The 55,669-nt window shown below is 72.9% G+C and carries 51 protein-coding genes and 5 pseudogenes (1 of these 56 only partly in view); 30 read left to right on the top strand and 26 right to left on the bottom strand.

Annotation, left to right across the window (positions count from 1 at the left end; genetic code table 11):
• Both ACZ41I_RS14235 and ACZ41I_RS14230 read left to right on the top strand, forming a co-directional pair.
• On the top strand, nucleotides 1–379 hold the 3' portion of the coding sequence (locus tag ACZ41I_RS14235) for a TIGR04282 family arsenosugar biosynthesis glycosyltransferase (RefSeq protein ID WP_399767607.1). The gene continues 236 nt to the left of window position 1, outside the view; 379 of the gene's 615 nt are visible here — the last part of the coding sequence; its start codon lies off the left edge, out of view; the stop codon is at nucleotides 377–379.
• A complete protein-coding gene (locus tag ACZ41I_RS14230) occupies nucleotides 379–1,131 on the top strand; it encodes a class I SAM-dependent methyltransferase (protein WP_399767604.1) in 753 nt (250 codons plus the stop codon). Before ACZ41I_RS14235 ends, ACZ41I_RS14230 begins: the two co-directional genes overlap by 1 nt.
• Before the next feature lie 313 nt (nucleotides 1,132–1,444).
• On the opposite strand, the gene ACZ41I_RS14225 is transcribed toward ACZ41I_RS14230, so the two are convergent.
• Nucleotides 1,445–2,680, bottom strand: coding sequence for a molybdopterin-dependent oxidoreductase (locus ACZ41I_RS14225; protein ID WP_399767601.1), 1,236 nt, complete (start codon nucleotides 2,678–2,680; stop codon nucleotides 1,445–1,447).
• 113 nt (nucleotides 2,681–2,793) lie between these two features.
• Between ACZ41I_RS14225 and ACZ41I_RS14220 the strand changes: the two genes are divergently transcribed.
• Nucleotides 2,794–4,269 (top strand): hypothetical protein, encoded by a 1,476-nt coding sequence (locus ACZ41I_RS14220; protein WP_468514179.1) that lies wholly within the window; start codon nucleotides 2,794–2,796, stop codon nucleotides 4,267–4,269.
• A gap of 54 nt (nucleotides 4,270–4,323) precedes the next feature.
• Here the strand turns inward: ACZ41I_RS14220 and ACZ41I_RS14215 are convergent, their stop codons facing one another.
• Nucleotides 4,324–4,809: a DUF6083 domain-containing protein gene (locus tag ACZ41I_RS14215; protein WP_399767595.1), complete on the bottom strand. Its 486-nt coding sequence runs from the start codon at nucleotides 4,807–4,809 to the stop codon at nucleotides 4,324–4,326.
• A 392-nt stretch (nucleotides 4,810–5,201) separates the two neighbouring features.
• Between ACZ41I_RS14215 and ACZ41I_RS14210 the strand changes: the two genes are divergently transcribed.
• A complete protein-coding gene (locus tag ACZ41I_RS14210; RefSeq protein ID WP_468514178.1) occupies nucleotides 5,202–8,417 on the top strand; it encodes an amidohydrolase family protein in 3,216 nt (1,071 codons plus the stop codon).
• Here the strand turns inward: ACZ41I_RS14210 and ACZ41I_RS14205 are convergent.
• Nucleotides 8,369–8,812 carry a DNA-binding protein gene (locus ACZ41I_RS14205; RefSeq protein ID WP_363218980.1) on the bottom strand — a complete coding sequence of 148 codons (444 nt, stop codon included), beginning with the start codon at nucleotides 8,810–8,812 and terminating at the stop codon, nucleotides 8,369–8,371. The two genes, ACZ41I_RS14210 and ACZ41I_RS14205, sit on opposite strands and share 49 nt — an antisense overlap.
• 58 nt (nucleotides 8,813–8,870) lie before the next feature.
• Nucleotides 8,871–10,376: a long-chain-fatty-acid--CoA ligase gene (locus ACZ41I_RS14200; RefSeq protein ID WP_468514177.1), complete on the bottom strand. Its 1,506-nt coding sequence runs from the start codon at nucleotides 10,374–10,376 to the stop codon at nucleotides 8,871–8,873.
• 180 nt (nucleotides 10,377–10,556) lie between these two features.
• On the opposite strand from ACZ41I_RS14200, the gene ACZ41I_RS14195 reads away from it, so the two are divergent.
• Complete coding sequence (locus ACZ41I_RS14195; RefSeq protein WP_468514176.1) at nucleotides 10,557–11,723, top strand: PucR family transcriptional regulator; 1,167 nt, start codon at nucleotides 10,557–10,559, stop codon at nucleotides 11,721–11,723.
• A 231-nt stretch (nucleotides 11,724–11,954) separates the two neighbouring features.
• Here ACZ41I_RS14195 and ACZ41I_RS14190 read toward each other — a convergent pair whose 3' ends face one another.
• The 3 genes and pseudogenes from ACZ41I_RS14190 to ACZ41I_RS14180 all read right to left on the bottom strand — a co-directional run bounded on the left by ACZ41I_RS14190 (nucleotide 11,955) and on the right by ACZ41I_RS14180 (nucleotide 13,617).
• Complete coding sequence (locus tag ACZ41I_RS14190; RefSeq protein WP_468514409.1) at nucleotides 11,955–12,488, bottom strand: NADPH-dependent FMN reductase; 534 nt, start codon at nucleotides 12,486–12,488, stop codon at nucleotides 11,955–11,957.
• Between the two features lie 7 nt (nucleotides 12,489–12,495).
• Nucleotides 12,496–12,791, bottom strand: a pseudogene (locus tag ACZ41I_RS14185) (SAM-dependent methyltransferase); the annotation flags it as partial.
• Nucleotides 12,792–12,951: 160 nt separating this feature from the next.
• Nucleotides 12,952–13,617 carry a ScbR family autoregulator-binding transcription factor gene (locus tag ACZ41I_RS14180; protein WP_399767583.1) on the bottom strand — a complete coding sequence of 222 codons (666 nt, stop codon included), beginning with the start codon at nucleotides 13,615–13,617 and terminating at the stop codon, nucleotides 12,952–12,954.
• A 197-nt stretch (nucleotides 13,618–13,814) separates the two neighbouring features.
• Between ACZ41I_RS14180 and ACZ41I_RS14175 the strand changes: the two genes are divergently transcribed.
• Nucleotides 13,815–14,804, top strand: coding sequence for a TIGR01777 family oxidoreductase (locus ACZ41I_RS14175; RefSeq protein ID WP_468514175.1), 990 nt, complete (start codon nucleotides 13,815–13,817; stop codon nucleotides 14,802–14,804).
• Between the two features lie 92 nt (nucleotides 14,805–14,896).
• On the opposite strand, the gene ACZ41I_RS14170 is transcribed toward ACZ41I_RS14175, so the two are convergent.
• From ACZ41I_RS14170 to ACZ41I_RS14155, 4 genes are all read right to left on the bottom strand, one after another.
• Nucleotides 14,897–16,123 (bottom strand): MFS transporter, encoded by a 1,227-nt coding sequence (locus ACZ41I_RS14170; RefSeq protein ID WP_468514174.1) that lies wholly within the window; start codon nucleotides 16,121–16,123, stop codon nucleotides 14,897–14,899.
• Nucleotides 16,124–16,312: 189 nt separating this feature from the next.
• Nucleotides 16,313–16,930, bottom strand: a complete 618-nt coding sequence (locus tag ACZ41I_RS14165) for a sigma-70 family RNA polymerase sigma factor (protein ID WP_468514173.1) — start codon at nucleotides 16,928–16,930, stop codon at nucleotides 16,313–16,315.
• A gap of 242 nt (nucleotides 16,931–17,172) precedes the next feature.
• On the bottom strand, nucleotides 17,173–17,859 hold the full coding sequence (locus tag ACZ41I_RS14160) for a hypothetical protein (RefSeq protein WP_468514172.1): 687 nt from the start codon (nucleotides 17,857–17,859) through the stop codon (nucleotides 17,173–17,175).
• Nucleotides 17,860–18,034: 175 nt separating this feature from the next.
• Nucleotides 18,035–18,595, bottom strand: coding sequence for a copper chaperone PCu(A)C (locus ACZ41I_RS14155; RefSeq protein ID WP_468514408.1), 561 nt, complete (start codon nucleotides 18,593–18,595; stop codon nucleotides 18,035–18,037).
• Nucleotides 18,596–19,241: 646 nt separating this feature from the next.
• On the opposite strand from ACZ41I_RS14155, the gene ACZ41I_RS14150 reads away from it, so the two are divergent.
• On the top strand, nucleotides 19,242–20,111 hold the full coding sequence (locus ACZ41I_RS14150; protein WP_399767562.1) for a class II glutamine amidotransferase: 870 nt from the start codon (nucleotides 19,242–19,244) through the stop codon (nucleotides 20,109–20,111).
• Nucleotides 20,112–20,177: 66 nt separating this feature from the next.
• Nucleotides 20,178–20,411: a hypothetical protein gene (locus ACZ41I_RS14145; RefSeq protein ID WP_363218970.1), complete on the top strand. Its 234-nt coding sequence runs from the start codon at nucleotides 20,178–20,180 to the stop codon at nucleotides 20,409–20,411.
• 42 nt (nucleotides 20,412–20,453) lie between these two features.
• Here the strand turns inward: ACZ41I_RS14145 and ACZ41I_RS14140 are convergent, their stop codons facing one another.
• Both ACZ41I_RS14140 and ACZ41I_RS14135 read right to left on the bottom strand, forming a co-directional pair.
• On the bottom strand, nucleotides 20,454–22,160 hold the full coding sequence (locus tag ACZ41I_RS14140; RefSeq protein WP_468514171.1) for an LCP family protein: 1,707 nt from the start codon (nucleotides 22,158–22,160) through the stop codon (nucleotides 20,454–20,456).
• Nucleotides 22,161–22,438: 278 nt separating this feature from the next.
• The gene (locus ACZ41I_RS14135) at nucleotides 22,439–22,801 is read right to left on the bottom strand and encodes an ArsR/SmtB family transcription factor (protein ID WP_363219514.1); all 363 of its coding nucleotides are present in this window, start codon (nucleotides 22,799–22,801) and stop codon (nucleotides 22,439–22,441) included.
• 128 nt (nucleotides 22,802–22,929) lie between these two features.
• On the opposite strand from ACZ41I_RS14135, the pseudogene ACZ41I_RS14130 reads away from it, so the two are divergent.
• Both ACZ41I_RS14130 and ACZ41I_RS14125 read left to right on the top strand, forming a co-directional pair.
• Nucleotides 22,930–23,007, top strand: a pseudogene (locus tag ACZ41I_RS14130) (GlsB/YeaQ/YmgE family stress response membrane protein); the annotation flags it as partial.
• Nucleotides 23,008–23,171: 164 nt separating this feature from the next.
• Nucleotides 23,172–23,582, top strand: coding sequence for a hypothetical protein (locus tag ACZ41I_RS14125; protein ID WP_363219515.1), 411 nt, complete (start codon nucleotides 23,172–23,174; stop codon nucleotides 23,580–23,582).
• Nucleotides 23,583–23,879: 297 nt separating this feature from the next.
• Here ACZ41I_RS14125 and ACZ41I_RS14120 read toward each other — a convergent pair whose 3' ends face one another.
• Complete coding sequence (locus ACZ41I_RS14120) at nucleotides 23,880–24,482, bottom strand: Rv1733c family protein (protein ID WP_399767552.1); 603 nt, start codon at nucleotides 24,480–24,482, stop codon at nucleotides 23,880–23,882.
• Between the two features lie 354 nt (nucleotides 24,483–24,836).
• On the opposite strand from ACZ41I_RS14120, the gene ACZ41I_RS14115 reads away from it, so the two are divergent.
• Nucleotides 24,837–25,355: a pyridoxamine 5'-phosphate oxidase family protein gene (locus ACZ41I_RS14115; protein WP_399767549.1), complete on the top strand. Its 519-nt coding sequence runs from the start codon at nucleotides 24,837–24,839 to the stop codon at nucleotides 25,353–25,355.
• Here the strand turns inward: ACZ41I_RS14115 and ACZ41I_RS14110 are convergent.
• Both ACZ41I_RS14110 and ACZ41I_RS14105 read right to left on the bottom strand, forming a co-directional pair.
• Complete coding sequence (locus ACZ41I_RS14110; protein WP_363219518.1) at nucleotides 25,352–26,086, bottom strand: TIGR03943 family putative permease subunit; 735 nt, start codon at nucleotides 26,084–26,086, stop codon at nucleotides 25,352–25,354. The two genes, ACZ41I_RS14115 and ACZ41I_RS14110, sit on opposite strands and share 4 nt — an antisense overlap.
• Nucleotides 26,083–27,123 carry a permease gene (locus ACZ41I_RS14105; protein ID WP_468514170.1) on the bottom strand — a complete coding sequence of 347 codons (1,041 nt, stop codon included), beginning with the start codon at nucleotides 27,121–27,123 and terminating at the stop codon, nucleotides 26,083–26,085. Before ACZ41I_RS14105 ends, ACZ41I_RS14110 begins: the two co-directional genes overlap by 4 nt.
• Before the next feature lie 212 nt (nucleotides 27,124–27,335).
• Here ACZ41I_RS14105 and ACZ41I_RS14100 point away from each other — a divergent pair, with 212 nt between their 5' ends.
• Nucleotides 27,336–28,145, top strand: a complete 810-nt coding sequence (locus ACZ41I_RS14100) for a serine hydrolase (RefSeq protein ID WP_468323912.1) — start codon at nucleotides 27,336–27,338, stop codon at nucleotides 28,143–28,145.
• A 13-nt stretch (nucleotides 28,146–28,158) separates the two neighbouring features.
• Here ACZ41I_RS14100 and ACZ41I_RS14095 read toward each other — a convergent pair whose 3' ends face one another.
• Nucleotides 28,159–29,715, bottom strand: coding sequence for a nitrilase-related carbon-nitrogen hydrolase (locus ACZ41I_RS14095; RefSeq protein WP_468514169.1), 1,557 nt, complete (start codon nucleotides 29,713–29,715; stop codon nucleotides 28,159–28,161).
• Nucleotides 29,716–29,849: 134 nt separating this feature from the next.
• Here ACZ41I_RS14095 and ACZ41I_RS14090 point away from each other — a divergent pair, with 134 nt between their 5' ends.
• Nucleotides 29,850–31,076: a sensor histidine kinase gene (locus ACZ41I_RS14090; RefSeq protein ID WP_468514168.1), complete on the top strand. Its 1,227-nt coding sequence runs from the start codon at nucleotides 29,850–29,852 to the stop codon at nucleotides 31,074–31,076.
• Entirely contained in the window at nucleotides 31,073–31,873 is an 801-nt protein-coding gene (locus ACZ41I_RS14085; RefSeq protein ID WP_468514167.1) for a response regulator transcription factor, read from the top strand. The genes ACZ41I_RS14090 and ACZ41I_RS14085 overlap by 4 nt, the downstream gene beginning before the upstream one ends.
• Nucleotides 31,874–31,934: 61 nt before the next feature.
• On the opposite strand, the pseudogene ACZ41I_RS14080 reads toward ACZ41I_RS14085, so the two are convergent.
• Nucleotides 31,935–32,810, bottom strand: a pseudogene (locus ACZ41I_RS14080) (alkaline phosphatase family protein); the annotation flags it as partial.
• 1,178 nt (nucleotides 32,811–33,988) lie between these two features.
• Between ACZ41I_RS14080 and ACZ41I_RS14075 the strand changes: the two are divergent.
• The 16 genes and pseudogenes from ACZ41I_RS14075 to hypA all read left to right on the top strand — a co-directional run bounded on the left by ACZ41I_RS14075 (nucleotide 33,989) and on the right by hypA (nucleotide 46,999).
• Complete coding sequence (locus tag ACZ41I_RS14075; RefSeq protein ID WP_363219525.1) at nucleotides 33,989–34,402, top strand: SRPBCC family protein; 414 nt, start codon at nucleotides 33,989–33,991, stop codon at nucleotides 34,400–34,402.
• A 13-nt stretch (nucleotides 34,403–34,415) separates the two neighbouring features.
• Entirely contained in the window at nucleotides 34,416–35,423 is a 1,008-nt protein-coding gene (locus ACZ41I_RS14070; protein ID WP_468514166.1) for a class I mannose-6-phosphate isomerase, read from the top strand.
• A 556-nt stretch (nucleotides 35,424–35,979) separates the two neighbouring features.
• Entirely contained in the window at nucleotides 35,980–36,669 is a 690-nt protein-coding gene (locus ACZ41I_RS14065; RefSeq protein ID WP_399767522.1) for a helix-turn-helix transcriptional regulator, read from the top strand.
• 31 nt (nucleotides 36,670–36,700) lie between these two features.
• Nucleotides 36,701–37,255, top strand: coding sequence for a DUF3291 domain-containing protein (locus tag ACZ41I_RS14060; RefSeq protein ID WP_468323927.1), 555 nt, complete (start codon nucleotides 36,701–36,703; stop codon nucleotides 37,253–37,255).
• A 127-nt stretch (nucleotides 37,256–37,382) separates the two neighbouring features.
• Complete coding sequence (locus ACZ41I_RS14055; RefSeq protein WP_468514165.1) at nucleotides 37,383–38,483, top strand: FUSC family protein; 1,101 nt, start codon at nucleotides 37,383–37,385, stop codon at nucleotides 38,481–38,483.
• Nucleotides 38,480–39,670 (top strand): PP2C family protein-serine/threonine phosphatase, encoded by a 1,191-nt coding sequence (locus tag ACZ41I_RS14050; RefSeq protein WP_468514164.1) that lies wholly within the window; start codon nucleotides 38,480–38,482, stop codon nucleotides 39,668–39,670. Before ACZ41I_RS14055 ends, ACZ41I_RS14050 begins: the two co-directional genes overlap by 4 nt.
• Before the next feature lie 134 nt (nucleotides 39,671–39,804).
• A pseudogene (locus ACZ41I_RS14045) lies at nucleotides 39,805–39,882 on the top strand (hypothetical protein); the annotation flags it as partial.
• A 22-nt stretch (nucleotides 39,883–39,904) separates the two neighbouring features.
• Nucleotides 39,905–40,260: pseudogene (locus ACZ41I_RS14040) on the top strand (LysR family transcriptional regulator substrate-binding protein); the annotation flags it as partial.
• A 194-nt stretch (nucleotides 40,261–40,454) separates the two neighbouring features.
• Nucleotides 40,455–42,014 (top strand): hypothetical protein, encoded by a 1,560-nt coding sequence (locus ACZ41I_RS14035; RefSeq protein WP_468514163.1) that lies wholly within the window; start codon nucleotides 40,455–40,457, stop codon nucleotides 42,012–42,014.
• Nucleotides 42,015–42,116: 102 nt separating this feature from the next.
• Nucleotides 42,117–43,205 carry an NADH-quinone oxidoreductase subunit B family protein gene (locus ACZ41I_RS14030; RefSeq protein ID WP_399767504.1) on the top strand — a complete coding sequence of 363 codons (1,089 nt, stop codon included), beginning with the start codon at nucleotides 42,117–42,119 and terminating at the stop codon, nucleotides 43,203–43,205.
• 63 nt (nucleotides 43,206–43,268) lie between these two features.
• On the top strand, nucleotides 43,269–45,062 hold the full coding sequence (locus tag ACZ41I_RS14025; RefSeq protein ID WP_468514162.1) for a nickel-dependent hydrogenase large subunit: 1,794 nt from the start codon (nucleotides 43,269–43,271) through the stop codon (nucleotides 45,060–45,062).
• Entirely contained in the window at nucleotides 45,055–45,609 is a 555-nt protein-coding gene (locus ACZ41I_RS14020; RefSeq protein WP_363219672.1) for a NifU family protein, read from the top strand. Before ACZ41I_RS14025 ends, ACZ41I_RS14020 begins: the two co-directional genes overlap by 8 nt.
• Nucleotides 45,606–46,196 (top strand): DUF5947 family protein, encoded by a 591-nt coding sequence (locus tag ACZ41I_RS14015; RefSeq protein WP_468514161.1) that lies wholly within the window; start codon nucleotides 45,606–45,608, stop codon nucleotides 46,194–46,196. The genes ACZ41I_RS14020 and ACZ41I_RS14015 overlap by 4 nt, the downstream gene beginning before the upstream one ends.
• 20 nt (nucleotides 46,197–46,216) lie before the next feature.
• A complete protein-coding gene (locus tag ACZ41I_RS14010; protein WP_363219670.1) occupies nucleotides 46,217–46,423 on the top strand; it encodes a hypothetical protein in 207 nt (68 codons plus the stop codon).
• A gap of 50 nt (nucleotides 46,424–46,473) precedes the next feature.
• On the top strand, nucleotides 46,474–46,635 hold the full coding sequence (locus ACZ41I_RS14005; RefSeq protein WP_363219669.1) for a hypothetical protein: 162 nt from the start codon (nucleotides 46,474–46,476) through the stop codon (nucleotides 46,633–46,635).
• Between the two features lie 7 nt (nucleotides 46,636–46,642).
• On the top strand, nucleotides 46,643–46,999 hold the full coding sequence (hypA, locus tag ACZ41I_RS14000) for a hydrogenase maturation nickel metallochaperone HypA (protein WP_363219668.1): 357 nt from the start codon (nucleotides 46,643–46,645) through the stop codon (nucleotides 46,997–46,999).
• Between the two features lie 30 nt (nucleotides 47,000–47,029).
• Here the strand turns inward: hypA and hypE are convergent, their stop codons facing one another.
• From hypE to ACZ41I_RS13960, 8 genes are all read right to left on the bottom strand, one after another.
• Entirely contained in the window at nucleotides 47,030–48,103 is a 1,074-nt protein-coding gene (hypE, locus tag ACZ41I_RS13995) for a hydrogenase expression/formation protein HypE (protein ID WP_399767491.1), read from the bottom strand.
• Nucleotides 48,096–49,250, bottom strand: coding sequence for a hydrogenase formation protein HypD (gene hypD, locus ACZ41I_RS13990; RefSeq protein ID WP_468514160.1), 1,155 nt, complete (start codon nucleotides 49,248–49,250; stop codon nucleotides 48,096–48,098). Before hypD ends, hypE begins: the two co-directional genes overlap by 8 nt.
• A complete protein-coding gene (locus tag ACZ41I_RS13985; protein WP_363219665.1) occupies nucleotides 49,247–49,537 on the bottom strand; it encodes a HypC/HybG/HupF family hydrogenase formation chaperone in 291 nt (96 codons plus the stop codon). The genes hypD and ACZ41I_RS13985 overlap by 4 nt, the downstream gene beginning before the upstream one ends.
• A gap of 3 nt (nucleotides 49,538–49,540) precedes the next feature.
• The gene (gene hypF / locus ACZ41I_RS13980; protein WP_468514159.1) at nucleotides 49,541–51,889 is read right to left on the bottom strand and encodes a carbamoyltransferase HypF; all 2,349 of its coding nucleotides are present in this window, start codon (nucleotides 51,887–51,889) and stop codon (nucleotides 49,541–49,543) included.
• On the bottom strand, nucleotides 51,886–52,608 hold the full coding sequence (gene hypB / locus ACZ41I_RS13975) for a hydrogenase nickel incorporation protein HypB (RefSeq protein ID WP_363219663.1): 723 nt from the start codon (nucleotides 52,606–52,608) through the stop codon (nucleotides 51,886–51,888). Before hypB ends, hypF begins: the two co-directional genes overlap by 4 nt.
• Before the next feature lie 73 nt (nucleotides 52,609–52,681).
• Nucleotides 52,682–53,248, bottom strand: a complete 567-nt coding sequence (locus ACZ41I_RS13970) for a hydrogenase maturation protease (RefSeq protein WP_468514158.1) — start codon at nucleotides 53,246–53,248, stop codon at nucleotides 52,682–52,684.
• The gene (locus ACZ41I_RS13965) at nucleotides 53,245–54,954 is read right to left on the bottom strand and encodes an enoyl-CoA hydratase-related protein (RefSeq protein ID WP_468514157.1); all 1,710 of its coding nucleotides are present in this window, start codon (nucleotides 54,952–54,954) and stop codon (nucleotides 53,245–53,247) included. The genes ACZ41I_RS13970 and ACZ41I_RS13965 overlap by 4 nt, the downstream gene beginning before the upstream one ends.
• Before the next feature lie 66 nt (nucleotides 54,955–55,020).
• Nucleotides 55,021–55,389, bottom strand: a complete 369-nt coding sequence (locus tag ACZ41I_RS13960; RefSeq protein ID WP_363219660.1) for a hypothetical protein — start codon at nucleotides 55,387–55,389, stop codon at nucleotides 55,021–55,023.
• Nucleotides 55,390–55,669: the final 280 nt, after the last annotated feature.

The following is a 55,669-nucleotide window of genomic DNA, read 5'->3' as shown; positions in this document are numbered from 1 at the left end:
CGAGCGGCTGGCGGACGCCTTCGCACACTGCTCGGGCCCGGCGCTGCTCATCGGCATGGACACCCCGCAGGTGACGCCGGAGCTGCTCACCGTGGACTTCGAGGGCTGCGACGCGTATCTCGGCCCGGCGGAGGACGGCGGCTTCTGGGCGATCGGCCTGGCCGAGCCGGCCCCGGCGCTGCTGCGGGGCGTGCCCATGTCGACACCCGAGACCGGGGCCGTGCAGCGGCAACGCCTGCTGGCCGCCGGGTTGCGGGTGCGCGAGCTGCCGCGGCTGCGGGACGTCGACACCGCCGCCGACGCCCACGCCGTCGCCGTGCTGGCCCCGCACGGCCGGTTCGCGGCGCGGCTGGCCCGCTGTACGTCGGCCGTCCGGTGATGGGCGGCTCTGTCGCCTGGGCGGCCGCCGACCCCTACACGGCCGCACTGCGCACCGGCCGCGGCCCGCTGTTCCTGCGCCGCGCCGACGGCTGGCTGCTGCCACTGGAGGTGGAGCGCTGGTGCGCCCGCGCGGACGCCGTGGACCGGGCGGTACTGGACCGCTGCGAGGGCGCCGTTCTGGACGTCGGCTGCGGTCCTGGCCGGCTGGTGGCGGAGCTGGCCGCCCGGGGCCGTACCGTGCTCGGCATCGACGTCAGCGAGGCCGCAGTCGACCACACCGTCCGGCTCGGGGGGCAGGCGCTGCGGCGCTCGGTGTTCGACGGGCTGCCGGGCGAGGGCCGCTGGGACACCGTGCTGCTCATGGACGGCAACATCGGCATCGGCGGGGAACCGTCGGTCCTACTGGAGCGGGTGGCGACGCTGCTGCGCCCGGGCGGTCTGCTGATCGCCGAGACGGTGCCGGGACACGTCGACGAACGCGCCCGGGTGCAGGTGGTCGACACCATCGGCGCCGCCCGGCCCCAAGGTGCGCCGTTTCCGTGGGCGCGCCTCGGCACCCCGGCCCTGCTGCGCTACGCGCGCAGGGCCGGCTGGCGGTCCGTCGCTCAGTGGGGCGCGGGGGGCCGCTGCTTCGCCGCCCTGCGCACCCGCCATCCCCACACCAGCGCCGAGCCGCCGAAGAGAACGGCGGTGATCAGCAGCCAGCGGGTGAGGAAGCCGTCCGGGGACAGGCCGGTGGCCGACCGGTAACGCCGCTGCGCCATGCCGCTGATCAGCGGGAACCACACCAGCAGGAGCAGCCCGGACAGCATCGCCGGGACGCGCACGTACAGCGTCCGGTCGCGCCGTCCGGCCGCTCCGAGAGCGCGTACGGCCGCCCGGTCGGCCGCCGTGTACAGCGGCAGCAGAACGAGGTCGTGCAGCAATGCGGCGCCCACGATCCACAGCGCCACGCCGAACCAGTCACCGGCGAACAGCCGGAGCCCGGCGTACGCGGCGAGCGCGAACGAGCAGGCGAGCAAGAGCAGCTGGAGGGGACTGCCAAGACGTACGCGACGGCGCATCACAGGTCTCCGAAGGTCAGCCGGGCCACCCACTTGGTGTTGAGCACACCGGGTGCCGCGGGGACGATGATCCGCGCCGGGCGGCCGTGGTCGGGGGACAGTTCCTCGCCGTTGACGTACAGGGCGAGCAGGGAGCGCCCGTCCGCCACCTGGTTGGCGCGCAGGGCGGCGCGGCGGAAGGCCCCGTGGCGTTGCAGGGACTCCACGAGCACGTCCGGCGGGTCGCCGTCGTACCCGACGAGCGCCGCGAGGTCGCGCAGCCGCACCCCGCGCCACCACTGGTCGGCGGTCGACCAGCCCTCCACGCAGGCGATGGGCAACGACGCGCTGTGCTGCGGCAGTCGGAGCAGCTCGGCACGGCTGAGCCGGACGGTTCCGGTGCGCCCGGTGACGACGAGCCGCCAGGCGTCCTCGTGGGTGTCGGCCGCCGTGATGCCGGCGTAGGCGGCGGTCTTGTTGATCTGGAATCCGTTCGGGCCGCCGCCGGGATCGGCCGTGCCGTGCGGAGCGAGCAGGGCCGTACGGCGCAAGGGTCCGCCGAGACTCTGCCCGACCGTGGTCAGGAACAGCAGCAGGGATCCGCCGCCGACCAGCCACAGGGCGCCGCGCCGGGAGACGGTGGGCGCCGTGGGACGCGGGGAGACCAGGTCGCTGGGCTCGTGCTGCCGGCGCCCGCGTACGGTGCGGACCGCTGCCGGTGTCTTGAGTGCGGCGTGGGCCACGAACGCGGCGAAGAACACCCATGCCCCGTAGAAGTGCAGCGGGTAGAAGGAGCCGGGGAAGACATAGTCCAGCTGGACGTTGAGGACCCCTGTGGTGAACTCGAACAGTCCTCCGCCGACCAGCAGCACCAGGGAGATCCGCTCCAGCGCGTGCGCGAGGGAGCGGGCCGGAGGCAGCGTGAACAGCCTCGGCACCACCGACCACAGTTTGGCCAGCAGGACGGGAATGAGGGTGATGCCGAGCGTCACATGGACGCCCTGGGTGAGCCGGTACAGCCACACCGGGTCGGTGGGCCAGGCGAAGAGGTAGAAGCCCAGGACGCCCTTGTCCGGGGTCGTGTCGTTCACCCGGGACAGGTCCGGGTTGTAGGCGGCGTACGACACCAGTCCTGTCACGAACAGCACGGTGATGCCGATGAGCAGGACGAGGCCGAGCACCGAGGTGAACCAGGGGCCGCGCAGCGGGCTGCGCCAGAAGCCGGGGGAAGTGGGAAGCCGGGGATGGTCGCGCATGTCCCGACCGTAGGCCGGGGCACCCCCGGAAACGGGTCCACGACCGGTGACGAAACGCTGACGTCCTGCCTGGCGGGCGGCCGGTCGGCGGTGCCCCGGCCTAGCGTTCCGGTGTGACTCGATCTCTCCGCCGTGACCTGTACGCCGCCGGTGCCGCCGTCTTGCTCGTGACGGCGGCCGTCCTGATCGGCCGGCACCTCCAGGACACCCGCCACACCCTGTTCGTGCACTGGCCGCCGGTGTTCGCCGAGTGGGAGCCGCACGTCGGCCCCGGAAGCCCGGCGGCCCTGGCGGTGGCGGCGGCCACCGCGGCGTACGGGCCCGGCGTCGCGGCCCGTCTGTCCTGGCGGGCGCTCCTCGCGGTGGCCTGGACGGCCGCCCTGGCCTGGATCCTGGCCCTCGCCCTGGTCGACGGCTGGCACCAGGGCGTCGCGGTGCGGCTGACCACCCGCGAGGAGTACCTCCGGGTCATCGGCCGCTTCCAGGACATCCCGGCGACCCTGCGCGACTTCACCCACCACATCGTCAGCGGCTCCCCTGCCCCCTGGCCCGCCCATGTCGCCGGCCATCCGCCGGGCGCCACGCTCACCTTCGTGCTGCTGGACCGGATCGGGCTGCGGGGCGGTGGCTGGGCCGGGATGTGGTGCATCGCCATCGGTGCGACGGGATGCGTGGCCGTGCTGATCGCGCTCCGCGCGCTGGCCGCCGAGACCCTCGCGCGCCGGGCCGCGCCGTTCCTGGTGCTCGCCCCGGCCGCGGTGTGGCAGGGCACGTCGGCCGACGGCTACTTCGCGGCCGTCGCCGCCTGGTCCCTGGCACTGCTCGCCCTGGCACTGACGCGGCGGTCCCACGGTTGCGCGGCGGCGTCGGGCCTTCTGTTCGGGCTGACCTGCTATCTCTCCTACGGCCTTGCGCTCGTCGCGCTGATCGGCGCTGCGGTGCTCGCGCTCGCTCGCTCCGGCCTGCGCGCACGCCCCGCGCTGCTGCTGTCCCTGCTCGCCGGACTGGCCGTGTGCCCCGTGGTGTTCACCCTGGCCGGCTTCGACTGGTGGACTGCCTACCACCTTCTCGTCACCCGCTACTACCAGGGCGTCGGCGGCATCCGCCCCTACGGCTACTGGGTGTGGGCCAACCTCGCCTGCACCGCCCTCATCACCGGCCCGGCCACGGCGGCGGCCCTGAGCAGGACGACGGCGGCCCTGCTGCCCGGGGCCGGCGTCCGACGCCCGGCGACACTGCTCGTCAGGACCGGCTCCCGGCACCCGGCGGCGCCGCTCCCCGGTACCGGCTCCATCCACCCCGCGCCACGCCCCACGATCAGCAGCCGCCCCCCGGCGGCGCAGCTCCCCGCGGCCGGCCGCCGGCTCTCCGCGGAGGCGCGCCTGGCGCTCCTCGTCTCCGCCGCGCTGCTCGCCCTGCTGGTCGCCGACCTGTCCGGCATGAGCAAGGCGGAGACGGAACGCATCTGGCTGCCCTTCGCCCTGTGGCTCCTGCCGGCCTGTGCGCTCCTCCCCCGCCCCCGAGCCTGGCTCACCGCCCAGGCCGTACTGGCCCTGCTCCTCAACCACCTGCTGCTGACGGGCTGGTGAGGCCGGCGCTCCAGATGACCGGCCCGTTCCCCACCGCCGTCCCCGCCGTCGGCCTCAGCCGGCATCCGGCAGTGCCGTCGGACCGCCCTCCTCGTCCGCTCTCCGCCGTGCCCGGTGGGCGTTCTCCGCCCGGACCGCGGTCAGCCACCGCCAGGGCCGGATCTCGTCCAGGCTGAGCCCCGGACACGCCAGGTGGTGCGGGATGCGGCACCGGGCGCCGGTCAGGGGCTCCTCGAAGCCGCCGTTCCAGGCGACTCCGTTGCTGTCGATGTGCCAGCGGTGCCCGCCCGGAACCAGGTGCGCGGGCAGCACGAGGCCGGGTTCGAGGAGTACGTGCTGCCCCGTGTAGGTGGGGCGCCGTTCTCCGGCGAGCCCGCAGTGCGGGCAGTGCGGCGGGCTGGGCGGTTCCGGGCCGGTGGCTCCGTCGAGGGCCGCCTGGGCGCGGTCCGTGTTCTCCCATGAGCGTGGCGCGCCGCCGGGCGGCCGCCCCTGCTCGTCGTGACCGGCCAACGGGATGATGCTGTCGTCGTATGCCCCCATGTGCGCCAGCATTCCCGTCCGGACGACATCCCAGGAGGGCGCGACGAGGGCGCACCGGGAGCAGGCCGGCTGCCAGACCCGCCGAGGACTACGACCACCGCCTCGGCCGCACGGTGAACACCCTCGCGCGCCTGCCTGCCCGCCGCCGGACGGTCCGTCAGTCCCAGTTCGGCGCAGATGAGTTCCGCGGCATTCGCCGAGCACCGCACCGAGGACGGGCGCCGCCGGCCGTCCCCGTGCACCCGCTCCGGGTGACCCGGCGTGACCGCCGTACGGTCCGGGCGTTGCGCTGGGTGTGGGAGGGGCCGCTGTGGCCGGAATCGCGTACTGGTGCCGGGCGTACCGCTGCCGCTTCGCTGAACCGAAACGGCACGAAGAACAGGGGACAGGGCATGGACTTCGGCAGCGTCGATCGGCGCAGTTTTCTGGGGACGGCCGCGGCAGGGCTGGTCACCGCCGTCTCCTCGCGGCCGACGGCGGCACCCGGAGTGCCGGACGCGTCCCGTGCGCAGGCCGGCCGAGCCGAGCGGCTCCTCACCTACACGCGGATGACCGGGGGTTCGGTCACTTCCGGCCGAGCCGGCGGCGCGTTGATCGCCGAGGTGCAGGGGGTGTTGTGGCGGATTCCCCGGGACGGCGGAACGGCCGTACAGGTGACGGGCTGGGAGCTGGAGGCGACGCGTCCCGCGCTGTCCCCCGACGGGGAGACCCTGGCCGTGTGCGGGTATCGCGGGGGTGGCTTCCATCTGTGGACGCTGCGGCCGGACGGCGGCGGGCTGCGGCAGGTGACGGACGGACCCTGGGACGACCGCGGTGTGGCCTGGTCGCCGGACGGCACCCGGCTGGCCTTCTCCTCCGAACGCGGCGGCGACGCCACGGCGGGCGCCTCCTACGGACTGTGCGTGCTGGACGTGACCGACGGCCGACCGCGCCGGCTCACCGGCGGGGCCTACGAGGACTTCGATCCGGCCTGGTCGGCGGACGGGCGGTCGCTGGTGTGCGTGCGCGCCGCCCACACGCCGGGCGGCGGCAACGACGGCGGTCTGTCGCTGGTCCGGGTACCGGTCGCGGGCGGCCCGGCCCGGGTGCTGCGCACGGTGACCGGGGGCCGGCTGCTGTGCCCGTCGGTGTCGCCCTCGGGGCGGATCGCGTATGTGCAGCTGACCGGCGCGGCCTCCGCGGGGCTGCCGGCCGACGCGGCGCTGCTGATGGTCGACGGAGAGGTCGTCACGGCGGACGAGGACCTGGCGGCCGCTCCGCCGTGCTGGCTGAACGAGGACGAGCTGCTGTACGTCGGTGACGGCCGGATCCGTGTCCGCTCGCTCGCCGACTCCTCCGTGCGGGAGGTGCCCTTCACCGCCCACATGCCGGTGCCCGGTCCGTCCCGGAAGCGCCCACGGCGTCCGCTCGTACCGGAGCGGCCGAACCCGGTGCTCGGTGTGCACCGGCCGGCCCTGTCCCCCGACGGCCGCAGCGTGGCCTTCGTCGCGCTGAACGCCCTGTGGCTGATGCCGGTCGGCGGCGCTCCGCGCAAGCTGCTCCAGGCGGCCGACGTCCACCTGGTGCAGATGCCGGCGTGGGCGCCGGACGGGCGCAGCCTGCTGTACTGCACCGACCAGGACGGGCTGGTGGCCGTACGCCGCCGTCACCTGGACAGCGGCGCCGACGAGCCGTTGACCGAGGGCGGCCGGCTGTATCCGGCACTGTCCCCGGACGGCTCCCGCCTGGCCTGCCAGGACCTGACCGGGAACCTGCTGCTGCGCACCCTGGCCACCGGCAGTGAGCAGCAGCTGGCCAAGCCGCTGGCCACCGACGGGCCGCCCGGCGCCCCCACCTGGTCGCCCGACGGCCGGTACGTGGCCTTCTGCGACCGTAACCGGCTCAACCAGCGGTTCCGCGAGGGATACAACCTCATCCGCGTCATCGACACCCGCACCGGCGGCGAACGCCGGTACCTGCCCGCCGAGCACCAGTCGCTGTCCGACCGGGTGGCCTGTGGGCCGGTGTGGTCCCCCGACGGCCGCTGGATGGCGCTGGTGGCCGAGTCGGCGCTGTGGCTGCTGCCCGTGACGGCCGACGGCACACCGGCCGGTCCTGCACGCCGGCTCACCGACGAGCCGGCCGACCACCCCAGCTGGTCCGCGGACTCCGGCACGCTCCTCTACCTCTCCGGCGGCCGGCTGCGCCGCCTCTCCCTGGCCACCGCCCGGGCGCGCACCCTCCGGCTCCGCCTCACCACCGGGCGCGCCGCGAGCGACGGGGCCGGGCCGCTGCGGATCCACGCCGGTCAGCTGTGGGACGCCACCGGCGCGCCGCCGCGGCACGACGTCGACATCCTCGTCACCGGCAAGCGGATCACCGCCGTCGAGCCGCACCGGGCCCGCCGCCCCGGACACCGCACCCTGGACGCCTCGGACCGGACCGTCCTCCCCGGCCTGTTCGACAGCCACACCCACCCCTATTCCGCGACCTACGGCGCCCGTCAGAGCCTCACCGCGCTCGCGTACGGCATCACGACCACGGCCTGTCTCGGCGCTCCGCTCTATGACGCGGTACGGCTGCGCGAGGCGGCCGGGGCGGGGGAACTGCTCGGGCCGCGGCAGCTCGCCTGCGCGGAACTCATCGACGGCGCGCGCACCGCGTACAGCATGGGGCGCGCCCACCGCACCGGGGAGGGGGTCCGGCGCACGCTCCGGCGTGCCACCGCTCTGGACGTCGACTTCGTCAAGACGTATGTGCGCGCCCCGGGCGGGGTCATGGCCGAGGCGGCAGAGGCCGCCCACGCGCTGGGGGTGCCCAGCGGCAGCCATCTGTGCGCACCGGGCCGGGCGGCGGGCCAGGACCTGACGACCCATCTGCAGGCCACCCAGCGCCTGGAGTACGGGCATGCCGTCACCCCGCTCGGCCGGGTGGGCCAGGATCTGGTGCAGCAGTACGCCGACGGCTCCTTCGCCCTGATCATCACGCCGTTCAGCGCGCAGATCCTGCTCGCCGCCGACCCCTGGCTGGCCGAGGATCCACGCGTGACGCGTCTCATGCCGCCCTGGGACGTCGCCGTCGTCCGCCGGCACGCCCGGACCGCGCCCACCGACGCGCAACGGCGCGCCCTCACCACCGAGATGGCCGGCTACCGGCAGCTGGCGACGCACGGCGCCCGCATCGCCCTGGGTACCGATGCTCCCCTGGTCCCGGTCGGTCTCTCCCTGCACCTTGCGCTGCGCGCCCTGCACGCCCACGGCTTCACGCCGGCCGAGGTCCTGCACAGCGCGACCACCGTGCCGGCCCGCCTCTTCGGCCTCGACGCCGACCTCGGCACCGTGCAGGAGGGCAGGATCGCCGACTTGACGGTCGTCGACGGCGACCCCTTCTCCGACTTCGGCACCCTGGTCGACATCCCGGTCGTGGTACGTGAGGGGGTTCCCCACACGCAGGGCGACCTGACGTCCGCGCACCCGCAGGACGGGGCGGCAGGTCAGGAGCCTCCCCGCGGCATGACGTGGCTCGAGGTGGCCGGTCACTTCCGGCGGGGCTCGTGCTGCCATCCCGGCACGGACGGCGCTCAGGCGGATTCCTCCTCGGTGGCGATGCGGCCGGCCAGTCGTTCGTAGCGCTGCCGGGCGGCCTGCGGAGTGCCGAGTCCGAGGCCGAAGGCGATCTCGGGCCAGGTCATGCCCCGGCCCCGCGCCATCTGGAGGAGCCCCGCCTCCAGTTCGTCCAGTTCCGCGCGCACCAGCGGGACGAGGGTGAGCGCGGCCGTGATGTCGGCGTGGTCCACCTCCGGCTCGCCGTCCTCGCGCAGCGCGGCCCCGCTGAGCAGGAAGGTGACGAGCCTGACGGCTTCGTGCGGCGCGAGGAGCGACGGGTTCGTCTGCCGCCGCCGTTGCTCCTCCGTGGCCGCATGCCGCTCGGCGATGCGGAACAGCGAGGCGTACACCCGTTGGGCACGGGCCTGCTCCGGCTGCGGAGGCGTGAAGGGATCGGTGTGGTCGCTGGTCGATGACATGCCATCAGGATCCGACCACACACGACATGGCGTCAACGGAATATTGTGAACGAGTTGTTCACCCCTCTTGGGCGGAGAGCGGCGCGGTGATCTCCCGCTTGAGGATCTTGCCGCTCGGGCCCAGCGGCAGGGCGTCCGTCAGCCACAGCCGGCGCGGGTACTTGTAGGCCGCGACCCGGTCCCGGACGAAGCGCTGCAGTTCCTCGGTGCCGGCCTGGGCTCCCGGCCGCAGCACGACCGCGGCGGCCACCTCCTCGCCGAGCCGCTCGTCGGGCACCCCGAGGACCGCGGCGAGGGCGACGGCGGGATGCTCGTGCAGCACCTCCTCGATCTCGCGCGGGTAGACGTTGTAGCCACCGCGGATGATCATGTCCTTCTTCCGGTCGACGATGAACAGGTAGCCGTCCTCGTCCTGGCGGGCCAGGTCCCCGGTGCGCAGCCAGCCGTCGGGGATGGCAGCGACCGTCTCCTCGGGGCGGTGCCAGTACTCCTTCATCAGGTTGGGCCCGCGCACGACCAGTTCACCGACCTCTCCCGGTACGACGTCCCGGCCGGCGTCGTCGAGCAGCCGGACCTCGACGTCGCGGATGGGTGTGCCGATGGAGCCGGGCTTGCGCGGGCGGTCGGGGTGGTTGAAGGAGACGACCGGGCTGGTCTCGGACATGCCGAAGCCTTCCAGCACCATGCAGCCGAAGCGCCCCTCGAACCCGTGCAGGATCTCCACCGGCAGGGACGCGCCGCCCGAGATGCACATGCGCAGACTGGACACGTCCGCCGCGGCGGCGCCCGGGTGCTGGAGCAGCGCCGCGTACATGGTGGGGACGCCCTCGAACACGGTCGCCCGGTCACGGGCGATGGCATCGAGCACCGTCTGCGGCTCGAAGCGCGGGACGAGCGTGAGGGACGCGCCGCTGCGGACGGCGACGTTCATGGTGCAGGTCTGCCCGAAGATGTGGAACAGCGGCAGGCAGCCGACGATCACGTCGTCGGAGGTCAGCCGCTGGACCTCGGCGACATTGACCTCGGTGTTGTGGCGGAGTCCGGCGTGGGTGAGCGCGGCGCCCTTGGGCCGGCCGGTGGTGCCCGAGGTGTACAGCAGTACCGCGATGTCGTCGCCGGCGGCGGCGGTCACCTCGTACCGCGGTTCCAGCCGTGCCAGTTCGGTGGCGAACGCGCCCGGTTCGACCACCAGGCGCCGTACACCGGCGGCGTCCGCCCCGGCTGCCCCCTCACCGGGCGCGAGGTGCCACTCGAAGAGCAGGACGGCGCCGGAGTCCCGCAGGTGGTACTCGGTCTCGCGCTCCTTCAGCAGCGGGTTCAGTGGCACCACGATGCCGCCGGCGCGCAGGACCGCGTAGTACAGGACGACGAACTCGGGCACGTTCGGAAGCATCAGCGCGACCCGGTCGCCGGTGCGCAGGCCCTCCGTGCGCAGCAGCGCGGCGGCCTGGGCGCTCAGCCGGTCAAGATCGGCGTAGGTGGTGGTCGCCGTCCCGAGCCGCAGCGCCGGGCTTTTGGGCAGCCGCCGCGCCGTCTCCACCAGGAATTCCGCCAGATTGGCCATGATGCCTCCTCGCACACATGCGCTCACCGCGCTCGTCGGGGTCCCGCCCCCGACGCGGGGTCCCGCCCCAACGCTCACGGCATGGTCGCCCGCACGGTCACGGGGGTCCATGGCGACGCCCACAGTTCCCTCCTGGCCGAGTTGTTCCTGGGAACAAACCGACCCCCGTACGCTGCGGACATGGGTCTGCAGAATGTGGTCGCCGCGTTGCGCGTGCGCCTTCCGGAGCTGGGCGAGCTGATGACCGAGCGCATCCGTGCGGAGGTCGAGTCGTACGCCGACGACTCGCTCATCCCCTTCGCGTCGCTCAGGGAGTCCTGCGCGGGCAACGCCGATCTGCTCCTCGGCCGTTTCGCCCACGGCGCCGAACCCGACGTGGGGGCCGCGCAGCAGACCGGCCGGCTGCGTGCCGAACAGGGTGTGCCGCTCGCGGACACGCTGCACGCCTACCGGGTCGGATTCGAGCTGCTCTGGTCGGAGATGGTCGACGAGGCGCGGCGGCACCCGGAGGTGACGGACGCCGAACTGGTGGCCGGTTCCTCGGAGATCTGGGCCCTGTTCGGCCGGTACGCGGAGGCCGTGGCGGCCGCCTACCGTGAGGCCAGTGCGGAGCTGGCGCTGCAGCGCGAGGCGCGCCGCTCGGCTTTGGCCGAGGCGCTGTTCACGGGCGCCCTCGCGGATCGTACGACGCCGTGGGAGGCGGCTCGGCAGCTCGGTCTGCCGGAGCGCGGCCCGTACACGGTCGTGGCCGCGGCGGTGCCGGATCCCGGCCAGGAGCCGCTGCCCGGCATCGAGGCGGCGCTGCGCCGCTCCGGGGTGCCGTCGGTGTGGCGGCTGCTGCCGGACCAGCAGATCGGGCTGGTCTCGCTCGCGCACCGGGACGCGGAGAAGGTGAGCCTGCGGGCGCTGCGGCGACGGCGGGCGCGGGTCGGCGTCAGTCCCCGGTTCGACTCGTTGCGGGACACTCCGCAGGCATTGCGTTTCGCCCGGCTGGCACTGGCCGGACTGCCTGCCGACGGGCCGGGGGTCGCCCGGTTCGACGACAGCCCGCTGGCGATGCTGGTGGCCGCGGCGCCCGCTGAGGCCAGCCGGCTGATGGAGGTCGCCCTGGGTCCGCTCCTCGACCTGCCGGAGGCGGAGCGGACACGGCTGCTGCGGACGCTGGGGCACTGGTTCGGTGCGGGAGGGGTGGCCGCCGAGGCCGCCGAGCGGCTCTTCGTCCACCCGAACACCGTGCGCTACCGGCTGCGGCGCATCGAGGAGTTGACCGGTCGCTCGCTGTCCGACCCGATCGCCCTCGCCGACCTGGGTGCCGCGCTGTACGCCCTGCGGCTGCTGCCTTCCTGAACAGTCGGCTGCGGTGCTCGGCGGTCCGTCGCCGTGAGTCGGTTTCCCCGGCGCTCCCGCCTCCCGCGTGGCATTGGCGCCGTCTGGCTACCGGGACCCGTACCCGAAGGCATCGGTCGACGACTTCCGGGTCTGCGGCAGGACGCTGACCGCGGGCGAGGTGGCGGCACCGGCCCGGGGCGAGCAGCCCCACCCGCCCGGCGCTCCCGCTCGGCGCGGCGGTACCGACGGTCAGCCCTTCGCCAACAGGCGGATCACCTCGCCGAGTTGGCGGCGTACTGCCGGATCGGCGATGAGTCCGTCCTCGTCGAGCGCGTCCCGGCCGACCGGAATCCGCACACAGGCCGGCTCCACCACCTTCGCGCCCGTGTAGCCCAGCACCGTTCGCAGCGTGGCCTCCGCGCCCTGGCCACGGCCCGGGGCGGCCGCGTTGATCCATGCCGCCGGCTTGTCGCAGATCTGCGTGCCGCCCACGGTCCAGTCGAGCAGATTCTTGAACGACCCCGGCAGAGTGCCCGCGTACTCGGGGGTGCAGATCAGGACTCCGTCCGCACGGTCGAGCGCCGCACGCAGCGCGGCGACCGGAGCCGGCAACGGGTCGGTGTCGTCGTCGGGGTTGAAATGCGGAAGCCGGGCCAGGTCCTCGTAGCTGACCGTGTCGACGCCCACGGACGGCGCCACGGTCTGTGCGGTACGCAGCACGGCCTCATTGGTGGAGCCCTTCCGCAGACTCCCGGACAGCAACAGAATCACCGGCCATGACATCACCCGCTCAACCTACCGCCCTTCGGGTCGCGGGTTCGCGCCAGATGAACACCTCGGCGCCGGGGGCGCGTTCGGAGAACGGGCCCGCTGGTGAGGCCGGGACGAGCAGGCGGCGCAGGAAGCCGGCGGCAGCAGCCCTCGGCCGGCGCGGCGGACCGGCCCCAGGTATCGCCCGACCAGTTCATCGATGTCTTGGTATGGCACAGCGGGGTACGGCAGCCCCTCGACCGTACGGGTCCTCACGTCCGACAGGTGTACCAGTGCCGCGCCGGGGCGCAGCATGCCGCGTACGGTCCTGGCCACGGCTCGTGGCTTCGGCAAAGTTCGCAGGAGGCAGCCGCACCCTCGAAGAGGGTCTCGTCCCGCTCCCAGTCGTCGTTCATCGGGAGGGGATCCATTCCGTCGAGAAACCGACTCAGCGGTTTGGTCAGGCCCGTCATGTCGAGGGCCACGCGGTGGGGACTCAGCTGTTGGCGGCGGCCAGAGGCGTTGCCGACTTCTGCCGCGCCTCCGCGATCACCCGGGCACCCCGGTCCGGTGCGGTGTCGAGGCGGACGAGGACGGCCGGCGCGGCGATCGCGGGGAGCAGATGGTCGAAGAGGGCCGACATGCGGTGATCGAGGTCGGCCCAGCCCGCGACCGCCTGAGAGACGAATTGCACGCCGATCCACGCGCCGAGGAACACCTCGGCGGTCTGCTCGGGCACCACGTGCGGAAGCACCTCGCCGCGCTCCTTGGCCTCGGCCAGCACGGCCCCGGTCAGCTCGGCCCAGGCCGGCCAGGCGCTGCCGAAGACATCGCGGCCCTGGAGGTCCGCCGAGAGCCGGACGCCCGCGAGCAGCATGGGTTCTTGGGGCAGCCGCTGGGCCAGGGTCATGCCCGTGTCGACCCACTCCTGCAACTTCAGTTCCCGGGTGACGTGGTACTCGGTGGTGATCTGCTCCTGCAGCACTCCCTGGGCGAGGGCCGCCTTGGAGTCGAAGTGGAAGTACAGGGCGCCCTTGGTCACACCGGCGCGGTTGAGGATCTCGGCGATGGTCGCCGCCGCGTATCCGCGCTCGGCGAAGACCGCTGCGGCGGCTTCGAGAACAGCACGTCGGGTCCGGACAGCTCGCTCCTGCTGAGCCATGGACCCTCCTCAAGCTGAAAATTAAACCAAACAGGTCGTACCTTACCGCAGCACATGTCAACGCCGAGGTGCAGCGGGTCAGTTGTCGTGGACTTGGCACATGCGCCTGACATGAGCCTCGAAAGGGCTGGAACCCAGGATTTTTGAACGCGTTCAAATATGCGGCTACGCTGGGCGCAGCGAACCGAGGAGGCTCGATGAAGGTGGTTCTGCCCGGGGGAACCGGACAGGTGGGCACGATTCTCGACCGGGCACTGACGGCAGCCGGGCACGAGGTCACCGTGTTGACCCGGCGACCGACGCGGGAACGACAGGTCGCATGGGACGGGGTCACGCTCGGTCGCTGGGCCGAGGTGGTCGACGGCAGCGATGTCGTGATCAACCTGGCCGGGCGCAGCGTCTCCTGCCGCTACACCGCCGAGAACCTGCGGGCCATGATGGATTCACGGGTGGACTCGGCGCGGGTGGTCGGGGAGGCGATCGCCGCCGCCGCGCGGCCACCGCGGGTGTGGCTGCAGATGAGTACGGCGACGATCTACGCCCATCGCTTCGACGCGGCGAACGACGAGGCGACAGGGGTGATCGGCGGCTCGGAGGCCGGAGTCCCGGAATACTGGGCGTACAGCGTCGACATCGCCCGGAACTGGGAGCGCGCGCAGTCCGAGGCACCGACACCGGCGACACGGAAGGTGGCGCTGCGCGCGGCGATGGTGATGAGCCCCGACCGGGGTGGCGTCTTCGATGTGCTGCTGGGACTCACCCGGTGGGGGCTGGGCGGACCGGTCGCCGGTGGGGCACAGTACGTCTCCTGGATCCACGACGAGGACTTCGTACGCGCGGTGGAGTTCCTGATCGAGCGGGACGACATCGACGGACCGGTGAACCTCGCCTCCCCCGGCCCACTGCCGCACCGGGAGTTCATGCGGGCGCTGCGCGCGGCGTGGGGCGTCCCCGTGGGGTTGCCGGCCACACGGTGGATGGCGGAGCTGGGGGCGCTCGCACTGCGCACGGACACGGAGTTGCTGTTCAAGAGCCGCAGGGTGGTCCCGGGCCGACTGCGGGAGGCCGGGTTCGACTTCGCGTATCGCCAATGGCGGCCGGCCGCCGAGGACCTCGTACGACGGGCGAGGTCGTCCCGGGCCGGGCGCAGGCGGGCAGGGGCGGCGGCGTCCGCACGGCGGAACTGACCCCTCACGGGCGACGGCCTTCGCGCGGCGGCTCTGTCCCGGTCACCCGCATCGGATCCGACCCCGGTCACGGACGACGCAGTGGGCTTCGGTCACGGACCACGGAGTGGGCTCCGGGTCGCCCGGGTGGCTGCCAGCAGCGCCAGCGCGACCACCTGGATCGCGGACACGACCGTGATCAGCAGGGGAATCGAGTAGCCGTACAGGCCGCCGGTCAGCGCGCCGCCCGCCAGGCTCGCCGCGCCGACCACGCCGGCGAAGAGGCCGTACGCGGTCGCGCGCCGTCCGCTCGGCACCAGGTCCGCCACGGTGGCGCGCAGGGTGGACTCCTGGATGCCCAGGGCGGCGCCCCAGACCAACGCCCCGGCCACCGCGACGGCGACGGTGTCCGTGAACGCCAGCAGCGCCACGCCGGCCGTGAGCACGGGCAGGCCGACCAGGACGCGCGGGCCGAACCGGTCGTACAGCCACCCCGTGGCCAGTGCCGCCACGGCGTCCACGAGCATCGCCGCCGCGTACAGCACCGGCACCCACACGGCGGCCATCAGACGGTGCTCGACCAGGTGGTAGGAGAGGAGACCGAAGGTGGCGAAGCCGGTCGTGGTGGCCGCCGTGAACGCGGCGTAGGTCCAGAACGCCCCTGGCAGCCGCCCGCCTTGAGACTGCTCCGGCGGCGTCGCACCGACGGTCGTCCCACGCTCGTACGCCTCCGGGTCCGGCACCCGGGCCCTGAGCCACAGCAGCAGCACCAGAACCGCGACACCGGGCAGTGCCAGCACGCCGAGCGCCGGCCCGTAGTCGCCGCCGGTCAGGGCGAGCATGCCGGCCACGAGCAGGGGGCCGACCAGTGCGCCGATCTGGTCCATGGCCTCGTGCACGGCGAAGCCACGGCCCCGCCCTGTCGCCGCCGTCGCGTGCGACAGCAGGGTGTCCTTGGCCGGAGACCGCACCGCCTTGCCGACGCGCTCCGCGGTCACCAGGGCACAGGCCGCCCACAGGACACCGACGACACCGAGAAGCGGAACGGACGCGACGGTCAGCGCGTACCCGGCGATCGCCAGCCCCCAGAAGCGGCCGGTACGGTCGGCGAGCGGGCCCGAGACCAGCCGCAGACCCAGCGCGGCGGCCTCCCCCGCGCCCGTCACCATGCCGACCACCAGGGCGGACGCGCCCAGCGAGGCCAGCAAGGGGCCGGTGACCGAACGGGCGCCCTCGTAGACGAAGTCCGCGAGCAGACTGACCGTGCCGAACCACACCACGAACCGCCAGGGCCCCATCACGGGCCGCTCCGGGTCCGGACCTCGGTCTCCCGCTCTCATGGTCTCATCGTGTCGTCCCGCTCACGTCTGCCGGAAGTGGCCCGGTCTGCCGTCGACCGTCACCGGGCGGCCCAGCTGTGCGGCCCTGGTACGCGGCATCAGCATCCAAGTCCGTCCTCGCGGTGCAGGGCGGCCGAGTGGGGGAGGGCGGCGCCGGCCGTGTGGATGCGGCGCCGCCCTCCGGACGGCTCAGGCCACCAGCGTGGTGGCGGGCCGCTCCGCCGCTTCGAGCAGGGCCGTCAACGTGGCCCGGGCGCGGGCCACTCGGGAGCGGACCGTGCCGATGGGACAGTCGCTGAGCTCGGCGGCTTCCGCGTAGGGCAGGCCGAGCAGCTGGGTGAGGACGAACGCCTCCCGGCGCTCGTCCGGCAGACGGGCCAGCAGGTCCAGCAGGGCGATGCCGTCGTCGAATCCGGGCAGGTCGCGCGGCTGGGCCGACTCGACCGCCAGTTGCCAGTCCGCCACGTCCGACAGCCTGGGCCGCGCGGCGGCGTACCGGTAGCTGTCGATCACCGCGCGGCGTGCGATGGACAGCAGCCAGGCGCGTGCCGAGGAGCGGCCCTCGAAGCGGTGCAGGCTGCTGATCGCGCGCAGGAAGGTGTCCTGAGCGAGGTCGTCGACGGCCTGGGGATCGGTGCAGAGGTGGGCGACGTAGCGCTGGACGTCACGGTGCAGGGCACGGACGAAGTGCTCGACCGCGTCCGCGTCGCCGCCACGGGCGGCCAGCGCCCAGGCGGTTATCGACTCGTCGGCAGATACCGCCGGGTCGCACGCGGTCCGCGATGCGGGCAGGACAGAAGTGATCACCTGGTGTCCTTCTCGGGTCAACTGTGACCGGACCGGGGCGCGGGTGAGCGCGGAGGGTCCGGTGAGTGAGGAGACGGTCCTACGGTGCGCGGCACCACAGCAGGAGGCTGCGGCCGGATCGTCACGGCACGGCGGAGTGCTACGACACGGAAGTGCTACGGCACGGGCGTGCTACGACATGCGCACGGACGTACGACCGTGGCCCGAGGCGCACAGGGGCGGCCCCGGGATACCGGCTGTCATCAGACGACAGCGGTCCCCACGGGAGGCCCGCGCGAGGTGATCGCGTGGATGAGGAGATCGAGGCTGGGTGCCCGGTCGGAACGGGGCCGGCGCGGACGCCGGTCCGGGCGGTCGCCGGTGACGGGCAGGGCCAGCAGCAGCCTCAGTGGCGCGGCCAGCCGTCCGGCCACGGCCCGCAGGATGCGGAACGCGGCCTTCTCGCCGTACGCCAGCCAGAGCCCGGTGAGGAGCGCGGCCAGCAGGTGGGCGGCCGGCATCCCGAACGACGAGGTGCCGCCGTCCATGGAGTGCCCCATGTGCGGCATGGTTCCCATGGGCATGTGCCCCATGCGACCCATGTCCATGGAGTCCATCGGCACGGACCCCATGTCCATGCCGGTGCCCATGGCCATGCCCGCGTGTCGGGGCGCCGTGGAGGGAGAAGTCCCGACTGCCGACTGGGCGAGGGAGAAGGCCGAGTGCAGTGCCGTCTGGGCGGCGACCACGAGCGGGACGATCAGCCACGGCCCGCGCTCACGGCCCGTCAGGCACCAGCCCACGACACCGGTGCCGGCGAGTCCCGCGGCCAGCGCCCAGGCGGGAACGTCCCGGCCGGACATGAGGACGTGGCCGAGGGCGGCGAGCACGACACAGACGGCCGCGAACACCGCGGCCCGTACTGTGCGCGAACACCACCCTGCTGTCATGTCGGCCCATCCTCGCATCCCGGCTTTCGTCGTCATGCAGAGGTACGGATACTGCCCCGCCGTCACACTCACCGCACCGGAAGTGACACACGTCATGACTCGGTGCGGGAACCAGCAAGCCGTCGCCCACGACTGCCAGGAAAGGGGCTCTGCCGGGTCGTCACCTGCGAGGTCGTCAGAGGATGCCTTCGCCCGGGCGGACCACCACCGCGAGCGTCCTGACCGGGCCGCTGCGGGCGAAGTGCAGCGTGAACGGCACTAGGTCGCCCGTGCGCCATCCGGGGCGCGCCCGCAGCGTCACGTCGAGCCCGCGCGGCGCCATGGATACCGTGCCGCCCGCGGGAACGGGCACGGAGTCCACCACGTCCCGGTAGGCGGTCCCGGGGCCGCTCATCCGGTGCCGGCTGAGTCCGGCCTCCCCACCGGTGCCGGGGGACGTCACCGCGAGCAGCCGGTCGTCCGCACCACCGCTGTTGGTGATGACGAAGAAGGCGGCCGTCTCGGTGGTTCCGCCGTAGGGCAGCAGGACGCGTCCCGACGAGACGGCGATCCGGGCCGGCCGGCCCGCCTGGCCGGCCGTCACCCAGGTGGTCAGTCCGGCCAGCGCGGTACTGAAGGCGACCACGGGCGCCAGTGCGGCGAGCAGCGCGTCGGTCAGCCGGCGGCGACTGGGACGCCAAGAGGTGCCGGCCGTGTCGTCGGTCGTGCCGGCCGTGTCGTCGGTCGTGCCGGCCACGTCGCCGGTCGTGCTGGTGGTCAATGGGGGGTCCTTCGGGTGCCGCGGCGGACATCGGGGTGAGCGGGCCGGTCATGGCGAGGGGGGAGGGTGACGAGGCTCGATGAGGGCCTCGGTGGCTTCTCGACGCGCTTGACGCAGGCCGCGCAGGTCGTTCGGCCGACGGTCAGGTCGGTCGTCGCCGGGGATGAACATCAGCGCCGGCAGCACGAGGAAACCGCACGGGGCGGGAGGTGGTACGGCCTCGCGCCACACCCCTTCCGCGCCCGAGCCGGATCGCCGGGGCTCGACCCTCAACTGCCTCTCCTCGTCCTGCCGTTGAGCGGCGACCGGACGGCGCCGCGACGATTCAGAGGTCGGGCCGGAAGGGAGGCAAGTTCCCGGCGCCACATGTGGCTCCTGTCACTGCCCCACAGCGGGCTTCGCGTTCGCTCACCCGACGGTCGGCAGGGCACTCGACTCGGTGCTGCGCGCGGCTGGTTGAGGAGCCTCCCGGATCTCTGTGGGAGTCTGCAGCCCCCCGGCGGGGGGCGTGACCGAACACCGGCCGGTGCGCCGGGTGCGGGGACGCCCCCCACGCGGGACCATGGGCGTCCGGGCGCCGCGCGGCGGGTCCCGGCGGAGGACGGGCGACGAGGAGGATGCCGTGTGCCGACTGTTCGGACTGATCAGTTCCCCGCTCCGCACGCACGCCACGTTCTGGCTGCTGGACGCCCCCGACAGTCTCAGCGCGCAGAGTCACCGCGAACCCGACGGCACCGGTCTCGGCTTCTTCGACGCGGACGGCACGCCCGAGGTGCACAAGGCACCGATCGCGGCCTATGAGGACCGCGTCTTCGCCAGGGAGGCACGGGAAGTCGAGTCGGCGACCTTCCTCGCGCACATCCGGTTCGCCTCGACCGGCGGGCTGGACGTACGCAACACACATCCCTTCGAGCAGCGGGGGCGGCTGTTCGCCCACAACGGTGTGATCGAGGGGCTGGACGAACTCGACCGCCACCTGGGCGAGGACCGGGCGCTGGTGCACGGCGACACCGACTCCGAGCGCTTCTTCGCCCTGGTCACGCGGGAGACCGCGAAGCACCGCGGGAACGTGTCCGCCGGTCTGGAGTCGGCCGCACGCTGGGTGGCCCGGAACCTGCCGCTGTTCGCGCTCAACGTCGTCCTCGTCACCGCCCGGGAGCTGTGGGCGCTGCGCTATCCCGCCACCCACGAGCTGTACGTCCTGCGGCGCCCGGCGGGCGGTCACCAGGGCTCACGGCATCTGGACCACAGCGGCCGGGGCGGTCACCTGCGGGTGCGTTCGGCGCATCTGGGAGATCGTCCGTCCGTCGTCGTGGCCAGCGAGCGCCTGGACGAGAGCCCGTACTGGCAGCTCATGGCGCCCGGCGAACTGCTCCACGTCGGCCCCGACCTGCAGGCGGCCTCCCGCATCGCACTCGCCGATCCCCCGGCCCACCCCCTCACCCTGTCCGACCTGCGCCCCGAGGCGGCGGCCTCCCAGCGGCCCGCGTAGCCCGGCAGCCGTCCCAGTGATCCGCCTCACCGGCTCAAAACTTGCGCAACCCGTAAAATTTCCGTCGTGGAGACTACCGAAGTGACGGGTTGGGAGACCGCCGTGCTCGACGGAGGGCCGGCGGACGGGCTGCGGATGAAGGTCTCCGACCGGCCGCGCGTGATCCAGGTGACGTACCCCTGCCCGGTCGAGGCCGCACCCCCCGGCGGCATACGCGCGGACGCGGTGTACCTGTACCGCCGCGACTACGCCGTCACCAGCGAGCCGCTGCGGTACGGCTTCGACGTCGCCAGTCCCTGAACCGGTGGGAGACCTCCGCCACGCGCAGGTCCTCACCGGCGGTCAGGCGTCCGAGTCGGGCTTTCCGCGCGCGGCCTCGTAGGCCTGGGACGGTGTCATGGAGACCCCGTTGAGTTCGACGGTCTTGTAGGGGCTGACCTTGGCGCAGGTCTTGGCCTGGTCGGCCGTGGAGGCGTGGGCGTTGGAAACGGCGGCGTGGGTGTCCGCGGGCGCCGGCGAGGAGCTGCCGCCCGGGTAACTGCTGCCGCTGGGCCAGTCGCTGCCGATCACCAGGGTCAGGCCCGTGCCGGTGCCCTGCTTCAGGTGCGAGGAGGACAGGCCCAGCGCCTTGGCGGCCGTCTGTGCCTCGCCCTTCTGACCGGTGCCGTAGGTCAGGGTCGTGGTCGTGGCGGGGCTCGGCGCGTTCGCCGTGGACGTCTCGGGGCTGAAGCCCTGGTCGGTCAGCGCGGTCGCGATGTCCGAGGCACGGCCGGTCACCGAGGTGCCGTTCTCGACGGTGACGGCGATCCGCGACGCCGGTACGGCAGGGGCGGTGGGCTTGGTCGTCGCCTGGGCCGCCGCGGACTTCTTGCCCGAACCGGTGGTCAGCGACTGGTCGTCGGCGATGGTGGAGAACAGCGTCCTGGCGCCGGGGCCCACGACGACGCGGTCCTTGTTGTTCGGGTCGGGGGCCGTCTGCATCGTCGTGAAGGTCATCCGGTTCGTCGGCACCTTGTTCACGTCCGACGCGAGTGAGATCAGCTTCTTCACGCTGCCCAGGCCGTCGTCCACGGTCAGCGCCTTCGTCGCCGCGTCCGCCAGGTCGTACACCGCCGTCGGATCGGTGAGCGTGCCGGCGCTCTTGAACTTGCGGATCATCGCGCTGAGGAAGATGTGCTGCGAGATCGTACGGCCGAGGTCGCTGCCGTCGCCGAAGCCGTGCCGGGAGCGGACGAACTCCAGCGCCGCGACGCCCTTCAGGGTGTGGGTGCCCTTGGACAGCTTCAGGTGCGAGTAGGTGTCGTAGACCTTGTCGCTGACACAGACGGAGACACCGCCGACGGCGTCGGACATCTTCACCACGCCGGAGAAGTCCAGCTTGACGAAGTGGTCGATCGGGATGCCGGTGAGCTGGTGGACGGTGGCCACCTGACAGGCGGGGCCGTACTGCAGGGCGCTGTTGATCTGCCCGTAGTAGCCGTTCGTGGACTGGCCGCTCTCGCTGTCCTTGCAGGCCGGGACCTTGGCCATGGTGTCGCGGGGGATGCTCATGACCGTGGCGTTGGAGCGGTCGGCGGAGACATGCACCACCATCTGCACGTCCGCGTTGCTCCCGGTCTGCACCCCGGTCTTCGAGCAGCCGCCGCCGAGCTTGCAGTCGGCCGCGCTGGTACGGCCGTCCGACCCCATCACCAGGATGTTGATCGGGATGCGGCCGAAGGCGTCCGCCTTCTCGGTGCCGCCCTTGCCGTCGAGCGCGACGCTGTGGAGGTTGCCGTTCAGGTGCTCGTAGAACCACCAGCCCGCACCGGCCGTGACCACGATGAGGGTCGACAGGCCTATCGCGAGTATCTTCAGCACCCGCCTGCCCCGGCCCGCCTGACGGGCCCGGCGCCCCCGGCTGCCGCCGTGCGAGCGGGCAGCCGCCCGGGCCGCGGCCCGTCCGCCCGGCGGACGCGGCCCGTCGGGCTCGGCCGCTCGCTGTCCGGGCACCCTCGCGCTACGGCTGCGGGTGGCCTGGCCGGCGGGCCCGTCCCACGGGTCGCTCATCTCCCACTCCCCTGAACGGTCGGGCCGTCAGGCCGGGCCGTGCGGCGTACGGCCAGACCCGCACGGCGAGGTACGGGCGGGCGGAACACGCGGCTCCGCCTTGCTTGCGTGGTTGCGCAATCTAACAAACCCGTGGCCCGAGCAGTGCAGCTCCACACAAGATTGCACAGGTGAGGCATCTCATGGAGCGGGATGCGGACCCGGGAGGGTACGGGAGCGGGAGTCTACGCGCCTTGTATAAGAAAGGACCCCGATGTGAGTGAGAACGGCCGGCGCCGTCAGCCACCGATTCTGCGCAGGCCCTGGGCGGGGAGCCAGGCGTGCCGGGAGCGGGCGGTCAGCTGTCCGACCATCACGCGGACCAGGGTGACGACGTCGGGGTCGTCGATGTAGTAGACCTGCCGTCGGCCCTCGCGGCGGGAGCGGACGAGGCCACCGAGCTTCAGCTTCGCCAGGTGCTGGCTGACCGCGGGCAGCGCGCCGCCCACCCGGTCCGCGAGATGGGTGACATCGCTCTCCCCCTGCGACAGGGCCCACATCAGGTGCAGCCTGGCGGGCGAGGCGAGCAGGCCGAACGCCGCGGCGGCCTCCGCCAGCACCTCGGCGGGCGGGTCCTGGAAGCCAGCGGCGTTCTCCGTCACGGTTCTCTCCCGTCCCGCCCTCGTCACAGTCGACGCACACGCGCCCACCCAGTGTAGGCGTCCGGATTCCGGGGGCGGGCGCGGGCGATCGGTCTTCGTGGCAGTGCCCGACGCATCGCACAGGCGTCTCCTGGGGTCCGGCGATCGGCGGCTCCCTTGCGCTGCTCATCGGCTACCGCATCCTCTTCGGAAACTCCCGCGACTGATCCGGTTCGGGTGCCACAGCACTGCAGAAGCGGCACTTTTCATCCCTACGGGTGAATCAACGGATGGATGTCCGGACTCCTCCCGCTCTGTGCGGTGTGCTGGGCCACGTAGCCCTGACGCCGTCACAGGGCCCGGCCGTACCAGGACAGGGGGAACGGACCGTATGGGTGTCTTCGTTCTGTGCGCGTGGCTGCTGACCGCCGGTCTCGGCGGGTACCTCGCCACGGTGTGGGTCCGGCACGGTGGACTGCGGCAGCGCACACCCGGTGTGACACGGCTGCCGTTGTGGCTCGTGCTCGGCCATGTGGGCCTCGCCGTGGCCGGACTCGCCGCCTGGACCGCCTACGTGGTGCGAGGGGTGCGGGGTTCGGCCTGGGCCGCCTGCGCGGTCGTGCTGATCGTGGCCGCGTTCGGCTTCATGATGCTGCTGCGCTGGCTGCCCAGTTCCGGACGGCACTCCCGCGGGGCCGCCACGGCCGAGCGGCACTTCCCGCTCACGGCCGTCGTCGCCCACGGTACGACCGCCGGCGCCACCGTACTGCTGGTGCTCCTCGTCGTCCTGGACAAGGTGTGAGCGAGCGTAGGTGCGCTTCGCCGGCCGCCCACGGGGCGGCTGCGGCCCGGCTTGCCGGGCGCAAAGTCGCCGGACGGTGGCTGCCGGGCCTGGTGGGGCGGCGGAATCCGTGGTGTGCTGGTAGTGGCGGGAAGGACCGAGAACAGACGCGGGGAAGCGGCTGGGAGCCGTGCACCGCGCAATCCGGATCCGCGAGAAGCGGGTGGCCCTTCCCGCCCTGTCGTACCGCCTTCCCGAACGGCCCAGCGGACATGGAGGACCGGCCGGCGAAGCTCCCGCGGCCCGGTGGTCGGCCGCTCAGCCTCGTCCGCCGCTGAGGTTCCCCCACCGCGGCCCGATCTGCTTCCACTCCTCGTCCCACTCGGCCATGCGCCGCCGGATCAGCCGACTGCGGACCAGCCATCCCGCGGCCCAGACCGCCGCACCGGCCGACGGGGCGACGAGGGCACCGGTGAGGGCTGTCTGCAGGTCCGCCGCGGCGCCGGTGACGGGCGCGGAGACCACGTGGCCCGACCGGTTGGTCCACACGGTCACCTGGGATCCGGCGGGGGCGCCGGGCCGGACCTTCGCCTGGTCGGTGTGCACCCTGCCGTGGTCGTCCGTCCAGCGCACGGCGGCCCATACCCGCCCGTCGTCGTAGCCGCTCGCGGAAGTCGGGGTCCTCGCCGCGCCGTCGATGAGCACGGCGGACACGGCGTGCACCTGGGCCTGCCGGGCGGAGAACGCGGAGTCGGCGGTCTGCACCGCCGCCAGACCGGCGACGGCCCCGCCGAGGACGGCGAGCACCCAGGTCACGAGGACGATCCAGGCCTCGACCACGTCGCTGTGCCGCCTGAGCGGATTGCGCCGCCAGCGCCACAGCCGTACCCGGGCGACCGTCGTGGGAGGTGTCCGGTTCATCGTCACCGCCTCCTCTCGCGCACCGGCGGCTTCGCCGCACACTCCGCGGGGTGCCACGACACCATCGTGCACCTCAAACCGGCTGTCGGCGGTGCGAGCGCCGAAGAGGGGCATGAAGAGGGGCACAACGACCTCACGCCGGCCCGCGGAGTCGGGACGTCCGGCCCTGCTGCCGAGGACCGAAGGGCACTGGGCGCACGGCAGGAGGCCGGCGGAGGGTTGGTTCAGGAGCGGCATCGTCCCCCGCGGTGCCGCTCCGTCCCCCGCGGTGCCGCTCCGTCTCACTGCGCCATGCCGCGCGCACCGGGGCCGGAGCAGGCGAGGAGACAGTCACGCACCCAGAAGAAGCCGGCCATGACCCGTAACGACGCCCGCGCGCACCGACGCGTCGACCTCGACCCGGTCGAGGCGCTGCGGCTGCTGGGCAGTGTCTCCCTGGGGAGGATCGTCTTCACCCGGCAGGCGCTGCCCACCGTCCGTCCGGTCAGTCACGTCCTGGACGACGGCGACATCGTCATCCGCACCCACGAGGGTGCGGAGCTGACCGCGCAACCGCGGCAGGGCGGCGGCGAGGGCGTGGTGGTCGCCTACGAGGCCGACGCGCTCGACCCGGACACGCACCTGGGCTGGAGCGTGGTGGTCACCGGCTACGCCCGGCTGGTCACGGACCCGGCGGACCTGGCCCGGATCCGCACGCGGCTCGCCCCCTGGTCACCGCAGGAGGGCATGGACCACGCCGTGCGCATCAACCCCTGCCTGATCACGGGCGTACTGCTCACCGACACGGCGGCCACGGCCTCTCGGTACGGGACTGTGGACGCTGAACACCGTCCGGCGTCCCGGCCGCCGGGTTCGTGCCCGTGCGGCGGCTAGGACGGCGTGAGCGGCAGATCGTCGGTGTAGGCGTTCACCGGCTGGGCGATGGGGCGGGTGGCCTTGGCGTCGAGGGCCGCCTGCGCGGTCCTCGTGCCGAGACTGCCGTGGGGGTGCCAGGTGCCGGTCACCGCGAGCCAGGTGTTCGCGGGCGGCGCCTCGGTGCCGTACACGCGGACCTTGACGGTCTGGGAGTCCGCCGCGCAGCACGTGAAGATGATGCGGGTCAGGTAGAAGCCGTCGTCGTCCTCGGCGGGGGTGACGAAGCCCGTCAGCCGGACGATCCGGCTCCCGATGGCACGGCTGCGGTCTTGTTGGACGCGTTTGGTGAAGTCGGTGAGGGTCAGGGGCAGCGGTGAGGTGGCGGGCAGCGCGGCGAACCCCTTCTGCACCGCGACGGGCTTGCTGTTCGAGCGTGCCGCGGTGTACGCGCCCAGGGCGGGCGGCGCGTAGCACAGCAAGCTGATCGCCGGGAGGAACAGCAGCCAGGCGATGCGCGGGGTGCCGGCGTGGTCGTGGCCGTGCTCGTGGCCGTCGTGGCCGGTGTGCCGCGGTTGGTCCCGTACGGCTGCCGCGGCCAGGCCGAGCAGCAGGAGGACGGCGCCGGAGACGATCAGCAGCGGGCGCAGACCGGCCTTGACGTAGCGCAGGTAGATGTCGGTGAAGAGGGCGGTGTGCAGCAGGCCGGTGCCGGTCAGCGTCAGGAGCAGGGTCTGGACGGGGCGTTTCACAGCAGTGCGCCTCCGATCAGGACGCTCGCGGCGACCGCCACGACGGTGGTGGCCGTGGAGAAACGCCAGGCGAAGGCCCGCCCGAAGGTGCCGGCCTGAAGGGCGATCAGCTTCAGGTCGACCATGGGCCCGACCACCATGAACGTGAGCCGCGCGGTCGGCGAGAACCCGGTGAGGGAGGCGGCGACGAACGCGTCGGCCTCCGAGCAGACCGCCAGCAGCACGGCGAGTCCGGCCAGGAAGAGCACCGAGAGCCAGGGTGAGCCGGAGAAGGCGTCGAGGACGGAACGCGGCACGGCGACGTTGAAGGTGGCGGCGGCCATGGCCCCGAGCACGAGGAAGCCGCCGGCGTGCAGGAAGTCGTGCTGGAAGCCGAGCCGGAACTCGTTCCAGCGACTGCGGCCGTGCTCGTGGCCGGTGTGCCGGTGCCGCAGGACCGGCCGCAGCCACTCCTCCTTGCCCAGCCAGAGCCACAGCCAGCCCATCACGGCCGAGGCGGCGAGGGAGGCGAACAGCCGCGCGGCGACCATCGCGGGGTTGCCCGGGAAGGCGACGGCGGTGGCGGTCAGTACGACGGGGTTGACGGCGGGCGCGGAGAGCAGGAAGGCGAAGGCGGCGGCGGGGGTGACTCCCCGTCGGATCAGGCTGTGGGCGACGGGGACGGAGGCGCACTCGCAGCCCGGCAGCACCGCGCCCGCGACACCGGCGACCGGCACGGCGAGGGCGGCTCTCTTCGGCAGGACCTTGGTGAACAGGCCGGCCGGCACGAACGCGTTGATGGCACCGGACAGGGCGGTGCCGAGGAGGAGGAAGGGCAGGGCCTGGACGGTGATGGCCAGGCAGACGGTGCGCCAGGCCTGGACGGCCGGGTGGTTCAGCCACTGGGCGCCGCCGAGGAGGAGCACGGTCGCGGCGCCGGCCGCGATCGCGAGGGCGGCGCCGAGCGGCCACGGCCGGATGCGGCGCAGGGGCGGCGAGCCGACGGGGACGACCGCCACGCCGTCGACCACATCAACCAATTCATCCGATTTTTCCATTATCACTCCGGATGTCGGTGTCTGGCCGACGATAAGCGAGACACGCGATCCGCCCGCGCGTACACGCCGCCGCATGACCGGCTCATGCGGCGCAATGCGTCCCATTGGTGGCGTCGGCGGCGTCGGTGGCTCTTCTCACAATTCGCCGGCGACCGGCGGGAAGGTGACGGCTGCCACTTCGCCCCGGACGCGATTTGTCTACGTTCGGGGCCATGCCGTCTCGCCTCTCCCCCACCGCCGCACGCACGCGGACCGGCGTCGTCCTGGCCTCGGTCGGAACCCTCCTCTCGGCCGGCGCCCTGCACCCGGCACCGGCCGCGGCCGCCTCCGCTCCCGTCGCCTCCCCGCATGTCACGGCCGCCGTGCTCGACCTGGACGGAGCCGGCCGCACCCCCGTGGTGCACGGGAAGGACACTGCGTACGACACCGCCAGCATCGTCAAGGTCGACATCCTCGCGGCGCTGCTCCTCCAGGCCCAGGACGCGGGACGGCGGCTCACCGCCGATGAACGCGGGCGTGCCGAGCCGATGATCGAGCGCAGCGACAACACGGCGGCCAACGCGCTCTGGCGGCAGATCGGCCAGGCCCCCGGGCTGGCCGCCGCCAACAAGCGCCTGGGCCTGACCTCCACCACGGGCGGGCCCGGTGCCAGGTGGGGGCTGACGCGGACGACCGCGAGCGACCAGATACGGCTGCTCAGGGCCGTGTTCGACGGTACGCCGGCGAAAGCCGGCTCCGGCGGGCTGACCACGGAGTCCCGGGCCTACATCCGTACCCTCATGGGCCACGTCGTCCCCGAGCAGACCTGGGGGGTCTCGGCCGCCGGCGGCTCCGGCTCCCCGCGGGCGCTGAAGAACGGCTGGCTGCAGCGCAACACCTCCGGCCTGTGGGACGTCAACAGCGTCGGTCAGGTCACCGTGAAGGGGCACCGCTGCCTCGTCGCGGTCCTGTCGAACGGCAGCGCCTCGATGCGTGACGGGATCTCCCTGGTGGAGAAGACGGCCCGCCGGGCCGTCGCGTGAGCTCGGCCCGTCGTCACCGGTCCACCGGGCGGCGCGGGCGGACGAGGGCGGTGCCGGTGAGCGCCGCCAGAGCGGCCAGACAGAGCCAGGCGAAGGTGTCGCCGACGCGGTCGTAGACCGTGGTGACGCCTCGTACGGGCACGTAGGCGACCGTGGTCTGGCGGCCGGTCGTGAAGTAGTCGGTGGTGGCGAGGAGGTGACCCTCGTCGTCGAAGGCGGCCGAGACGCCCTCCGCGTCCTGGCGGACCAGGGAGTAGCCGCCCTCGACGGCGGCCAGGGCCGCCTTGTCGGTGTGGGCGCCGCCGTACTCCTTCCAGTCGTGCGCGGGTACGAGCATGATGTCGGCGCGGGTACGCACCAGGGCCGGGAAGTCGGCGTCGTAGCAGATGACGTTCGCGAGCCGGCCGTACGGGGTGCGGACCACCGGCACCTGGCCGTCGCCGGGCGTGAACCGCTCCGAACCGGGGATGGGGCGGGCCTTCTGGTAGGTCCACAGCACCGTGCCACGCGGGTCGATGAGGAGTGCCTCGTCCCGGCCGTAGGCGGGTGCGGTGGTGCTGTAGACGCGCACCCCGATCTCCAGGTAGATGCGCGAGCGCCGGGCCTCTGCCCGGGCGGCGGCGAGGGCGGCGGACCTTTGCGGCTCCTGGGTCCTGACGGCTTCCTCGGGCCAGATCACGATCTTCGCGCCCGCGGCGGCCTCGCGCCGGGTCGCGGCCAGCAGGTCGTTCTCGACCGCGGTCATCGCCGGCCGTACCGCCGAGGCGGGGGCAGCGGCGACGCCACCGGGGCCGTCGGCCAACCGGGCGAGCGTGGCCCGCAGCCGCTCGGTCACGGCGCGGGACGGACTGATGCCGGCGATCCGTACGGTCGTGCCCTGGGGCGGGAGGAAGGCGAGCCGGGCACCGCCGGCGAGCAGGACACTGAGCAGGACGGCGATGCAGACGAGGCCGCCGCGCCAGGAGGGGCGGTCCCCGTGGCCCCAGATGCGGTTGACCGTGCTCGCCACGTAACCGATGAGGAAGCCGATGCCCCAGGGGCCGGTGACCGAGACGACCTGGAGCAGGGGCAGGTCCGCGTGCTGGGTGACGGCCAGGGAGCCGTAGGCCGTGCCGAACGGGGACAGCAGGGTGATCAGGAACTCGGCGGCGGCGACACCGGCCGGGAAGACCAGTGCGGCCGGCGCCGGTCGCAGCCGGTTCGCCAGCAGTCGGTCGGCCAGAAAGGGCAGCGTCTGCAGGGCGGACAGGGCGAGGGCCCCGGCGAGCACCACGGCGTTGAAGCCGATCGCCGACTCCTGGATCCAGAAAACGGCGGCCCCGAGGTGCGCCGGCCAGATCCACAGCGCTCCGGACCAGGCGCGGCTCAGCCGTGTGAAGCGCAGGAGGAGGACGGGGAAGATCCAGGCGGCGGCCGTGATGTCCCATCGGCCCCCGACCGCGAAGAGCATCGTCCCGGTGCCGAGCAGCAGGAGGGGCCAGACGTGCCGGTGGGCGCGAGCCGGCGGCGAGGACGGTTCTTCCGTCCGGTCCGTCGGGCGGGGCGGTGCCGGTGGGGCTGTGTTCGTCATGGTCCGGACGCTAGGGCGGCCCACCCCGCCGGGCCTCGGCCCGGATGCCGATCCTCGGCGCGCTGACGCATCTTTCGATGCGCGCCCCACGGCGGATCCGGCCCTGCGTCCGCGTCGTCTAGCCTGACGGACCGATGACCACCCAGGTGAACGCCCTGCCCCGAGCCGCACAGCTGTGGCTCGCCGACCGACCGCGTCTGACGGATGCGCTGTGGGGCGGCGGCCTCACCCTGCTCGACATGGCCACGGTGCTGGACCGCACCCCACGGCCGCCGGTGTGGGGCGTGGCGCTGTGGGGCGCGCAGACCGTGCCGCTGCTGTGGCGGCGGACGCATCCGCGGACCGCCCTCCTCTCGATGACCGCGGTGTACGTCGTCTTCCAGGCGCTCGGTCCGATCCCCGGGAAGATCCCCGGGCCGTTCCTGCTGATGATCGGCGTCTACGCCGTGGCGCGGCACGCACCGGCGCCGGCGAGCGTGCCGCTCACCGGGTCCGTCCTCGTCACCGCCGCCGTCACGGACGCCCTGACCGGACACTGGCAGCCGCCCCGTCCCGGCTCCCTGGAGCCGATCAGCGTCACGACGTTCGCGTTCTTCTTCGCCCTGGCCTGGCTGCTGGGCCACGGACGGCGCCGGATCGACTCCGCCGCGGAACGTCTGCGCGAACTCAACCGGCGGCTCGCGGCCGAACGGGAGCTCAACGCCCGGCAGGCCGTGCTCACCGAGCGGGCCCGCATCGCCCGCGACCTGCACGACGTCGTCGCCCACCACGTCAGCGCGATCGCCCTCCAGGCACGCGCCGCCGAGGACGTTCTGACCTCGCGTCCGCCCGATGCGGACGAGGCCGCGCACGGTGTCGGTCTCATCGCGCGGACCGCGGACACGGCGCTCACCGAGATGCGGCGGATGCTCGGGCTGCTCTCCTTCGGTGAACGCGGCCTCGCGCCCGAGCCGTCCCTGGACCACCTGGACCTGCTCATCGGCGTCGCGACCTCGGCGGGCTGCCGGGTCACCTGTGTCTGCGAGACACGCGCCGGGGGCGCGCTGCCGGCCGGGATGCAGGTCTCGGCGTACCGCATCGTCCAGGAGGCGCTGACCAACGTGGTCAAGCACGCCGGTCCGGTCGGCGTGCGGATCGCCGTACACGGTGACGAGGCGCGCCTGACGATCGAGGTGGACAACGACGCGCCGGCCCCGGGCCACCGGCCGGTGCCCGGAGCCGGACTTGGGCTCGTCGGAATGCGGGAACGGGTGGCGGCATTCGACGGCACCCTGCACGCCGGGCCCGGTCCGGACGGCGGCTGGCACCTGCGTGCCGTCCTGTCCGCGCGGGGTCCTGGATCGGCTCAGGAGGACGGATGACCGTACGCGTGCTCGTCGTGGACGACCAGGAGATCGTGCGGACCGCTCTGCGTCTCGTCATCGACCGCCGGGAGGGGCTGTCGGTGGTCGGCGAGGCAGCCGACGGCGAGCAGGCCGTCGCCCGGGCCGAGGCGCTGCGGCCGGACGTGGTGCTGATGGACGTACGGATGCCGGGCACGACCGGCGTCGAGGCGACCCGGCGTATCGTCCAGGACTGGCCCGGCCCGGGGCCGGTGCCGCGGGTGCTGGTGCTGACCACCTTCGACCTGGACGAGTACGTCCATGCCGCGCTGCGCGCCGGGGCCGTCGGCTTCCTGCTGAAGAACAGCCGGCCCGACCAGCTCGCCGAGGCCCTTCGCGCCGCGGCCGACGGCGAGTCCGTGCTCGCGCCGAGCGTCACCCGGCGTCTGATCGACACGGTCACCGCGCTGCCGCCCGCTCTCCTCTCCCACGCGCCGGCCCCGGCCCCGGAGGCCGGCGCACTCACCGAACGCGAGATCCAGGTCCTCGTGCTGGTCGCGCGGGGACTGTCCAACGCACGGATCGCCGCGGACCTCGGGCTCAGCGAGGCGACCGTCAAGAGCCGGATCAACCGCATCCTGACCCGGCTGGGTCTGGAGAACCGCGTCCAGGCCGCCCTGTTCGCCCATCGGGCCGGGCTCGCCGCGCACACGGCGGACGGCAGGCCGCCCCGGCCGTCGCACGGGTCGGACCGCTCGGCGAGGCCTTCGAGTACGGCCACCGGGCCCACGCGCTCACCGAGTGGCGACGGCAGAGAGCGGCCGGCCAGGGGTTGAGGTCACCCCGTGGGCTGCTTCACCGCGCGAATGCGCGTGGGCCCGCTTCTTTCCGGAGCGGTCAGCCGACGGCCAGGGAGAACGGGCCGGCCAGGACCGAGTAGCCGTCGTTGGCCAGGTAGTACACGTCGTACTTCCCCGCTCCGCTCAGTTTGCCGGTCGAGAAGGTCGGGGCACCGCTGGCGTTCGGGGCATAGGACCAGGTGAGCGAGGACTGTTTGCCCGGGGTGACGCCCGCCGGATAGATGCCGATCCAGTTCTTGGTGTTCACCTGGGCCGTCGACGGCACCGAGTAGCGCACGGTGACGTTGCCGCCGTCGGAGACCGCGTTCAGGTCGCCGGTGAGCGTCGGTGTGCTCGCGCTGGACGGGGCGAACGCGGCGTTGAGCGGTGTCGCGTAGGTGTCGTTGGCCGTGAGACCGGGCAGGCCGAGGGCCGCCTCGATGGTGCGGCCGATGCCGTAGTGGTCGTAGTGCAGCGGGCTGCTGGTGCCGGCCGGGACGGTGCCCTGGGAGCCGACGAGGGTGGTGACGATGTGGTTGTAGCCCTCGTTCTGGCTCTCGTCCCAGGTCAGGATCAACAGGGAGCGCTGCTGGGTCCAGGCCGGGGAGGCGAGGACCGGGGCGAGGGTCTGCTTCAGCCAGCCGTCCTGTGTCCTCAGGCTGGTGGCGTTGCCGTTGCCGGAGGCCTCACCGTCGTAGTAGTCGTCGGCGGCGATCCAGGAGAAGTTCGGTGTGGTGGCCGCGGACTTCAGGTCGGTGGTCAGCTGGGTGGTGTCGAACAGGTGGGCCGCGCAGCGTGGGGCGTCACCGCTGATGTCGGTGTAGTTGATGAAGGGCGCGTCGTCGGGCTCGTAGTAACTGTCGTTGTTGTTCTTGGTGTTGCAGGGCGTGCCCATGCCCTGCTCGTAGGCCTTCCACGTCTTGCCGGCCGCTTCGACGGTGTCGCCGAGGTTGCGCTGGGGGGGAGTTGATGTCGGGGAAGTAGGTGGCGCCCTTGGCGTAGGTGTCGCCGCCGGCGATGGCGAGGTAGTTCTCGTCGCTCGGGTGGTAGACGCCGTGGAAGTCGGTGAGCGTGGCGCCCTGGGACATGAGGCTGTGCATGTACGGCGTGTCCGCGGGGTCGTTCATGACCTCGGAGTAGTCCGTGTTCTCCATCATGACCATGAAGACATGGTCGTAGCCGGGGACCTTGGAGACGGGCGGGGCCAGCGGGGCGGGTGCGGTGACCGGGGTGTCGAGGGTGAGGGAGAGGTTGTCGAGGTAGCCGGTCTCGCTGCTCGTCGACAGGAACTGCACCTCGACCTGGATGGACCGGGTGCCGCCGGGGACCGCGCCGGTGGCGCTGCGCGAGAGGAACTTGGTGGCCAGGCCCCGGTCGCTCGCGGACACGGTGGGCAGCTTGGCGGTGGCGCCGACCGGACGGCCGCTGCCGTCGTGGAAGTGCAGGCTCACGGCGGCGTGTCCGCTGTAGGTGGTCCAGCCGCCCAGCCAGCCGGAGAGGTCGTAGTGCACACCGCCGCCGTCGATGGCGGCGGCGGCCGAGGAGACGTCGACGGTCTGGCTCATGGAGCCGTCGCCGAAGTTGCCCGGCCCGAAGAACGCCCTGCCCGGTGTCCCGCCGTCGCTCGGCAACCCGAACGAGGCGACGCTGTGACACATGACGTCCGGTCCGCCGGCCTGGGTGGTCCAGCCCGGGACCGTGGTGGCCGCAGCCCAGTCCTGGGTGCAGTAACCGCCGCTCTCCGCATCGCCGTTGACGATCAGGTTGCCGCTGCTCCCGGCCGCCCGTGCGGGGGCGGGAGCGGCGACGATCAGTGCACCGAGGAGGGCCAGGAGCCCGCCGAGGGATCTGGAGCGCAGTCTCATACGTGGTACCTCGTCGTGTGGGTGAGGATGCCGTGAGGAGTGCTGTCCGCACGGCCTGACTGTGCGCAACGAACGGGACATGAGTACGGGACGCCGCTGTCGAGCGGAAGAACCACGACCAAACTTGACCAGACAAGTTGGCGGCGCACGCGGCTCGTTCCGTGGGGCCGGCCGGTGGGGCTTTTCGCTCGCGCCGGAAGGGGCACGCGGTGGGGGTACGACTTCCGAGTGGAGGGGCGGTAGCACCATGGGCGAGTACGAACGGTCCCGCACGATGCCCGCACAGCCCGAGCAGGTCTTCGACCAGGCGGCCAACCTAGGCCAGCTCGACGCGTGGCTCCCGGACGCCCTGCACGTGGACGCCGAGGACCCGCCCGCCGTGACCGTGCACGAGGACATCTCCGGCGAGGACATGCCCGCGCTGCTGCGATCCGAGCCCGACCAGATGCGGCTGGAGTGGGGGACCCGGGAGCAGGGCAGCTACGCCGGGTGGCTGCAGGTGGCCGGGATCGGCAGCGGCGCCAGCGAGGTGACGGTGCACCTGTCGTTCTTCGACGACGGTCACGACCCCGGCGAGCAGGCGGTGTACGACGCACTCGACGGCAGCCTCAGGCGTCTGGAGGAGCAGGTACGCCTACGCGTCGACAACACGGCCGGCTGAGATGCCGGGCCCGGTGACCTGGTATCCGCCGGGCCTCAGCACACCGGTCGAGCAGCATGTCTTCGGCGGTCGGGCTCTGGCCGGCCGGCTGGGGCGCACGGGTCTGCCGGCGGGCCGGGTCGCCGAGACCTGGGAGGTGAGCGGTGTCGACGGCGAGGGCGCCACGGTCACCGAGGGCCCGCTCGCCGGACGGAGCCTGCGCCGGCTCATTGGCGGAGCACCCGGACGCCCTGCTGGGCGACCGCCCGCACGGCCCCCGCTTTCCGCTGCTCACCAGTTCATCGACGCAACCGGGCCCCTGCCCGTGCATCTGCACGCCGACGACACCACCGCCCGGCGCCTGGAGGGCGAGCCGCACGGCAAGACGGAGGCCTGGCACGTCCTGGACGCCGTACCCGGCGCCACCGCGCTGGTCGGGACCCGCCCCGGAGTCGACCGCGAGCGGCTGCGCCGGTCCCTGTTCGCGCAGGACTTCGACGCGGTCATGCGCCGTCTGCCGGTACGCGCCGGGCAGACCGTCTACGTCCCCGGCGGGACCCTGCACAGCTTCGGGCCGGGCACGCTGGTGTACGAGATCGAGCAGACGTCCGACATCCAGCAGCACGCCATGCCGTGGCGGATGGAGGACGGCGCGCCCCTGGGGGAACGGGAGCGTGAGGCGAACGTCGAACGGTTGCTGGAGGAGTGGCGGCCCGGGCCGCGGCCGGAGTTCCAGCCGGGGCTGAGCATCCCGCAGGCGGACTCCGTGGTGCGCACGGTGCTGTGTGCGGGGCCGTATTTCGCCCTGGAGCGCTGGGCCGCCGGCAGCACCGCTTCCCTCACCCGCGGCTTCACCACGGCCCAGGCCTCACCAACGCCGGTCCACCGGTCACCGTCGCTGCCGGCGGCTGGACCGGCCGCCTGGACCGGGCGCGGACTCTGCTGCTGCCGGCGGCGCTGGGAGAGGTGCGGGTGGACGGGCCCGCCGACGTCCTCTTCGGCCATCTCCCCGACCTGGCGGCCGACATCGACAAGCCCCTGACAGCCGCCGGGCACGGTCCCGCCGCGATCTCCGCCCTCGGCGACGTGCCGTAGGGGCGGCGGCTTGCCTCGCACGGGCGGCCGCGACCCGTGGACCCTGGAGGTGATCGTGATGCCCGAGCCAGGCAGCTCGGCGTTTCTGCCGGCCGACGGCACGTGGGAACGCCTGCTGCAGCAGGTGCGGGCCGCGGCTGACGCCGTGGGCGGGATCGGCTGGGACATCGCTGTGGACTCCACCGTTGTGCGGCCGCATCGGCACGCGGCTGGGGCCTGCAGCAACGGCCCGTACCGCGGGTGTCTACGACGTCGCGGCGTCCGCCGCACGATCCCGGCAGCAGCGATCAGCTGGCTCCGCTCATGACGGACCGGACATGCTCGGCTCAAGCGCAAGGGTCTGGCCGACCGCCGCGAGCAGTTCGAGCGTAAACCCCTTGTCCGCCTGCCCCATGGCGAGCCCAAGCCACCGGCCCAGATCCTGGTCGTCCCAGAACTCCTGGCATGCGCACACGATGTTCCGCGTTTCTATCTCCGACCTGGGTTGTTCCTAGAATGGCCGGGTGGAGGACATCGAAGCGATCGCGGCGCTGCAGGATCCCGTGCGGCGGCGCCTGTACGAGTACGTGGTGGCGCAGGGCCGCGAGGTCGGCCGCAACGAGGCCGCCGAGGCGGCCGGGGTGGCGCGCACTCTCGCTGCGCACCATCTGGACAAGCTCGCCGACGTCGGCCTGCTGGAGAGCGGCAGCCGGCGCCTGACGGGTCGCTCGGGGCCGGGGGCGGGCCGTCCCGCCAAGGTGTACACGCGGGCGCGGGCCGAGCGAACGGTGTCGCTGCCGGCCCGCGACTACCGCACCGCCGCGGAGCTGCTCGCCGAGGCCGCCGAGGAGGCCGGGCTGGATGCCGGGCTCTGCGCGGCTGCGCGACGCCGGGGTGAGGCGCTGCGCGGCTCGGCGGCACCCTGCGGCGGTCTCGAAGAGGCCATGGAGTTGCTGGCCGCCCGCGGCTACGAACCGCACATGGAAGGCGCCGAAGGCGCCCAGGGGGCGGCCGGGACAGCCGCGCACGTCGTGCGCATGCGCAACTGCCCCTTCCATGCCGTCGCCGAACGCTTCCCGCCGCTGGTCTGCGGCATGAATCTGGCATTGCTGGAGGGGCTGCTCGGCACGGACGGTCCGGTCCGTGCCCGCATGGACGCCCGGCCCGGGGAGTGCTGCGTGGTGGTCGAGGCTTCTAAAGACAATCATCATTGACATAGAAAGGGGGCCGTGCTGGGATGAGGCCATGACCTCATCCCCGCGCGCCGTCCACCTGGCCCACTTCAACGTCGCCACGCTCCGCCACCCCCTCGACGACCCCCGCACGGCACCTTTCGTGGACATGCTCGACCCGGTCAACGCCGCCGCCGACGACGCACCCGGCTTCGTGTGGCGGCTGACGGAGGACGGGAAGCCCGACGCCACCGGCCTGCGCCCGGCGGGCGAGAACGTCATCGTCACCCTGTCGGTGTGGGAGAACCAGCAGGCCCTGTGGGACTTCACCTACCGCAGCGGGCACCTGGAGGCGATGCAGCGACGCCGCGATTGGTTCGAGCGGCACGTCGAGGCGCACCTCGTGCTCTGGTGGATCCCCGCCGGTCACCTCCCGACCGTCGACGAGGCCATGGAACGACTGGCGGACCTACGAGCCCACGGACCATCCCCCCGCGCCTTCACCTTCGCCTCCTCCTACACCGCCGCCGAGGCCGCCCAGCACCCTCGGGCCATGCCGCCGGCGGACGCGACGACCCCCGCCGGCACCACCAGAGGCCCGAACACGCGCCTAGCTGTTGAGATTTGAACGGGACATACACAAGCCGAGCAATGACCACCCCTACATATTCCTTATTTGCCATATTCGGCATTTGTCCGATTATCCTTGGCGGCCTTGTCCGACCGGATACGGAAAGGGAAGGGGAGGGACGAGCATGCACAGCGCACGGTTGCCCGCTCTCATGGCACGGATCGGACAGGCCGGCGGCGCCGAGGCCGCGCGCGCCACGGTGGCGGCCGGTCTGACCTGGCAGACCTGCGCGACGCTGCTGCACATCTCCGATCCCTACGCGGGCGCCGTCGCCGCGCTGCTCATCGTCGAGACGACGGTGGTGGCCACGGTCTCCGCCGCCACCCGCTACACCGTCGGCTGCCTGCTCGGCGTGCTGGTCGCCGTACCCGGCGCGCTGTACGCCGAGCCCGGCATGGCGGGCCTGGCCCTCGTCGTCTTCGCCTCCGTGCTGCTGGCCCGGCACGGCTTCCTCGGCCACCACGGCCTGCACGTCCCGGCGACCGCCCTGCTCACCTTCGCCCTGGTCCGTGGCCGCCACCCCGGTGAACTGGGAGCACACCTGGCGGAGATCGTGCTCGGCATCGGCTTCGGGTTGGCGTGCAGCGTGCTGCTGTTCCCCGCCGTGCGCGTACGGTCCGCCGAACGGGCGCTGGAGGAGCTGCGGATGCTGATCGCCCGGCACCTGGACGGCCTGGCCGACGCGGTCGTACGGCACGAGCGGCCGCGCAACAGACTCGGCGCGGCCTGGGAGGACGACCTCGGCACGGCACTGACCCGGGCCCGCACCGCCGTGGACGAGGCACACGAGAGCCTGCGCTGGAACGTCCGGCCGACCGCCCGGCGCCGCCGCTGGCACCTGGATCACCGGGTGCTGCGCACGCTGACCGACGTGGCCGGGCAGGTGACCGCCACGGGCCGGCTGCTCGACGTCCACCCCGGCGCGGCCGAGGCCACCCGCCCCGGGCCCGCCTTCACGCAGCCGTACGCCCGTTTGCTGCGGACGACCGCCCTGTGCGCCTACTCCTGCCGCGGCGGCCGGCCGCACCCCGCCCTGCCCGCCGCACGCCAGGCCCTCGCCCGGCTCGGCGCCCCCGGCCGGGGTCCCGCCGGCACGGCCGCCCCGGACCAGTGCCTCCTGCGCCCCCTGGAGTCGGCCCTGACCTGCCTGTCGGCGCCCGCACCCGCCCCGCCCGACCGAGCCCACCGGCTCCTCGACCCGCTTCGGCCCTCACCGCGACGATGACCCCTCACACCACCGGCCTCCCGGACACGACCACCGAGCGGGCCGCCGCACCCGCGCGCCGTACAGCGGCACCCTGGACCCGCCGCCCGGGCTCCCGCGCGCTCCTGGCCCCGGCCCCCGTGCTGCTCATGGTGGTCGTCGCCCTCACCGACCTGCTCACCCCGGACTGGCTGCACGTGTCGCCGGTGATGGCCGCCGTCCCGGTGCTGGCCGCCGCCCTGCTCCCCTGGCGGGCGACGGCGGTACTGGCCTGCGTCGTGCTCGTGATCACCGGGCTGCTCCAGTGGGACGCCGGCAGCTGCGGACGCCCGGACGCCGACGTCACCCTCGGCAGCCTGTTCGTGGTCGGACTCGCCTCGCTGGCCGCGTGCTCCCTGCGGCAGCGCCGGGAACGGCAGCTCCGTCAGGTCCGCTCCGTCGCCGAGACCGCACAGCGCGCCCTGATGCACCCTCTCCCCCACCGGATCGACTCGATCGCCCTGAGCGGTGTGTATCTGCCGGCCGAGTCGGAGGCGCGGATCGGCGGCGACTTCTACGAGGCGCTGCCGACGCCGTACGGCACGCGGATCGTGATCGGCGACGTACGGGGCAAGGGGCTGGAAGCCGTCGGCGCGTCGGCGACCCTGCTCGGCGCGTTCCGCGAACTGGCGTACCGCGAGCCGTCGTTGACGCAGGTGGCGGAGCACCTGGACGAACGGGCTCGCCGGCACATCGCCGCGCTGGACGGCGCACCGGACACGGGCGGACCCGACGGTGGTGACGCGGGCGCGCTGTTCACGGAACGGTTCGCGACGGCGCTCCTGGTGGAGTTCCCGCCCGGCGAGTCCGTGGCCCGCATCGTGCACTGCGGTCATCCCGAGCCGTACGTCGTCCACGCGGGCGAGGTGAGGCCGTACGAGCCCGACCGGCCCGGCGCGCCGCTCGGCCTGGGCGATCTGCTGCAGGCGGAACCGGTCGCCCAGACGGTGCCGTTCGCCCCGGGCGACCGTCTGGTGCTGTACACCGACGGCTTCATCGAGGGCCGCGACCGCCGGGGCCGCTTCCACGACCTGGCCGCCCCGGTGCACGCACACGCCGGCCGACCGCTGGAGGCGATGGTGACCGCCCTGCGCCGCGACCTCCTGCACCACGTGCACGGCGACCTCGACGACGACGCGGCCCTGGTCGCCCTGGAGCACCTGCCGTGACAGTCGGCCCGTGCGTCATGTGAACCTACATGGGCGAGTTCCACGACAGCGGACCTTTCGAGCGAAGGAGCTTCGAGCGAAGGGGCAGCCCGGCGGGGCGCGCCCGAGACGGCCAAGGCGGTGTCTCCTGACCCTTGACCAAGCGGACCCGGCAGCTGGAGACCCAGCTCGGTGTACGGCTCTTCGACCGCTCGCCCACCGGCATGGCGCTCACGGACGCCGGCTGGGAACTCGCGCGCCGGGATCGCCTTCCGCGAGCTGTGGGACGGGCCGTTCGTCGCCGCGCCCGAGGGGACCGGCGCTGGCGCGAGGACTGGCCGGCCGCGGACGAGCCTGAAAGCCGCCCGGTGCGCGTCGGCGCGGTCACCGAGCAGCCCGACGACTGGCTGAGCGCGATCGCCAACGGGGACGGCATCGCGCTCGCCCCCGAGTCCGCGGCGCGGTTCTACTTCCGCCCGGGCGTGGCCTGCCGACCGGTCACCGGAGTGAGCCCGACGCGGGTGGGCGTGGCCTGGGCACCGGCCGACGACCGCAATCCGGTCGTACGGGACTTCGTCCGCTGCTGCCTGGACCTCGCACGGCCTGCCTGACGGGATGGAGCGGGGGACCGCAGTCCCTGGGGTTCTTCAGTGCGGCGTGCCAGGCGGCGGGGACGCGCGAACCACCCGGATGTGCCGCCGTCCCCTGCTTGGCCCAACCGACGTGCGCCGGAGGGGCGAGCGGCTGTGACGGGTGTGACCGTGGTGGAAGGCATGTGCGAACTGACCCGTGATGAGGAGGCGGCATGTCGGTCCGAACCGGCGAGGACGGCGCGGTGCTCGCCGCCCTGGAGGACGGCGACGACGCCGGCCTGCCGTGCGGTGCCTTCGAGCAGATGGGAACCGTCGCCGACGCCGTGCTGTACGAGGGGTACCTGCTCTACCCCTACCGCCGGTCCTCGGCGAAGAACCGGGTCCGCTGGCAGTTCGGCGTGCTGCTGCCCCGCGCCTGGGTGGAGCGGGACGGGCCGGTCACTCCGGGGATCTCCGGCTCCGCCGACTCGTGGTACCAGCAGACCGAATGCCTCCTGCGGGCACCGCGCGCCGACGCGGTCGTACGGGTGAGGGTGCGGTATCTGCAGATGCAGGACAAGCAGGTCGAGGAGGCCGACGGGGACGGACGCCACCGGCCGGTGGAGTCGTTGCGGACGGCGGACGGCGTGGCGCATCTGTCGTTCGAGGAGGCGGTGCCGCGCGAGTCGGAGCTGGTGCTGCCGCTGGCGGAGCTGGTGCGGGGTGGTCGTACCGCCCCGGTGGGAGCGGCCGGCGGGGCGGAGTCCGAGCCGCTGCCGGGCGGTACGGGGCGGACGGTGCGGCGGCGCCGGGAGGTGCTGGCCGCGACGACGGTGGTGGCGAAACCGCTCGCGCCGGGGCTGTACCGGCTGCGGGTGCGCACCGAGAACACCGGCGAGGCACCGGACACACGGGCCCCTCGCCATGAGGCACTGCGACAGGCGCTGATCGCCACGCACACCCTCGTGGGCGGGGAGGGCGTGGAGTTCGTGTCGCTGATCGATCCGCCCGAGGGCCTGGCGGAGCAGGCGCGGGAGTGCCGGAACGCGTTCACGTTCCCCGTTCTCGGCGGTCCGCCCTCGGGGACGGGGACCGCGGACGTCCTGCTCTCGGCCCCGATCATCCTCCCCGACCATCCCCAGGTGGCGCCGGAGAGTCCCGGTGACCTGCACGACGCCGCGGAGATCGACGAGATCCTCACGCTGCGCACGATGCTACTGACCGACGAGGAGAAGGCCGAGGCCCGGGCCACCGATCCGCGGGCCGCGCGGATCCTCGACCGGGTCGACACCATGCCCCGCGAGGTCTTCGAGCGGTTGCACGGCGCGATCCGTTCCCTGACGCCGGTGCCGCCGCCCGCCGAGCGGCCCGCCTGGTGGCAGGAGGGCGGCGACGACGGGCTGTCCCCGGCGACCGACACCGTGCTCGTGGACGGCGTGTCCGTCGGCGGCGGCAGCCGGGTACGGCTGCGCCCGCGCGGCCGGGGCGCCGACGCGCAGGACATGTTCCTGGAGGGGAGGACGGCGCGGGTCGGCGCGGTCTTCCACGACGTGGACGGCAGCGTCCACCTGGCGGTCACGGTCGACGACGATCCGGCCGCCGAACTGCACGGCTGGTACGGCCGTTTCCACTACTTCCGGCCCGACGAGGTCGAACCGCTCGGGCGCACGGTCGCGCCGGAGCCGACGGGACCGGTGGGATCACCCGGGCCGCGGTCCCCGCGGCCACAGCGTCCGGCCGACCGGCCGGAGGAGCGGCGGTTCGCCGGACGACGGTTCGGCGGACGCCCCTGAGATGACGGCCCACGACCAGCGCATGCCCGAGCGGCTGTTCCGCGCCTGCGGCGCGGCAGCCCACGACCCACTCCGAGACCGGCTGCGACGGAGGTTGCAGACATGACCACACAGAGCGGTACCACCGAAGTCCGCGGGGAGCCCAGCCGAGCCGAGGCGCGGCAGGGCTTCGACGAGATCACCATCCTCTGGATCTCGGAGGGCATGAGCTGCGACGGCGACACCGTGTCGCTGACCGCCGCGGGCCAGCCGTCCATCGAGGACGTGGTGCTCGGGCTCATCCCGGGCCTGCCGAAGGTGAACCTGGTCAACAAGGTGCTGTCGCCGAGCCTGGGCGGCGAGGACTTCCTGGCTCCGTACCGGGCGGCGGCCCGCGGTGACCTGGCCCCGTTCATCCTGGTGATCGAGGGTTCGATCCCGAACCAGAACATCATCCAGGGGGACGGTTACTGGACGTCGTTCGGCAACGACCCGGACACCGGTGAGCCACAGACCCTGAACTGGTGGATCGACCAGCTCGCGCCCAAGGCCTGGGCGGTGGTGGCCGCGGGGACCTGCGCCACGTTCGGCGGGATCCACGCCATGGCCGGCAACCCGACCGGCTGCATGGGTCTCGCGGACTACCTGGGCTGGGACTTCAAGGCGCAGTCGGGGCTCCCTGTCGTCAACGTGCCCGGCTGTCCCATCCAGCCGGAGAACTTCATGGAGACCCTCGTCTGGGTGCTCCAGCACGCGGCCGGTGCCGCTCCCCCGCCGCCGCTGGACCACATGCTGCGTCCTCAGTGGCTGTTCGGGAAGACCGTCCATGAGGGCTGTGACCGGGCCGCGTACTACGAGCAGGCCGACTTCGCGAAGGACTACAACTCCCCCAAGTGCCAGGTGAAGGTGGGCTGCTGGGGCCCGGTCGTCAACTGCAACGTGCCCAAGCGCGGCTGGATGGCCGGCATCGGCGGCTGCCCGAACGTCGGCGGCATCTGCATCGGCTGCACGATGCCCAGTTTCCCCGACGCCTTCATGCCGTTCATGGACGAGCCCCCGGGCGGCACGCTGTCGTCGATGGTGATCCGGCCCTACGGGGCGGTCATCCGACGGCTGCGCGGCCTGACCAACGACATGGTGAACCACGAGCCCAAGTGGCGCCACAACAAGCGCAAGCTCACCAGCGGTTACAACCCGCACTGGCGTGCCTGACGCCGCCCCACCCCGTCCCGCCAACGACCCGCCCGACCCGAACAGCGAGGGGCAGAACCGCAGATGACCACCACCGAATCGCGGCCGACAGAACGCAAACCCGCCCAGATCGTGGACATGTCCTGGGATCCGATCACCCGGATCATCGGCAACCTGGGCATCTACACGAAGATCGACTTCGCCAATCAGGAAGTCGTGGAGTGCCACAGCACCTCATCGCTGTTCCGCGGCTATTCGGTGTTCATGAAGGGCAAGGATCCGCGCGACGCCGGGTTCATCACCTCCCGGATCTGCGGCATCTGCGGGGACAACCACACCACCTGCTCGAACTACGCCCAGCAGATGGCCTACGGCGTCAAGCCGCCGAAGCTGGCCGAGCACATCACCAACCTCGGCGAGGCGGCGGAGTACATCTTCGACCACACGATCTTCCAGGACAATCTGGTCTTCGTGGACTTCTGCGAGGCGATGGTCAAGGCCACCAACCCCGGGGTCCTGGCCCGCGCCGAGCGCACCGACGCGCCCCGCGGCGACATCCACGGCTACCGGACCGTCGCGGACATCATGAAGGCCTTCAACCCCTTCGAGGGCGAGGTCTACAAGGAGGCGCTGAAGGTCAGCCGGATCACCCGGGAGATGTTCTGCCTGATGGAGGGGCGGCACGTGCACCCCTCCACGATGTACCCGGGCGGCGTCGGCACGATGCCGCAGCCGAACACCTTCACCGACTACCTCAGCCGCCTGATGCGCGTCATCGACTTCATCAAGAAGGCGGTGGCCATGAACGACGACGTCTTCGACTTCTTCTACGAGGCCCTGCCCGGCTACGAGGAGGTCGGCAAACGCCGGATCCTGCTGGGCTGCTGGGGGGCCTTCCAGAACCCGGACGTCGTGGACTACCGCTACGCGTCGATGAACGAGTGGGGCCGGGCCATGTACGTCACGCCGGGCGTCGTGGTGGACGGCAAGCTGGTCACCAACAACCTCATCGACATCAACCTCGGCCTGCGCATCATGTTGGGCAGCTCCTTCTACGAGGACTGGGTCAACGAGGACCCGTTCGTCACCCACGATCCCCTCGGCAACCCCGTGGACATGCGCCACCCGTGGAACCAGACCACGGTGCCGGTGCCGCAGAAGCGGGACTTCGAGGGCAACTACAGCTGGGTGATGAGCCCCCGCTGGTACCACCCGGACACCGGTGAGCACCTCGCGCTGGACACGGGTGGCGGACCGCTGGCCCGGCTGTGGTCCACCGCGCTGAGCGGCCTGGTCGACACGCCGTACGTCAAGACGACCGGCGGCGCCATCCGCATCACCCTGCCCAAGGGCGAGAAGCTGCCGGAGACGACCCTGGAGTGGCGCATCCCGAAGTGGAGCAACACCCTCGAACGGGACCGCGCCCGGCCGTACTTCATCGCCTACGCCGCCGCCATGGCCCTGCAGTTCCTGGAGGAGGCCATGGGGATGCTCAGGAGCGGCGACACCAAGGTGTACGAGAACTTCGAGGTGCCGGACGAGTCGATCGGCTGCGGCTTCCACGAGGCGGTGCGCGGCGTCCTCTCCCACCACCTGGTGATCCGGGACAAGAAGATCGCCAACTACCACCCGTACCCGCCGACCCCGTGGAACGCCAGTCCCCGCGACATCTACGGCACCCCGGGCCCGTACGAGGACGCCGTGCAGGGCCAGCCGATCTTCGAGGAGAACGGTCCGGACGACTTCAAGGGCGTCGACATCATGCGCACCGTGCGCAGCTTCGACCCCTGTCTGCCGTGCGGCGTGCACATGTACATGGGTAAGGGCAAGACCCTGACCACCGTGCACTCGCCGACGTACGGGGCCAACCATGGCTGAGACCGCCGTACGGCTGGCGGACCCGGAGGTGGAGGCGCGGCTCGCCCGTCTCGACGAGGTGCTGGCCGGGCTGGAAGCCACGCCGGGCCCGGCCCTGGAGGCGGTGCGGCTGCTGACCGAGGTCTACGGCGAGGCTCTCGCCCGCGTGCTGGACCACGCCGACGCACCGTTGCGGGAGCGGCTCGCCGACGACGAACTGGCAGGGCATCTCATGGTGCTGCACGGGATCCACCCCGAGGCCCCGGAGCGCCGGGCTGCCCGCGCGGTGGAGAAGCTGCGGCCCGTGGTGCGCGACCGCGGCGGTGACCTGGAGTGGGCCGGGGTCGACGGGCAGGTGGCGCGGGTGCGGCTGAGCACCGGCGGCGGATGCGGCTCCGGGTGCGGTGGCGGCTCCTCCGACGTCACCGAGGCGGTCCGGGCGGCGGTGCTGGCCGTCGCTCCCGAGCTGACCGCCGTGGAGACGGTGCCGAGCGAGCGCAGGGCGGCACCGGCGTTCGTACCGTTGACCACGATCAAGCGCCGGGCCACGCCGCAGGAGGCGCGGTGACCGTGGACGGTGCGCTCGCCCGCGTCATCCGCTCCGCCGCCGACCGCGCGGCGACGGCCGAACCCGAGGTCTGCGAGCTGTGCGCCGCCCGTGTGACCGAGGAACACGCTCACCTGTACGACACCGCCGCAGCCGAAGTGCGGTGTGTGTGCGGCCCGTGCTCGGTGCTGTTCGCCGACGACGCGGCGGGCCGCTACCGGCTCGTGCCCCGCCGCCGGCTGCGGCTCCCGCCGGTCGACACCGGCGTGCTGGGCGTCCCGGTGGGCCTGGTGTTCTTCGTGCCGCGCTCCGACGGCACGGTCACCGCACAGGGGCCGAGCCCGGCCGGGGCCATGCGCTGGGAGGTGGACGCGGCGGCCTGGCAGCGGCTGGCCGCCACGGTCCCGCAGCTCGCCGCCATGGCACCCGACGTCGAGGCGCTGCTCGTGAACACCGTGCGCGGCCTCGACGAACACTGGATCGTGCCGGTCGACGACTGCTACCGGATGATCGCTCTGGTCCGCCGCGAGTGGCGGGGCCTGTCCGGTGGCGGCCGGGTCTGGCCGGCCGTAGAACAGTTCTTCGGGGAGCTGACCGAGCGGTCGTGAGACCGGGAAGGAGAACCGACATGGGGAGCATCCGAGTGGGCCGCCCCCAGGCGAAGCCCGATACGCCCTCCCACGTGCGCGGACTGCACCAGGGCAACAAGGGCCCGTACAAGCACCAGCCCGGACACCACAAGGACGGCAGTTCCGACGCCCGCCGCTCCACCGGTATCCACTGGAAACGGCATGACGCCCTGGTGAAGGACATGCCGAACATCTCACCGGGATGAGGGAGCAGACAGTGACAGTCATGAACATGGCCATGCGAAGAAGAAGGCCCGTGCGTGCGGGGATGTCGGGACGGCAGCTGCTCGCGGCGCAGGCCGCGCTGGTCGGCAGTCTCGTGGCCGCCCTGTTCGTCAGGGAACTCCCGGGCATCCTGCGGGAATTGCGCATCTACCGGATGACCGGTGGGCTGCGCGCCAACCGCCGGTACCCGTGAGCCGCTCGTGCACGAGCTGTCGATCGCGACCGCGATCGTGGAACAAGCCGAGGAGATCGCCCGCGCGGACGGCGTGGACCGTGTGACAGCGGTGACCGTCCGCGTCGGGGAGCTGGCCGGTGTCGTGCCGGACGCGCTGTGCTTCGCCTTCGAGGTGGCCCGCGACGGCACGCCGCTCGCCGGGGCGCGGCTCGTCGTGGAGCAGGTGACCGCGCACGCCTGGTGCGGCGGGTGCGCCGAGGAGTTCGCGGTCGGCATGCCGCCGTTCTTCTGGTGCCCGCGCTGCGACCGGCCGTCGCAGGAGCTGCGCAGCGGACGGGAGCTGGAGATCACGGCGGTCGATCCGGTACCGGCCCCGTCCTGACGGGGCCGGTCCGCTCGGCAGATCCTCCGCTCAGCAGATCCGGGGCAGTTGCTCCCCGAGCGGCAGGTCCACCACCCGGGTGCCGCCGAGGCCGGTGGCGACGACGACCATGCCCGGGTGGTCGGCCACGCACTCGCCGATGAGGGCGGCGCCGTGGCCCTGCGGGTGCGCCCGCATCGCCGCAAGAACCGCTTCGGCGTGCCGCGCGGGTACGAAGGCGACGAGCCGGCCCTCGTTGGCGACGTACAGCGGGTCCAGGCCGAGGAAGCCGCAGGCGTTCGCGACCTCCTCCGGGACCGGGATGGCCCGCTCGTGCAGCCGCACGCCGGTGCCGGAGGCACGGGCGATCTCGTTCAGGGACGTTCCGAGTCCGCCCCGGGTCGGGTCACGTAGGACGTGGAGGTCCGTGGTGACCGCCAGCATGGCCGCCACGAGGTCCGCCAGGGGCGCGGTGTCGGAGGCGATCTCGACGCCGAACTCCAGGCCCTCGCGGACGCTCATGATCGCCACGCCGTGCAGCCCGATGGGGCCGCTGACGATGACGGCGTCGCCCGGCCGGGCGCGCTGCGGGCGGATGTCGACTCCGTCCGGTACGAGGCCCACGCCGGCGGTGGTGACATAGACGCCGTCGCCGTGTCCGGACTCCACCACCTTTGTGTCGCCGGTGGCGACGGTGACCCCCGCCGTCTCGGCCGCCGCGCCGATGGCCTGCGCGATGCGGCGGACGACGTCCAGTTCCACGCCCTCTTCCAGGACGAAGGCGGTGGACAGGTAGGCGGGCCGGGCTCCGCTCATCGCCAGGTCGTTCACCGTGCCGTTGACGGCGAGGTCGCCGAGGCTGCCGCCGGGGAAGAACAGCGGCCGTACGACGTAGGAGTCCGTGGAGAAGGCCAGCCGGGCCCCGCCCAGGTCGAGGACGGCCGAGTCGGTGAGCGCGGCCAGGGTGGGGTTGCCGTAGGCGGGGGCGAAGACCTGCTCGATGAGTTCGGCGGACAGGGCGCCGCCTCCGCCGTGGCCCATGACGACGACCGGCTGGTCGCGCAGGGGCGCGGGACAGGCCCAGTTCGCGGGGTCGACGGCCGCTTCGGTAGCCAGGTCAGCCAACGGGGTTCATCTCCTCCTGCTGGGACTGCGGCGTGCGGGATCCCTGCGGCGTGGGGGCGTTGTGCATCCGGCGGTACAGGTAGTAGGCCGCGCAGGCGCCCTCGCTGGAGACCATGGTGGCGCCGAGCGGGGTGCGCGGGGTGCAGCTGGTGCCGAACGCCTCGCACTCGGTGGGCTTGATCAGGCCCTGCAGCACCTCACCGGCGCGGCACACGGCGGGTTCCTCGGTGCGGATTCCGGCGACGTCGAAGCGGTGTTCGGCGTCGTAGGCCCGGTAGGCGTCGGACAGCCGCCAGCCGCTGGCGGGGATGCGGCCGATGCCGCGCCAGTTGCGGTCGGTGACCTGGAAGACGTCCTCCAGCATGCGCAGGGCCGCCGGGTTGCCCTGCTCGCGTACGGCGCGCGGATAGGCGTTCTCCACCCGGTGCTCGCCGCGCTCCAGCTGGTGTACGGCGCGGCGGATGCCTTCCAGGATGTCCAGCGGCTCGAACCCGGTCACGACGATCGGCACCCGGTGCCGGTCGGCCAGCTCCGGGTACTCGGCGGTGCCCATCACGCTGCACACGTGCCCTGCGGCGAGGAAGCCCTGCACCCGGCATTGCGGTGCCGTCATGATGGCCTCGATCGCGGGCGGGACGCGGACGTGGGAGACCAGCAGGCTGAAGTTCTCCAGGCCGAGGCGGCGGGCCTGGTGGACGGCCATGGCGTTGGCGGGTGCGGTCGTCTCGAAGCCGATGGCGAAGAACACCACCTGGCGGTCCGGGTGCTTGCGGGCGAGGTCGAGCGCGTCCAGCGGTGAGTACACCACGCGGACGTCACCGCCCCCGCCCTTGACCCGGAACAGGTCCCGGTCGGTGCCGGGCACGCGCAGCATGTCCCCGAAGGAGCAGAAGATCACCTCGGGGCGGGCGGCGATCTCCAGGGCCTTGTCGATGACGTCGAGCGGGGTGACGCACACCGGACAGCCGGGCCCGTGGATCAACTCGACCTTCTCCGGCAGGAGTTGGTCGATGCCGTGCCGGATGATGGAGTGCGTCTGGCCGCCGCAGACCTCCATCAGCGCCCAGGGCCGGGTGACCGTGGCGTGGATCTCGTCCAGCAGCCGGCGCGCCAGGTCCGGGTCGTTGAACTCGTCGATGTACTTCACCGGGCCTCACTCCCGCTCTCCTGCCGGGCCGCCTGCTCCCAGGCGTCCCCGAACTCCTCCTCCAGCAACCCCAGTTGCTCGAACAACTCCAGGGACGCCCGGGCCGACTCCTCGTCCAGGCGCTGCAGGGCGAAGCCGACGTGGACGATGACGTACTCCCCCACCCGCACGTCGGGCAGGTACTCGAGACACGCCTGTTTCTGCACTCCGCCAAAGTCGATCATCCCGGTCAGGGGGTCGGCGCGGTGGTCGATGGACACGACCTTGCCGGGCACTGCCAGACACATGGGTCACTCCGTCTCGTGGTGGTTCGCTGTTCCCGCGACCATGAGCTGACCGAGCGCCAACCCTCCGTCGTTCGGGGGGACTTCGCCGTGCCGCAGGATCGTGAAGCCGGTCGTGGCCAGCCGTGCGGTGCACTCCTCCTCCAGCAGGCTGTTGGCGAAGACACCTCCGGTGAGGGCGACCGTGGTCAGGCCGGTCTCGGCGCGGGCACGGTGACAGATGCCGGCGACGGCCGCCGCGACGCCTCGGTGGAAGCGGGCGGCGAGGACCGGTGCGGGGGTGCCGCGCCGCCGGTCCTCCAGGAGTGCGCGCAGCATGGGCGCCGGGTCGATGTCCCGCTGCCGGGCGAACCCGAAGGGGTACGCCACCCCGTCCGCGTCGCGGGCCTCGGTCGCCGTCGCCTCCAGCTCCATCGCGGCCTGCGCCTCGTATCCCGCCCGGTGACACACGCCGACCAGGGACGACACCGCGTCGAAGAGGCGGCCCATGCTGGATGTGGGCGCACATGCCACCTGCCGGTCCAGCTGCCGGCGCAGTATGGCGCGTTCGACGTCCGTGCAGGCCCGGACGCTGGGCAGGTCCGGTTCCCAGTCCAGTCCTGCCGCCCACAGCCGGGCCAGCGCCAGCCTGCACGGATTGGCCACGCCTGCGTCCCCGCCGGGCAGCGGTGCGGGTGCGAGGTGGGCGAAGCGCCGATAGCCGGTGTAGTCGGCGAGCAGGATCTCGCCGCCCCACACGGTGCCGTCGTCGCCGTACCCGGTGCCGTCGAAGGCGACTCCGATCACCGGGGTCGTACCGTCCAGGCCGTGTTCGGCCATCGCGGAGGCGATGTGGGCGTGGTGGTGCTGGACCAACCGCAACGCCTGGTCCGGCAGTTGGGCGGCCCGGGTGCGGGCTCGGCGGGTCGAGTGGTAGCCGGGGTGCCGGTCGGCGGCGACGAGGGCCACGGCGACTCCGGTGAGACGGGCCAGGTGTCGCTCGACGCGCTCGGCGGCCTCCAGGCCGGCCAGTTCGCCCATGTCACCGATGTGCGGCCCGAACCAGGCGTGGTCGCCCTCGCCCAGGCACAGGGCGTTCTTGAGGTCACCGCCGACCGCGAGGACGGGCCGTACCGGAACCGGGAGGCGCACGGGGCGCGGGACGAAGCCGCGGGATCGTCTGAGGACCTGTCCGGTGCCGTCGGGGCGGACCCGCAGCAGGGAGTCGTCGCACGGCGAGGCGATGGGCCGGTCGTGGGCGAGCCAGGCGTCGGCGAGTCCGGCGAGCCGGGTCAGCGCCTCGGCGTCGTCGGTGACGATGGGCTCGCCGGAGCGGTTGCCGCTCGTCATGACCAGGACCCGGGGGCCGGGCGGATCGCCGGGCAGCCCGAACAGCAGGGTGTGCACCGGGGTGTAGGGCAGCATCACGCCCACGTGCGGGCTGCCCGGGCAGACCTGGTCGGCGAGGCGGAGGCCGTCGGCCGGGGTGCGCCGGCGGAGCAGCACGATGGGGCGCCGGGCGCTGGTGAGCGCGGCCCGTTCGGCGGCGGAGACGTCCGCGAGCCGCTCGGCGGTGGCGAGGTCGGCGCACATCACCGCGAAGGCCTTGCCGCCGCGCTCCTTGCGGTCGCGCAGCGTGGCCACGGCCCGGGCGTCGGTGGCGTCGCAGGCCAGGTGGTAACCACCGAGGCCCTTGACGGCGACGATCCGCCCGGCGGCCAGCAACGCCCGTGCCGCCGCCAGGGCGTCCGCGTCCCGGGCCGGGCGGACGCCGAGATCGTCGGCCGGGACCAGGGTGAGCCGCGGTCCGCAGTCGGGGCAGGCGACCGGCTGGGCGTGGAAGCGCCGGTCGCCGGGATCGCCGTACTCGCGGGCGCAGGACGGGCACATCGGGAAGCCGGCCATGGTCGTGGCCACGCGGTCGTACGGCATCGCGGTGGCGATGGTGAAGCGCGGGCCGCAGTGGGTGCAGGTGACGAACGGGTGCCGGTGCCGGCGGTCGGCCGGATCGGCGAGTTCCCGCAGGCAGTCGGCGCAGGTGGCGGTGTCGGGCGGGAGCTGGGTGCGACCCGCGGCCCGCTCGGTGGAGCGGATGGTGAAGGCGCCGGTGTCGCCGGTCGCGGGCAGGGCCATGTCCTCGACGGCGGTGACGGTGGCGAGCGGCGGCGGCTGCTCCGCGAGCAGGACGCAGAAGCGGTCCACCTCCGGCGCCGGGCCCTCGATCTCGATGTGCACGCCGTCGCCTGTGTTGCCGACGAATCCGGCCAGACCGAGCCCAGCGGCGAGGCGGTGCACATACGGCCGGAAGCCGACCCCCTGCACGGTTCCCCGCACGGTGAGGACGCGGCGTACCGGTCCGGCGGCGGGGGCGGTCATGCGACGGGAGCGGACGCGGTGGGGTGGTGGCCGTGCGGCTGCGGGGCCAGGGGCGGGCGGTGCGGGGCGCCGTCCCGGGCGGCGAGGGCGCGCTCCAGGAGGGTGCCGACTCCGTCACCGGTGCGGGCGCAGGACCGTACGATCTCCACGCCCGGGTTGACCCGCTGCACGTTCGTCCGGAACGCGGTCTCGTCGAAGCCGGCCGGCTCCGCGAGGTCCGCCTTGGTGATCACCACCAGATGGGCAGAGCCGAAGGCGGTGGGGTACTTCAGCGGCTTGTCCTCGCCCTCGGTGACCGCCATCAGCACGACCCGCAGGGTCTCGCCGAGGTCGTACGCGGCCGGACAGACGAGGTTGCCGACGTTCTCCACGAAGAGCACCGAGGTGTCCGGCGGCAGCCAGCCGTCCAGCCTGGCGCGCACCTGACGGGCCTCCAGGTGGCACAGTCCGTCGGTGAGCAGTTGCTGGACGGGGGCGCCGGAACGGGCCAGCCGGACCGCGTCGTTCTCGGTGGCCAGGTCCGCGGTGAGCGCGGCCACCGGCACGCCCTGCTCCACCGCGCGGGCCAGGACCCGGCCGAGGAGTTCGGTCTTTCCGCTGCCCGGGCTGGACAGCAGGTTGACGACGGTGACGCCCTGCCGGGCGAGGTCGCCGCGCAGATCCGCGGCCAGGTCGTCGTTCTTCGCCAGAACGGCCTGCTTGACGTCGGACCGGCACATGGGCACAGCTCCTCGGATACGGCGGTGGGGCCCGGGCCGCGTCCCTGTGGCCCGGGCTCCCCCGATCTTCCGCTCAGCCTGCCGTCGTACCGGGCAGCGCAGCCGGGCGCGGGGGCCCGGATTCCATCGGGCGGCCCAACGGGGGTGCGGACGCGGCGGGGTCGGCGAGCAGCACCGGGATCAGGGCGTGCAGCGTGTCGACGGCCCGGGGGACGGCTTCCCGTACCGGTGTACTGAGCCCCGGCAGCAGGTCCTCGTCACCGGCCGGCAGCACCTGCGGCTCGCAGGCCAGGACGAGGACACGGGGCAGTGGCTCCTCGCCCAGGTGCGCGGCCAGGGCCAGCACCTTCGCCGGGTCCATGCCGTGGGCCTCGGGCACGACGGTGCCGTCGGGGGGTGCGGCCTCGATCAGCGAGAGGGTGCCGGGGCGGTGGCCGCGCCGTGCCGCGTCGACCAGAACGGCGGTGTCGTATCCGTCCAGCAGGGCGTAGGCGAGGTCCATGCCGCGGATGCCGTAGTCGTGCACCCGTACCCGGGACGGCAATGGGCGATCGCCGAGGGCGCGGATCACCTCGGGGCCGAAGGCGTCGTCGGCGAGGAAGATGTTGCCGACGCCCGCCACCAGCAGGCGCGGCGTCAACGGACGTCTCCGGCGGGCAGCGCCAGGGGGCGGGCGGTGCCGCCGGGCACCTTCCGTACGAAGGCCGACCGCAGCGCGTGGTACGGGGCTTCGGGATCGAAGAAGACGGCGTGCATACGGGCCAGTTCGACCTGTCGGTACTTCGCCAGCGGTCGCACCTTCTCGTCCGAGCGGCGGGCCGCCGCCTTGTCGGAGATGCGCCGGGCGATGTTCGGAGCGGCCGCGACGTCCGCCGCCATCCGCTCGACCTCTGCCGCGAAGTCCTGCGCACCGGTCGGCACCAGCCGGTCCACCAGCCCGATCCGCTGGGCCGTCGTGGCGCTGACCGGCAGCGCCTCGGTCGTCAGCCGGTGGGCCGTGTCCGCTCCGACGCGGCGCGGCAGCGTGTACGTCCAGAACTCCGAGCCGTACAGGCCCATCCGCCGGTAGTGCGGATTGAGGACGGCGCCCGTACGGCACCAGACCTCGTCGGCGGCGAGAGCGAGCATGGCGCCGCCCGCCGCCGCGTTGCCGGCGAGCGCGGCCACCACCAGCCGGTCGGTGGTGCACAGGACCGCCTCGACGAGGTCGTCCATGGCGTTGAGGTTGGCCCAGGACTCCTCGGCCGGGTCGGCGGCCGCCTCGATGACGTTCAGGTGGATGCCGTTGGAGAAGAAGTCGCGGGCTCCGCCGAGCACCAGGACCGACGTGCGGCGGGCGAGGGCCGACTCGTAGGCGGCGAGCAGCCTGCGGCACTGGTCGGTGCTCATGGCCCCGCCGGGGAAGGAGAAGGCCAGGAATCCGACGTCACCGCGCTGCCGGTAGCGGATGTCGGTCCAGGTGCGGCGATCCGGGGACAGTTCGAGCGGCAGGGGGCAGGCCGCGAGCCGGAGGGAGGGCTGGTACGAGGCGAGCACGGAGGCGGCCGGGCGGCGGAAGGGCGCCGGGTCGCCGGAGTTCTTGCGCGGGCGCAGTTCCGGGATCCACACGGCGCCGTCCCGGGTGGCCCGGCAGACGGCGCCCGCCCGGGTCGCCAGCAGGGCGCCGGGGCGGCCGCGCAGCCGGTCCTCGGGGTGTCCGCCGTGCAGGAACACCTCACGGCCGAGGAGTTCGTCCAGGACGCCCGGCTGTGAGTCGGCGCCGCGGAGTTTGCGCAGGACCGTTTCGGTGTCGTCCCGCTCCCAGTCGATACGGCGCCGCTCCTGACGGAAGGCGTCGCGCCAGACCACGCTGATCGAGTCGTCGGTCTGCCGCTGGGGCTTGTAGGACCCCTCGGCATAGCGCCGTACGGCGGTCAGGACGGCGGTGACGGCGGCGTCGGAGGCCTCGTTGCGGTACAGGTCGCTCTTGCCGACCGGCGCCACGGGGAAGGGTTCCGCCGCCCAGATCGCACCCGCGTCCATCGCCGCCTCCGCCTGCAGGACCGTCACCCCCCACTGGTCCGCCCCCTCGGCGATGGCCCAGTCCAGCGAGGACGGGCCGCGGTCACCGGGCGGGCCGGGATGCACGATCAGGCAGGTGTGCTCCCGCCACACGTCCGCGGGCAGGGCCGTCCTGAGCATCGGCGCGATGACCAGCTCCGGCCGCAGCTCGCGCACGGCGGCTCGGACCGGGTCGGCGCCCTGCGCGGCGAGGACGACGTCCACGCGGTGCCCGAGGTCCGACAGTTCGGCGTACACACGCTGGGAGAGGCTGTTGAACGCGCTGGCGACGAGCAAAATGTCCATGACATCGCATGGTCGTCCCTGGCCGGGGTGCCGTGAAGAACCGCCGCGCGGATTTGCCCCCCTCTGTCAGGTCTCTTCCTCCATACGGATCGCATTGCGCAGATCCTCGAAGGCCTGGCTCCGGTCGTCGGAGTGGGCCTCCAGCAGGGCCCCGGCGATCGCGTCGAGCTTGCGCTGGATCGCGTGCTCGGCCCGCATCTCGGCGTTCTTCAGGAGCGCCAGGAGCAGCAGGGTGACCGCGGTCATCGACTCGCCCGCGAGCAGCAGCAGCTCGATCCGCAGCTGCGCGAGGTGCGCGGCGACGAAGAAGCCGACGAGGAGCAGGCAGAAGAGGAAGAACACCGGGGAGCTGGTGAAATTGGAGGCGTATTCCGCGAACTGCTCGAACCGGCCGCGGCGCGCCCCGCCGCGGTGCACGGGATTCTTGAAGGTCATGACCGGGCCTTCCCTTTCGGCCGACGCCACCGGCCACTCGGCCGACTGGACCGGCTTGGCCGACTTGGCCGACTCGACCGGCTCACTGGCCGCCAGGCGGTCATGCGGCGGCCCGGGCCGCGGCCCGTATCCGGTTCGGCGCCCCCATGCCCGGGCCCACTGCCCCGTCCGCCGATGTCTCGTCGCCTTGCGCGCCCATCGCCTTCTCCTGCCTGCCGCCACTCGGGCCGGCCGCCGCCGGCGAACGGCCCACGGATCAGCTCCGCAGTACCCCGGCAAG

The organism is Streptomyces sp. NPDC030799, assembly GCF_055572255.1.
Note: the sequence above shows the minus strand (reverse complement) of the source record. Positions and strands in the feature narration are given on the sequence as shown.

Coding starts and splice junctions, on each gene's coding strand:
- ACZ41I_RS14050 (WP_468514164.1), top strand. CDS start 38,480: ATGACCCCTCACACCACCGGCCTCCCGGACACGACCACCGAGCGGGCC.
- ACZ41I_RS14035 (WP_468514163.1), top strand. CDS start 40,455: ATGTCGGTCCGAACCGGCGAGGACGGCGCGGTGCTCGCCGCCCTGGAG.
- ACZ41I_RS14170 (WP_468514174.1), bottom strand. CDS start 16,123: ATGAGAGCGGGAGACCGAGGTCCGGACCCGGAGCGGCCCGTGATGGGG.
- ACZ41I_RS14225 (WP_399767601.1), bottom strand. CDS start 2,680: ATGCGCGACCATCCCCGGCTTCCCACTTCCCCCGGCTTCTGGCGCAGC.
- ACZ41I_RS14190 (WP_468514409.1), bottom strand. CDS start 12,488: ATGTCATGGCCGGTGATTCTGTTGCTGTCCGGGAGTCTGCGGAAGGGC.
- ACZ41I_RS14060 (WP_468323927.1), top strand. CDS start 36,701: ATGACCTCATCCCCGCGCGCCGTCCACCTGGCCCACTTCAACGTCGCC.
- ACZ41I_RS14210 (WP_468514178.1), top strand. CDS start 5,202: ATGGACTTCGGCAGCGTCGATCGGCGCAGTTTTCTGGGGACGGCCGCG.
- ACZ41I_RS14205 (WP_363218980.1), bottom strand. CDS start 8,812: ATGTCATCGACCAGCGACCACACCGATCCCTTCACGCCTCCGCAGCCG.
- ACZ41I_RS14100 (WP_468323912.1), top strand. CDS start 27,336: ATGCCGTCTCGCCTCTCCCCCACCGCCGCACGCACGCGGACCGGCGTC.
- ACZ41I_RS14195 (WP_468514176.1), top strand. CDS start 10,557: ATGGGTCTGCAGAATGTGGTCGCCGCGTTGCGCGTGCGCCTTCCGGAG.
- ACZ41I_RS13985 (WP_363219665.1), bottom strand. CDS start 49,537: ATGTGTCTGGCAGTGCCCGGCAAGGTCGTGTCCATCGACCACCGCGCC.
- hypF (WP_468514159.1), bottom strand. CDS start 51,889: ATGACCGCCCCCGCCGCCGGACCGGTACGCCGCGTCCTCACCGTGCGG.
- ACZ41I_RS14230 (WP_399767604.1), top strand. CDS start 379: ATGGGCGGCTCTGTCGCCTGGGCGGCCGCCGACCCCTACACGGCCGCA.
- hypB (WP_363219663.1), bottom strand. CDS start 52,608: ATGTGCCGGTCCGACGTCAAGCAGGCCGTTCTGGCGAAGAACGACGAC.
- ACZ41I_RS14075 (WP_363219525.1), top strand. CDS start 33,989: ATGGGCGAGTACGAACGGTCCCGCACGATGCCCGCACAGCCCGAGCAG.
- ACZ41I_RS14030 (WP_399767504.1), top strand. CDS start 42,117: ATGACCACACAGAGCGGTACCACCGAAGTCCGCGGGGAGCCCAGCCGA.
- ACZ41I_RS14125 (WP_363219515.1), top strand. CDS start 23,172: ATGGGTGTCTTCGTTCTGTGCGCGTGGCTGCTGACCGCCGGTCTCGGC.
- ACZ41I_RS14180 (WP_399767583.1), bottom strand. CDS start 13,617: ATGGCTCAGCAGGAGCGAGCTGTCCGGACCCGACGTGCTGTTCTCGAA.
- ACZ41I_RS14115 (WP_399767549.1), top strand. CDS start 24,837: ATGACCCGTAACGACGCCCGCGCGCACCGACGCGTCGACCTCGACCCG.
- ACZ41I_RS14120 (WP_399767552.1), bottom strand. CDS start 24,482: ATGAACCGGACACCTCCCACGACGGTCGCCCGGGTACGGCTGTGGCGC.
- ACZ41I_RS14200 (WP_468514177.1), bottom strand. CDS start 10,376: ATGGCCAATCTGGCGGAATTCCTGGTGGAGACGGCGCGGCGGCTGCCC.
- ACZ41I_RS14090 (WP_468514168.1), top strand. CDS start 29,850: ATGACCACCCAGGTGAACGCCCTGCCCCGAGCCGCACAGCTGTGGCTC.
- ACZ41I_RS14085 (WP_468514167.1), top strand. CDS start 31,073: ATGACCGTACGCGTGCTCGTCGTGGACGACCAGGAGATCGTGCGGACC.
- ACZ41I_RS13960 (WP_363219660.1), bottom strand. CDS start 55,389: ATGACCTTCAAGAATCCCGTGCACCGCGGCGGGGCGCGCCGCGGCCGG.
- ACZ41I_RS14160 (WP_468514172.1), bottom strand. CDS start 17,859: ATGACAGCAGGGTGGTGTTCGCGCACAGTACGGGCCGCGGTGTTCGCG.
- ACZ41I_RS14095 (WP_468514169.1), bottom strand. CDS start 29,715: ATGACGAACACAGCCCCACCGGCACCGCCCCGCCCGACGGACCGGACG.
- ACZ41I_RS14055 (WP_468514165.1), top strand. CDS start 37,383: ATGCACAGCGCACGGTTGCCCGCTCTCATGGCACGGATCGGACAGGCC.
- ACZ41I_RS14105 (WP_468514170.1), bottom strand. CDS start 27,123: ATGGAAAAATCGGATGAATTGGTTGATGTGGTCGACGGCGTGGCGGTC.
- ACZ41I_RS14020 (WP_363219672.1), top strand. CDS start 45,055: ATGGCTGAGACCGCCGTACGGCTGGCGGACCCGGAGGTGGAGGCGCGG.
- ACZ41I_RS14215 (WP_399767595.1), bottom strand. CDS start 4,809: ATGGGGGCATACGACGACAGCATCATCCCGTTGGCCGGTCACGACGAG.
- ACZ41I_RS14140 (WP_468514171.1), bottom strand. CDS start 22,160: ATGAGCGACCCGTGGGACGGGCCCGCCGGCCAGGCCACCCGCAGCCGT.
- ACZ41I_RS14010 (WP_363219670.1), top strand. CDS start 46,217: ATGGGGAGCATCCGAGTGGGCCGCCCCCAGGCGAAGCCCGATACGCCC.
- ACZ41I_RS14025 (WP_468514162.1), top strand. CDS start 43,269: ATGACCACCACCGAATCGCGGCCGACAGAACGCAAACCCGCCCAGATC.
- ACZ41I_RS14175 (WP_468514175.1), top strand. CDS start 13,815: ATGAAGGTGGTTCTGCCCGGGGGAACCGGACAGGTGGGCACGATTCTC.
- ACZ41I_RS13965 (WP_468514157.1), bottom strand. CDS start 54,954: ATGGACATTTTGCTCGTCGCCAGCGCGTTCAACAGCCTCTCCCAGCGT.